Source organism: Pectobacterium colocasium, from assembly GCF_020181655.1.
Taxonomy (GTDB): domain Bacteria; phylum Pseudomonadota; class Gammaproteobacteria; order Enterobacterales; family Enterobacteriaceae; genus Pectobacterium; species Pectobacterium colocasium.
In genome coordinates this window covers 1152916-1210586 of record NZ_CP084032.1, presented here as the reverse complement: position 1 = coordinate 1210586, position 57671 = coordinate 1152916, and the positions used below count along the sequence as shown (strand labels likewise).

Below are 57671 nucleotides of genomic sequence, written 5' to 3'. Positions count from 1 at the left end.
CAGGAAAGAAGCATGCTGACAGATAGTTTCAATATGAAATATTTGCCCAGAGAGATAGTTACATTTAATTCTATTTAGCCATCTGGACGTCTAGATTTAAAGCTATCCTGTCACGTGACAAACCGCAGGGCAATAGAAGAATTTTCACATTACATGAAGAAAATTCATGTAATGTGAAAACATCACAAATGGGTGGTGGAAAGCTGAATTACTCTGGCAGGCCAATCTGCTGACGCGCCTGGCGACGCGTTTCTTCCGGTAGCGGTAAATAGCCATCCTGATTCACCAGCGACTGCCCCGTTTCGGACAGCACACGATCTAAAAATGCCGCCGTCAGCGCTTCCAGCGGTTGGCTGGGCGCTTTGTTCACATAGATATAAAGGTAACGGGTATAAGGATATAAACCACTGCGGATATTTTCAGTCGAGGGGTAAATGTAGTCGGTTCCTTGTGCGGCTAGCGGCAGCATTCTCACGCCGCTGGTGCGAAAGCCCACGCTGGCATAGCCGATAGCATCGGTTGATGCAGCCACCGCCTGTACAACGGATGCTGAGCCAGGCAGCTCATTGACTTGAGGAAGAAAATCGCCACGGCATAGCGCCTTTTGCTTAAAGAACCCATAGGTTCCTGACGCAGAGTTTCGCCCATAGCGCAGTAGCGTACGCTTTTCCCAACTGCCGCGTAAGCCGAGATCGCCCCACTGTTTTATCGGCTGATGGTTACCACAACGCTGCGTAATCGAAAAGATGGCGTCCAACTGCGACAAGTTCAACCCAGACAGCGGATTATCCTGATTGACCAGCACGACCAGCGCATCCATCGCGACCGGTACCGCCAGCGGTGGATAGCCGTAGTGCTGGACGAACGCGTCAATCTCGCTGGCTTTCATCGCCCTGCTCATCGGCCCAAGCTGCGCTGCGCCCGATGCCAGAGACGTCGGTGCAGAAGATGACCCAGCGGCCTGAATCTGTAAATTCACGTTCGGGTAATGCTGGCTGAAATCCGCCGCCCAAAAGGCCATCAGATTAGCCAGCGTATCCGACCCCGCGCTGGAGAGGTTGCCCGCCAGCATCTGACGAGGCTGCGCAGCGCAAAACGCGCTGAACAGCAGTAAAAAAGCGCCCGCAATACGAGTGGCGGATGTCATGGGTAGCATTTCCCGTCAGGCCGAAGGTTTCACCGTATTTTCAGCCAGAGAGGCAGGGACAATCAACCGATTCGGCAACGTAAAGACAAAACGCGAGCCCAGACCATCCTCACTCATAATTTCCAGACGGGAATCATGATGGCTGAGCGCATGTTTAACAATCGCCAGCCCCAGCCCGCTGCCGCCCGTCTGGCGTGAACGCGCCTTATCAACCCGATAAAAACGCTCTGTCAGGCGCGGTAAATGTTCGGCCGCAATTCCCGGCCCGTTATCGCTGACCTGAAATTGCGCCCCTTGCGGGATCTTCTGCCAGCAGACTTCGATACGCGTTCCCGCTGGCGTATGGTTAATCGCGTTATACACCAGATTGGATACCGCGCTGCGCAGCTGTTCTTCATTACCAAACACGCGGAGGCTTTCGTTCACACGAAAGACAATCTCATGACGTCCCTGACTTAGGGTTTGCGCTTCACGCTGTAACACGCGCAGCATCAATGGAATATCGACTTTTTCATTCAGATCGATCGCCGTCGCCGCCTCAATACGCGACAGGGTCAGCAGTTGCTTGACCAGCCCGTCCATACGTCGGGTCTGTTCCTGCATGGTACTCAGCGCTTTTCCTTGCAACGCCGCATCCAGCGTTTCTTCCTGCATCATTTCCAGATAGCCCTGCAACACCGTCAGCGGCGTACGCAGCTCATGGCTCACATTGGCAAAAAAGTTACGTCTGGCACCTTCAAGCTGGTGCATTTGCGTAATATCACGCACAACCATCAGGAGCTGCCCTTCGGAATAGGGCATCACGCGGAATTCAACATGGTGGGAATTATTCAACTGCAACGTGAGAGGACGGCTAAAATCTTGCCCTTTCATATAGTTGGTGAACTCTGGGTAGCGCAATAAGTTGAGGATATTCTGACCGTTATCTTCCGGCCAGCGGAAACTGAGCAGGTGCTGCGCCAGATGATTACACCAGAAGATGGTTCCTTCTTCAGTGGTGATCACCACGGCATCCGGCAAGGATTCCGCCCCGCTGCGAAACCGTTTGATCAGAAGCGCCAGTTCACGACGTCGGCGTCGATTACGCAACTGCATCTGGTAAAGGCCGTAAAACAGCGGTTCCCAGCTCCAACGCCCCGGCGGGGGCGTCATGCTGCGGTCAACCCACAGCCAATAAGAGAGTTTCAGCTGGTTATAAAAATTCCAGCAAAGTAAGCCTAATACGGCAACCAGCAGAAACCAGGGCAGATAGCCAAAAATCAGCCCCAGCAGTAAGGCAGGCAAACAAAAAAAAGCCAGCTCCAATGCCAGCCTTTTCCAGGATAAACGTTCTAGCACGTTAATATTTCTCCGTTACGAACACCTCAGTAACGCGTTGAAAAACGGTAGCCCGTTCCCCGAACGGTTTGCACCATTTTGTCATGTCCGCTGGTTTCCAGCGCTTTACGCAGGCGACGAATATGGACGTCGACAGTACGATCCTCAACATAAACGTTAGTGCCCCAAACGTGATTCAGCAACTGTTCCCGGCTATAAACACGTTCAGGATGCGTCATGAAGAAATGCAGCAGCTTAAATTCCGTCGGCCCCATGTCCAACGCGTGCTCTTCGGTCGTCACGCGATGTGAGGAGGGATCGAGGCTCAGGCCGCGCATTTCAATGACTTCTTCCACCGCCATCGGTGAAATACGGCGCATCACAGCTTTGATACGCGCCACTAATTCTTTGGGTGAAAACGGCTTGGTAATGTAATCATCCGCTCCCACTTCAAGGCCGCGTACACGGTCTTCTTCTTCACCGCGTGCGGTTAACATCATCACCGGAATATCACGCGTCAGCGCCTCGCGCTTCATATGCTTGATGAATTGCAGGCCCGAACCTCCTGGCAGCATCCAGTCCAATAACACCAGTTCTGGGAACGGCTCCGACAGTTGCGTTACTGCACTGTCATAATCTTCGGCTTCAACTGGTTGATAACCATTTTGCTCCAGTACAAAGCAGACCATTTCACGAATTGGTGCTTCATCTTCCACGACTAATATGCGTTTTGCCATTGTTAATCCTGTCGTTAATCATCGTCGCTGTTAGCAGGCGAAAGGCATTATGCGTCAGTTTTATGACAGATTTATGAAAAACACACGGCCCTCACCGCGCGATGTTACAGCGCATACATCCTATTTTTCGAGCCGCTTTCCAAACTCCAGATTCCACCGCGACAGCCGTCCTCCCTGCTATATATAATCATGGCATTACGATGACAGAGCACCATGGCGACGGAACCCCCTTTCACACAGTGAATAAGGACAACGCCACGCGGCATGAATATCGAGAGAATACGATGCGCATTATCCACACCGCCGATTGGCATTTAGGGCAATATTTTTATACCAAAAGCCGAAGCGCTGAACATCAGGCTTTTCTGCACTGGCTCATCGCTCAGGTGGAGCACCATCAGGTTGATGCCATTATAGTCGCAGGTGATATTTTTGATAACGGCTCGCCCCCCAGCTATGCGCGGGAAATGTATTATAGCTTCGTGGTAGCACTACAGCGCACGGGCTGTCAGCTCGTCATTCTCGGCGGCAACCATGATTCCGTCGCGATGTTAAATGAATCCCGCGATTTGCTGGCCTGCCTGAACACGCGCGTGGTTGCCTGCGCCAGCGATGATCCCGCCGGGCAGGTGCTCCTGCTGGAAAATCGCCAACGGCAGCCCGGCGCCCTGCTCTGCGCCATTCCTTTTTTACGCCCACGCGATGTATTGATCAGCAAAGCTGGGCAATCGGGGGATGAAAAACAGCTGGCGCTACAGGAAGCGATTACCGCGCACTACCAGCAATGTTACCAACTGGCTTGCCAAAAACGCGATGAACTTGGCCTGCCGCTGCCAATTATTGCCACAGGGCACCTGACGACCATTGGCGCAACCGCCTCGGAATCCGTGCGCGATATCTATATTGGCACGCTCGATGCTTTCCCTGCTCAGGCTTTTCCCCCTGCGGATTATATCGCGCTCGGCCATATTCACCGCCCGCAGCGCGTGACGCAAAGTGAGCATATCCGCTACAGCGGTTCGCCTATTCCGCTAAGTTTTGACGAACTCAACAGTGAGAAGTCCGTTTGTCTGGTCAGTTTTACACCAAACGCCTCGCCACCTATTCCTCCACAGATAGACATACTGCCTATTCCCGTCACTCAGCCGATGCAGTTGATTAAAGGTAGCCTGAGCGATATTGAACGACAGTTGGCCGCGTTTCAGGATTATCGAGGCGATAAGCCTGTATGGCTGGATATCGAAATCAGCACGCAGGATTACCTCAGCGACATGCAGAAACGTGTTCAGGCGATGACTGAGAATCTGCCTGTTGAGGTGCTTCTGCTCCGCCGCACACGCGAACAGCGTATGCAGGCGATGACGCAACAGGACAAGGAAACGCTGAACGAGCTCAGCGTACATGACGTTTTTGAACGCCGTCTGGCAACGGAGACAGAAATGGAAGAGAGCCGCCAGCAGCGCGTTCGCACGCTGTTTAATCAGGTTATTGATGAACTGGAAAATAGCGAGCCAGCCAAATGAAGATTCTTAGCCTGCGCCTAAAAAACCTCAACGCGCTGAAAGGTGAATGGAAGATCGACTTCACGCAGGAGCCGTTTTCCAGCAACGGATTATTTGCCATTACTGGCCCAACCGGCGCGGGGAAAACCACGCTGCTGGATGCCATCTGTCTGGCGCTGTACCACGAAACTCCACGGCTTGGCCTGCTTTCCGCCAGCCAGAATGACCTGATGACGCGCAATACCGCAGAGTGCCTTGCTGAAGTCGAATTCGAGGTGAAAGGCGTGGGGTACCGCGCTTTCTGGAGCCAGCGTCGGGCAAGAAATGTCCCTGACGGCAATTTGCAGTCTCCCAAGGCCGAACTCGCTCTCATTGAAGACGGCAAAATTCTGTGTGAAAAACTCAATGATAAGAAAGAGATGATCACGCAGCTCACCGGGCTGGATTTTGGCCGTTTCACGCGTTCCATGATGCTGTCACAAGGGCAATTTGCTGCCTTTCTCAACGCGAAAGCAGACGACCGCGCAGAGCTATTGGAAGAACTGACCGGCACAGACATTTACGGTCTGATTTCCGAACGCGTGTATGAAAAGCACAAGCAGGCAAGCGTCGCACTGAGCACGCTACAGGCGCGTGCATCCGGTATTCAGTTGTTAACAGATGAACAGCGTCAACAGGTGGAAGAACAGCTTGCCGAACTGGTTCAACAAGAACAACGGGGCAACGTCGAGCGAGAGCAAGCACTGACTACGCTACGCTGGTTCGAACAACTGACGCAGCGGCAAACACAGCTAGCCAACACGCAAACACTGCATACAAGCGCCGAATCCGCCATTCAGCAGGCTAAGCCACAGCTCGACAAGCTAGCCAGCAGCGCCCCCGCAGAAAAACTGAGGCAGCTACACCAGGAACGAGAACGCTATCGGCAAGAGTCTCTTGTGCTCGCCCAGCACATTGAACAACTGACCGCAAAGCAGGCCGCCGAGCAAACGGCGCTGGCAACACTACGCCAGCAGGAAGAAAAAGCCGAGCAGGATGTTAATGGACACAAACAAGTACGGCAGCAACAAGAGTTGTTAATCAACGAACAGGTTGTGCCGCTTGATCATTACATTGCCACGCTGGTGGAGCAGCAAGCCCAACAACAGGAAGAACTGGCCAAAATACAGGTTCGCCTGCACGCCGATGAAAGCAAGCAAACCCAGATAGCAGCAGAGCAACGGCAGGCTAAACAACAGCTTGAACAGATTCAGTCTTACCGCCAGCAACACGCGCATTATCAGCAGTGGGGAGAGTGGTTACCGCAGTGGCGTGCCGAGTTTCGACAGTTGCGCCAGTTTCAGGACGAACAACGGAAGCTGGAGCAGAAACAAACACTGCACACGCAAGAGTCGACGGCGCTACAGCAAGCAGCCGAAACGCTGGAGACACAGCAGCGTGAACAACAAAACGTCGTTGATGCGGCGCGCCAACAGTTCACACAACATGATGAGGCGCGGCAACATCAGGACGCGCACCAGTCGCTTTCCACGCTGTACCAGCGCTTTAATCAGCTCATGGATCAGCAGACGACATGTCGACAGTTCGCAACCGTCAGCGATCAGTTCCAGCGTCTTCAGGTGCGCCAGCAGCAGAACCTCGCCAAACAGGTTGAGATACAAGGACATATCGACCAGTCGCAAATATTACGGAAACAGCAACAATCCGAGCATGAACAGCGCAGCCAGCATCTGGCTGACCTGGAAACGGTGTACCGACAGGAAGAGCGTATTGTTAAGCTGGAAGCAGAACGGCAACGGCTACAGGCGGGAGAAGCGTGCCCACTGTGTGGCTCAACTGAGCACCCCGCCATTGAGCGTTATCAGGCGCTGCAACCGTCTGAAACTCAGCAACGCCTGACAACGTTACAGCAGGAAGTGAATCAGTTAACAACGGCGTTGGCGAATACAACGGCTCAACTGGCCTCGCTAGAGCAGCAGCGGGTGCAGTTGCAGCAGGACATCGTTCAGCTCGATAGTGAACATCAAACCCTGCTCCAACAGTGGCAAGATGTCAGTGAGCGCTTACAAGTTAACTACTCGCTGGAACAGCAGGACGACATCACGGCCTGGCTTACACAGCGTGAAGCCGAAGAACAGGCTATTCGGCAGCAGATTGCCCTCCGCGAGCAGCGACAAAAACAGTGGCAGGAAAGTAAGGATTTACTGACTGCCGCAGAGTCATTGCAGCGGGAACTCGACCAGAAAATCGCGCTGAACGTTCAGCAACACACGTCGCTACGCGTTATACAGGAAGAAATAACTCAGTCACTGCAACATGTGCATCAGCAACTCCCGCAGCATACGCAGGAAATGACGCAAACGCTGGCAACAGTAGGGCTTCTTCTGCCAGACGCTGACGCACAAGATGGCTGGCTGGCTCAACGTGAGAACGAGTGGCAAGACTGGAAAGCCAAAGAGCAGGAGCAATCTCGCTTAATTCCCCTGTTAGCCACGCTGGACAGCGATCTTCAGCATCTGCACCACAGCGTGACAGAGGCGAGACAGTTGATCCAAACACAGCAACAGCAGTTGGCACAGCACCTCGCGCGACTCAACACAAGCCAGCAAGAGCGACTGGCGCTGTTTGGGAACCGACAAATCGCCGATGTGCGCGAACAGCTACAGCGAACCAGCCAGCAGTATGACGATGCGCTCAGACTAGCCCAGTCAGCTCGTCAGCAAACCGAAACGACGTTGAGCCGCCTGACTGGTGAGTTGGCAAGCAAGCAGCAACAATGTGAACAAAATTCGCGCCAGTACCAGAATGCGACCGAACGCTTTACTCAGGCGTTGCAGCAAAGCACGTTCGCAGATGAAACCACGTTTCTCAATGCTCTGCTCGATGAACAGGAACGCCAGACATTGCAGGCATTAAAGGAAACACTGTATCAGAGCTTGCAGCAAGCGGCGGCGCTGCAACAACAGGCTGAAGGAGAACTGCTCGCCCATCAGCAACAACGGCCAGCATCCCTGACGGAAGAGGCCACGCAGGAAGCAATACAGCAGCAGGTGGCAGCGCTGGATGACACGCTGAAAACCAATCTACGGCAGCAGGGGGAGTTCCAGCGCCAGTTGGCTGATGATAAACAACAGCGTCAGAACCAGCAGGCTTTACTTAACGAGATCGCCCAGAGCCAGCAAAAAAATGACGACTGGGAGACGCTAAACTCGCTGATCGGTTCAAGTAAAGGGGATAAGTTCCGCAAGTTTGCTCAGGGGCTGACCTTGGATCATCTGGTCTACCTCGCCAATCTCCAGCTTTCACGCCTGCACGATCGCTATCAGCTAAAACGTAAGCCCGGTGGCGAACTGGAACTTCTGGTGATGGATACCTGGCAAGCGGATGCCGAGCGCGACACAAAAACGCTATCCGGTGGCGAAAGCTTCCTGGTCAGTCTGTCGCTGGCATTAGCGCTGTCCGATCTGGTCAGCCATAAAGCCAGTATCGACTCGCTGTTTCTGGATGAAGGCTTCGGCACGCTGGATGCCGAGACGCTGGATATCGCACTGGACGCGCTGGATAACCTGAACGCCTCGGGTAAAACTATCGGCGTCATTAGCCATGTCGAAGCCATGAAAGAGCGTATTCCGGTACAGATCAAAGTGCAGAAGGTTAACGGGCTGGGTGTCAGTCGGCTGGCACCGCAGTACGCCGTTTAGCGATGATTCGGTCTGCAATTACCCCGTCTTCGGCCAAAGCCAGGCGGCTCCGCGTACCCCGCTGGAGTCGCCGTGTATGGCTTGAAGCACGGGCGTTTCGCACTCACCGCCGAAGATCCACTGTTTAATCTTTTCCGGCACGGTCTGATAAAGGCGAGAAACGTTGCTCATTCCGCCCCCCAGCACCACCACATCTGGGTCGAGCAGATTGATCACATGCGCCAGCGATTTTGCCAGACGGTGCTCATAGCGTTGCAACGCCAGCTCGGCGATGGGGTCGCCCTGCTCTGCTAAGGCAATAATCGCCTCGCCCTTGTGCGGCTGACCGCTCAGGCGCTGGTAATCCACGGCAAACCCGGTGCCAGAGATAAACGTTTCAATACAGCCAGACTTACCGCAGTAGCAGGGAACCGTCTGCCGGTAGTGCAGCTCATCGTCGTCCATCCAGGGCAGCGGGTTATGCCCCCATTCCCCCGCAATACCGTTGCCGCCGACGTGAGCCTGCCCGTTCAGCGCTACTCCCGATCCACAACCAGTGCCAATGATGACCGCGAAGACGGTTTGCTTCCCTGCTCCGGCGCCATCAACCGCCTCTGAAACCGCGAAACAGTTCGCGTCATTGGCGACGCGTACGGGCCGATTCAGCAGCGTGGCGAGATCGCGATCCAGCGCCTGACCGTTGAGCCAGGTGGAGTTGGCATTTTTTACCTTGCCGGTAAACGGCGACAGCGTACCGGGGATTCCTACACCGACGCTACCACGGCAGCCAATCGCTTTTTCAGCCATCTCCACCAGCGTGACAATAGTCCGTAGCGTTTCCGGGTAGTCATTTCTTGGCGTCGGCATACGCTGCCGAAAACGTTCCTGCCCCTCATCATCCAGCGCGATAACTTCCGTTTTCGTCCCGCCCAGATCGATACCAATTCTCATGATGTCTCCCCACGTGTTGTAAATAGGCCCGCGTAAGTGTGTCACCGACCTAGAAAACGTTCTTATATAGTAGGTACCCTAAATCATTCGAGCCGCGCAGCCAGCGCACATGCAGTTTGAAGTATGACGGGTATAACCAGAGAAACCAATCAGCGACAGCGCAAAGCGTGATAGGTATTCCTCTGAATCCCGGTATTTTATTCCACATTACGGCCTCGAATTCGTTATCATGCGCGCAACATTACAAACCCGCGTGCAAACCTGCGCGCCCAGTCAGGGATAACACCATGTTGTGGTTTAAAAACTTAATGATTTACCGCCTAAGCCGGGACAGCGTGCTGTCCAAAGATAACGTTTTATCTACGGATGAACTGGAAAAACGGCTCAGCGCGTTCACGTTCACCCCGTGCGGCAGTCAGGATATGATGAAAACGGGCTGGGTATCGCCAATGGGATCACATAGCGATGCGTTAACGCACGTCGTGAATGGGCAAATCGTTATCTGCGTCCGTAAAGAAGAAAAAATCCTGCCATCTCCGGTCATCAAGCAAACCCTTCAGGCCAAAATCGAACGTCTGGAAGCGGAACAGCACCGTAAGCTGAAAAAAACCGAAAAAGACTCACTGAAAGACGAAGTCCTGCATAGCCTGCTGCCGCGTGCGTTCAGCCGTTTCAGTCAGGTGTGGATGTGGATTGATACGGTTAATGGCCTAATTATGGTCGACGCCGCCAGCGCCAAAAAAGCCGAAGATACGCTGGCGCTGCTGCGTAAAACCCTAGGGTCACTGCCCGTTGTGCCGCTGACGATGGAAAACCCTATCGAGCTGACGCTAACCGAGTGGGTTCGTTCCGGTGAGCCAGCCGCTGGTTTCACGTTACAGGATGAAGCAGAACTAAAAGCGATTCTGGAAGACGGCGGCGTGATCCGCTGTAAAAAGCAGGATTTGGTCTGCGATGAAATCGCTGTGCATATTGAAGCCGGTAAACTGGTCACCAAGCTGGCGCTGGACTGGCAGGAACGTATTCAACTGGTCTTGTCCGAGGACGGTTCGGTAAAACGACTGAAGTTCTCCGATACGCTGCGGGAACAAAATGACGATATCGATCGGGAAGATTTTGCTCAGCGGTTTGATGCTGATTTCATTTTGATGACCAGCGAACTGGCTGCGTTGATTGCGAATCTGATTGAAGCGTTGGGCGGAGAAGCCCAACGTTAATGCTGTCGATCGTTAATACAGTCGATCGTTAATACAGTCGATCGTTAATACAGTCGATTGTTAATGCGATCGATTGTTAATTCAGTCGATTGCTAATGCAGTCGGTGATTGCCCGCCGCCGCTCTGGCCACGGGCAATACCTCTTCAGTGATAATCTGTTAGACTCGGAATGCTCCAACCACGGCATTCAGTTCTTCGGCCTGTGATTGCAACGCACCCGACGCAGCAGCAGACTCCTGCACCAGCGCGGCGTTTTGTTGCACCATTGAATCCAACTGCGCAACCGCTTTGTTGATCTCGTTGATGCCACGCATTTGCTCATCCGCTGCATGCGTAATTTCGGACATCACCGAGCTCACCGTAGACACGCCGCCGACAATTTCATTCATCGTGTCGCTGGCCTGACGAACCTGTACGGAGCCAGATGTCACGCTGGAGACCGTCGATTCAATCAGCTCTTTAATTTCTTTTGCAGCCTGCGCGCTGCGCTGCGCCAGGCTGCGAACTTCACCAGCAACCACCGCGAAACCACGGCCCTGCTCACCCGCTCGCGCCGCTTCTACCGCAGCGTTAAGCGCCAGAATGTTAGTCTGGAATGCAATGCCATCGATCACGCCGATGATATCGCCGATCTTGCCAGACGCGACCACGATCTCTTCCATCGTGACAATCACATCAGAGACCACTTTGCCGCCTGTGCCTGCATCTTTCGACAGCAGCAACGCCTTAGCGTTAACCTGCTGCGCCGATCCTGCCGACTGCGTCACCGCCGCGGAAATTTCTTCCAGCGAGGCTGCCGTCTGCTGAATGCTCGACGCCGCAGATTCGGTACGCGCAGAAAGATCGTTATTTCCTGCTGAGATTTCATCCGCTGCTACCTGAAGCGAGGCGCTGATATCCCGAATCTGGATCATGACCTGACTGATCTTATCGACAAAGATGTTAAACGAGCGGGCAATTTGCGCGACTTCATCCTGCCCTTCATCCGGCAGGCGCTGCGTCAGATCGTTATTACCGTTACTGATATCATCCATTGCGTCGCGGATTTGCAGCAGACGCTTGAGCGTTGACGTGATAATAAAGCCAATAATCAACGTTCCCAGCAGCGCGATGGCAACCAGTGTGATGACCGACGTAGACAACAGAGAGCGCATGCCCGCCGTCGCTTCAGCTTTGTCCAACGCCACCAGCATGTACCAGTTCGTGCCAGTAATCGGTTTTGCCAACACCAGTTTGGTCGACCCGGAAAAATCCACATCGCGGGCGCTATCCGCAGAAAGAATGTCGTTCAGGTTAATCGCAGGAGCAATCTCGGTGATATTTTTCAGCGTCAGTTTTTCATCCGGGTGCGCAATAATCGTCCCACTGCGGTCAATCAGCACGCCGAAACTTCCTGGGCTTGGGTTAATCGCTTTAACGTTTTCAATCACGCTTTTCATCGTGACGTCACTGCCAACGACACCTCTGACCGTACTTCCTTCCAGTACAGGCGCAACGAAAGAAACCACCAGCGTATTCGTTACCATATCAACGTATGGCGCGGTCGCTAACGGCTTGCCTTCTTTCACGGCCTGCTGATACCAGGGTCTGACGGTCGGGTTGTAATCAGCAGGGATGCCGCCTGGATCGGCAAATTTGGCGGTGCCATTGGCGTAACCCATATACACGTTCAGGAACCCACCGGATGCCACAATCTGTTTAAACAGCGGGATCGGGTCTTCATCCTTTATCGCACGGTCATGCAGCGCGGAAATCATCTGCGTTTTAGACGAAACCCAGTCACTGATAGCGATACTATGGCTAGTCGCTACCGCGTCCAGCGTGTTCTGGATCGATTCCTTATTAGCGTTATTGGCGATGGTGTAATTAAGAAAGGTATTGATAGCAAGCGAAAGTACAACAATGGTCGAACAGGCCGCAAGGATGCGGGAACGCGTCGTTTTCAGCATAAAATACTCTTTGCATAGAATAGTTATACTATCCATAACGGCAAAGAAAAATAAAACTTGAATGCGATCACATTCCACCGCAGCCATTTATCTTAAAACCCGAGAAAATACTTAATATGTTCAACCACGCCATGATGTAAAAAAAGACACCAAATGAAATAAATGCCAATAAGTCAATATTAAAACCCAACAAAAACAAAAACAAAAGAATAAATAACTTATCATTTTTCATAAGAAAAAATTATCAATTAGCGTCGTAATTTATTACATTTTAACAATTAAGGGATTATTCCTAATAATCTCACTATTGTTTTATACGGATAATTAATAGAAACCATTAAATAAAATAGCTCATATATAGAAGTAATGCGCGGCGTTATAAAAAAGAGCGAGATATTATTCGGTAGAGCATTATGCTGGAAACCATTTTACGTGGTTTATTTTTATGCGGTGAGATGACTGAACATTTTCAGTATAGACTGAATAATACCAGTGGTATTATATACCTTATGTTGGCTGGCAAGGATTAGAGAAGAATGGAACACGCGCATACTCAATTAATAGAACAGCTTACTCAACGCTTTGCGACAGCAGACAATACACCGCTCTACCTGAAATTTGCCGAAACGGTAAAAAACGCCGTGCGTAGCGGCATGCTGGAGCATGGCAATATTTTGCCAGGTGAACGCGACCTGAGCCAGTTGACTGGCGTATCGCGCATTACCGTGCGTAAAGCCATGCAGACGCTGGAAGAAGAAGGTGTGGTGACCCGCGTGCGCGGCTACGGCACGCAAATCAATAACATTTTCGAGTATTCGTTGAAAGAAGCGCGAGGGTTTTCACAGCAGGTCGTACTACGGGGCAAAAAACCCAATACGCTATGGGTAAACAAACAGGTCGTCAAAAGTAGCAAGGAAGTCGCCGAACAATTGGCGATTGTGCCAGAAACGCCCGTTTTTTTGTTGAAACGTATTCGCTATGTGGATGAGGACGCCGTTTCCATTGAAGAATCGTATGTTCCTGTTGACCTGATCGCGGACGCTGACGATATCGGCGTCTCGCTTTATGACTATTTCCGCAGTCAGAACATCAATCCACAGCGTACACGCAGCCGCGTCAGCGCACGCATGCCCGATGCCGAGTTCCAGTCCCACATTCAGCTTGATAATAAAGTACCGGTTCTGGTCATCAAGCAGGTGGCGCTCGACCAGCAGAACCGGCCCATAGAGTACAGCATCAGTTATTGCCGTAGCGATCTATACGTGTTCGTCTGCGAGGAATAACCGGGCACGAAGTTCAGCCTGCGTGGGTGCGCAGTCTCCGCCACGGTGGCTCACGACATACGCAGCAACCGCATTACCCAACGTGACCGCCTCCGCCAGCGGCCAACCGGCGGCTAATCCCGCTAGCGTCCCTCCTGCGTGGCTGTCTCCCGCGCCGATGGTATCGACCACCGTTGCCGGGAACGGAGGGATAACCCCCTCAGAATCGATATCAAAATACCACGCCCCCGCTTTGTCCTGACGAATAATCACCGGTGCACGGTAGATCTCCCGCCAGGCTCGCCCCAGCGTTTGCACATCAACCGACACGCCGAGCATTTCCGCTGCAACTTCCGCTTCCTGACGATTAAGGGAAACGACAGGGTGAAGCGCCATAATACGTGCCATCAGTTCGGGAGAAATATCGGCGATACGTGGGCCAAAATCGATAAACGGCGTCACGTCAGGCAAGGTTTCCAACCAGCTAACCAGACGCTCACCGCACGGTGCCGCCAGTTGATAGCCTGAAAGATAGACCAAACTCCCCGATGCAACGGATAACGATGCCAGCCAACTGTCGCTCCACTGTTTCTCAACGCCACTGAAGGACATAAACGTCCGTTCGCCATCCGGTTCAACCAGCGCCAGACACCAGCCGTTGTCTCCCGAATCAGTTTGTACCACCGTGGTGAGGTTCTGTTTTTCCAGACTGTGACGAATGATATCCGCCCACACGCCCTGCCCGACAGGCAAGGCGTTTTGTGCCTCCATTCCAAGGCGTTTAAGCGCAATGGCAATATTCAAAGCACAGCCGCCAATATTCACGCTTTGCTGCTTCAGTTCAATATCACATCCGCGATACGGCAATGCATAAGCATCGGCAATCACATCGATTACTGCAGCTCCGATGATGGTCAGCGGCTGACGCGTTGTTAGCTCATCCAGTTTTGCAGCAAGTTCGCTGGCTTTCATCACGCCTCCCGTGCTGAGCGGTATTGCAGGAGCTGGCTGGCATAGCGGCTAAAATCAAGCTGGTTAATGTCATCCAGCACCTGCTTCAATCCCGCATCAATCGCCGTGACCCCGTGCAGCGCACCGCATATCGCGGTCGCCATCGCCCCGATCGTATCGGTGTCTCCCCCCAGGTTGGCACACAGAATCGCACAGCGGTTTGGATCGGTTTGCGCCAGTTCCACCATCGCGATGGCAGTCGCGACAGATTCAATCGTGCTCGTTCCCGCACCAATCAGTTGATAAAGCTGCTCACTGGCGCTTTCTGTCCCCTTTGCACTACGCACAATGTTCAGTGCTAACTCCAGACGTGCGGCGAGAGAAGCGCTAAACGTAGTGATACGTTTTTCCTGCGCGTGGCGCGCCACGGACGGCAGTGCATCGACGATCGTCTGCCAGCTGACACCGTCAACCGCACGGGAAATAGCCCAGGCAATCACAACCGCCCCTGCAATCGCCACGTCGGATTTATGCGTCGGGCTGGATGCCAGTGCCACCTGATCGATAAATTCATCGAGATCGTGCGCAGGCAACAAACAACCTAGTGGAGAAGCGCGCATGGCCGCACCATTCGTGACACCATTATTTTCCAGTTCACTCACTGGCGTACCCTGGCGGATAGCCTTCAACGCAATTTTAGACGTTGGGCCGAGCACATTTTTATTAAATGCATCAAACGATTCCGCCCATTTCAGGATGTGGCGTCCGATCGCATCGGCGTTAATTTCCCCATCACATTCAATGATAGCGTCGGCCAGACTCAGCGCCATCGAGGTATCGTCGGTAAACTCGCCGCGGCCGAAATAGCACGCCGCATTATTTTCCGCCGGGCCGGGCAAAAAGCGATCAATCCAGCCGAAATGCGCTTTTACGCGCGTCCGGGGCCACAGTTCCGATGGCATACCCATCGCATCCCCTAAAGCCTGGCCATATAAGGCACCGAGAATACGTTCCTGTTTCATTTGTTTTCCTCTGTACTGAAATGCTTATTTTTTGAACCATCGACATCAATGGTCGAGATCGCCTTATCCGATTCACGGAAAAACAGGATAAAGATCAGCGCAATAATTGCGATCATCACCGCGCCAAAAAGCCACATGCCGGTCCAGTTAAAGGTCAGGCCATTCACCGGCTCGCCGTGAGCGAAAAGTTTCTCCATCATCACGCCGCCCAAACGGTATCCCAACAGGCTGCCGAAACCCTGACAGCAGAGCGTAATCAGCCCCTGTGCTGCCGTGCGCATGTGCACTGGCGCTTTTTTATCAACGTAGATATAGGCGGTAACATAGTAGAAATCGTAACTCACGCCATGCAGCAGAATGCCGAGGAACAGCAATGCGTACGTGAAGTAGTGATATGCGTCGCCGTAGACAAAGAAGACATAGCGGATAGCCGCCGTAATCAGCCCCAACAGCAATACCTTTTTAATACCAAAGCGCTTGGTGAAAAACGGCAGCGCCAGCATAAAGAAAATTTCCGAGAACTGACCCAGCGTCATCCAGCCTGTCGCATTTTTCATGCCGACTTCAGTGAGGAAGCCCGTGGCAAAAATGTAATAAAACGCCAGTGGCATTGCGAACAAGAAGGAGCAGACAAAAAACACCAGAAAGTTTTTGTCTTTCAGCAATACAATCGCGTCCAGCCCCAGCATGACTTTAACATCCAGCTTGCCCGTGCTTTTCGGTGGCGTATTGGGCAGGAAAAAAGCAAAGAGACCAAGTAACGCGGAGCTGCCAGCAGTAATCAATAACGGAATATTAGTGGGGGAAATGTCGCTAAATCCAAGCCATGTCGGCAGAAAACCGCAGACGATACCCGAGGCGATCCAGCCAATCGTACCCAAAACACGAATGCGCGGGAAATCCCGCTCTACATCGGCAACATGTGAGAAGGCGATGCTGTTAGTCAGTGCAATAGTCGGCATATAAGTTAACGAATACGCCAGTAACAGCGGGAAGAAATACATGAATTCCGTTTGCTGTGCCGCCAGATACATCAGTATCGCTCCGGCGAACATCAGTACAGCCAGCACCTTTTGCGCGGCAAAGAAACGGTCGGTGAGTGACCCCACCAGAATCGGCGATAAGATAGCGGCAATCGCGGTACAGGCATACGACCAGCCGATTTCGCCCGCCGTGAACCCGCTTTTGCTCAGATACAGCCAGAGTGGAACAAACCAGGCTCCCCAGATAAACCATTCAACGAACATCATGAACGACAGCTTTGCTGTAGTTTTCATATTTACATCCTTCATGACAGAGTAAGGTACACCTTTAAAATACCAATTAATAATACCTTTTAAATACCTTTGCGTTCATTATTTGAACCACTTAACATTTTTGTAGCATTATTTATTCTCATTGAGAAAAGAATGACAGAAAGGCACACGCACGCGCAGAGCAGGATGAAAAGTGGGAATGACGCAGAATCAGCATAAAAAAACGCCGCGTTATGTAGCACACAACGCGGCGATGAGGAGATAGATTATAAAAATAAAATAGTTATTACAGGTACTTACACAGATAAGAGGTCGGTTCGACTACCTGCAAATTGAACTCACTTTTTCCCGGAACGAAAAACGTTTCTCCCGGAGTGAAAACCTGCCAATCCGGCGCGCCTGGCAACAGCACCTTCAATGCTCCGGTGATGACCGTCATTTCTTCCGGCTGCCCGGTTCCAAATGTGTATTCACCCGCATCCATGACGCCGACACTCGCACGGCCAATGCCGTCGCCTTCAAAACCGATTGATTTGACCTTCCCTGCAAAATACTCATTTACATTCAGCATAGCGCGGCACCTATCGTCGAAAAATTCAGAAAATTCATCTTAAAAGGAGAGTCGCGCTACTGTCACGATCTATTCATTGAAAGTTAGTGTTCGGTAACACTGACTGGTGATTATTTTGCCAGTGTCCGGTCGCCATTCTACGCGGCCGACAAACGCAGCGCCTTCAATACGTTTGCCACAATCGCTTCCGGCGCCTGAGACGCATCGATGACATGGTGCGCGACACCGCGATACAGCGCCTCGCGCGCAGCCAGCACATCGGCCATCTCCTCCGCGATAGGACGACCAGTCAGGGTGGGCCGCTGGTTATCCTGTGGGTTTTCCTCCAGTCGCTGGGCCAGCAACTCCGCATCCGCATGCAGGTAAATCACAGTGCCTTTATCATGCATAAAGCGTCGGTTGGCCTCCGCAAGCACCATACCGCCCCCCGTCGCAACGATGCAGCGGTTAGACGTCACTTGCTGAAGCGCCAGACTTTCGCGCTGGCGGAACCCATGCCATCCTTCCTGCGCGACCACATCAGCCACCGTCATATTAGTGGTCTGCTGCATAAACAGGTCGGTGTCGACAAAGTCATATCCCAACGCCTGCGCCAGTTGATGCCCAACGGTGGTCTTCCCACAGCCTCTGGCACCAACCATAAAAATGGGGTGTGTCATGTAATGACGTATCCTTCTTCTTTACTCGCCCACTCCGTCATACTTCAAGCTGCGCGCGCGTCACCTGTCCCGCAACTCGAACGCTTTCGGGTATCAAAGATAAATGGGGGTGATTAACTGCTTTGTCGTGGGCTGAATCATACCGATAAAATCAACAGGGAGGGAAGTGACTTCTCAGTGGAAACGAAAAGTTGAATAACTAAAAGTAAAAATGGGATGACAGGAAATAAAAAGCCCCGCGTTTAAAGGCGGGGCAAACCGCTCAGGCGATTAATACGTGTGGAAATAATCCTGAATCACCGCTGGATTCGTCGTTTTCGTCAGCGCCAGCATCAACAGGATGCGTGATTTAGCCGGGCTCAGAGAATCGGAAACCAGACCAGGCTGGCCAGCATCCGGTGGGACGATACCGCTGCCGGTACGGGTGGAACGTACAACAACAATGCCTTTGCTTTCCGCTTTACGGATGCCTGCGTCACTGCGTTTAGATACGCTACCTGCGCCCATACCCGCATACACAATGCCTTTTACGCCATGTTTGATGGCAGCGTCATACATGTATTCTGGATCGTCCTGATAGCCATAAATAATGTCGACAGCCGGCAGCTTATCTATGTTGGTCACATCAAATACGGAACGCGTGGTGTGAATCTTGTCCAGACGAGTCTGGTAGTAAACTTTGTCACCAATAATCACGCCCAGATAGCCTTCTTCTGGCGCTTTAAAGGTATCCAGCGTAGAGGCGTTGGTTTTGCTGATGAAACGAGCGGAACCGATACGGTCATTCAGTACCACCATCACTCCACGGCCACGGGAGTTTTTATCCGCTGCGACTTTTACCGCACCGTACAGGTTCATTGGACCGTCGGCGCTGATTGCCGTTGCCGGACGCATCGCCGCAGCAAAGACCACTGGTTTGTCACTCTTCACCGTCAGATTCAGGAAGTAAGGCGATTCATCGAGCGTATCCGTGCCGTGCGTAATCACCACGCCATCAACATCGCTGCGTGCCAGCAGCTCGTTCACGCGCTTGCTCAGCTTCAGCAAGACATCGCTGGTCATATTTTCGCTGCCGATGTTGGAAATCTGCTCGCCGGTAATATTGGCAAGTGTTTTCAGCTCTGGTACAGCGTGAATCAGCGTCTCTACGCCCAACGCACCCGCTTTATACCCCGTGGTTTGCGTGTTGGCCGCAGCGGAACCTGCAATCGTACCGCCCGTTGCCAGAATGACAATGTTAGGGAGATTTTCTGCCGCATTTGCCAAAGACGAAAAACAAACAAAAACAACAACGAATAATGCGTTAAACATCCTTTTCATAACCTATACCAACTTATTGAGTTAAGTGGCAGACCAGATACGTCAGGTGCCTGATCTGTAAGTAAAAAACCTCAACCCTGTTGGCAGCCTGCCAACATTGGCGCTTATAATGCCCCAGAATTCAACAGATTAATATATGCCTGTAAAACTTCATGTTAACGGTGTGTGATCCCTCACAGCGCAGCATTACGCCACGCTGATTTACGCTACCGACTAATCTGTGCCACCGCATCCTGAGAGGCCTGTTCACGCGCGTCGCCCGTCAGTTCAGACAACATCCCCTGATGCATTTCAAGCAGTCGGTCAGCATGTTCAAAGTAGTGATCGTCATGGCTGATCGCCACAATCGTTTTCCCCAATGCACGCAATTGCGGTAACAGCTCAAGATAAAACACGCGGCGGAATTGCGGATCCTGATCGGCCGCCCATTCATCCAGCAGTAAGATGTCCCGCTGTTCGGCAACAGCCAGCAGCAGTGCCACACGCTTACGCTGCCCCTGAGAAAGCTGTAAGTTCATCACTTGATGATTCTCCAGCGTCAACTTATGCCGCATGTTCAGACGATCCAGCCAGCTGTCGACCAGCGCCATATCCGGCTCCGTTCCCTGCGGGCCCATCATCTGCCCGAACAAATGGAAATCGGTAAAAATGGCAGAAAATAGCTTTTGGTAATCCTGTCGCGTTTCCGCCGTAACGGCGTGGTTATCCAGCAGCAGCGAGCCGGAAACCGGGGTATAAAGCCCCGTCAGCAGCATCGCCAGCGTAGATTTCCCGCTTCCATTACCGCCAATCAGAAACACCAGTTCGCCACGTTTTATCACCAGATTGATCGGCCCGACTTCAAATCCGGAACCCTCATAGCGAAACACCACATCACGCAGTTCCAGCGTGTGCCAGTCCGCAGGGGCTATCGCCTCGGAAAACGGCTCCCGATAATCCGCCAAATCGAAGCGTTTCAGCTTATTAAACGCAACTTGCGCACTCAGCAGCGTCGGCAGAGCACCAACGGCCTGTAGCATCGGCGTACGTAAAAAAAGCAGCGTCAGTGAGTAGGTTGCCGCGACATTGGTATCCGCCCAGCCGAGATTATTTGCCATGAAAAAGACCGCGCCAATCACGCCCAGCATCATAATATTCGACCAGTTCACCGCGCTGAGGTGGAAGGTGTCAGCACGAATCACGTTCTGTCGGTAATCCTGCGCATTGGCCTGATAAACCTCTTCATACAGTTTCTGCGCCCGCTCACGGTTGAGCGCCAGTTCCTTACGCCCATTAATCACCGTTTCAAAATCTTTTTGCAGCCGATCTTCCGCTTCCCGCACCTTAGTGAGATGGCTATACACGCGGGAAACCAGCATAAAACCGCCCCAAATCGTTATCGCGATCCAGAGCGACGTTACGATCAGCATGTTAGGAGAAAGCCACGCCAGATAAGCCGCAGAGCCGATTGTAAGAATGATGCCCTGAATCAATTCAGGTAGGCGAACAAACGCGAGTGTGATGTTGCGAATATCGCTGGATAGGCTGGCAAGCAGTTGCGCACTACCGATCTGCTCGATACGCGCAATGTTGGTGTCCAAAATACGCTTGATAAATTGCCCACGCAGGCGATAAACAAAATGATGCCCCAACGTAGTCAACGCCAGTTGCGACACCAGCGTCACGCCCATTAGCAGTAGCAGCAGGCCCAGAAATTGCGGCAGTACGCTCAACGACTGATTGACCGTTTCAATCAATTGCAGGTTGATAAAGGCAATCAGTCCAATGCCCAGCGCGGCACTCAACAAACTTAATAGGATTACGGCAAGAAATGGCCAACGGTATTGGTGGTAAACAATGCGGAGTAACTCCATAACAACCTGGTCTCTATGATGAAAACAATCGCCCGCAGTTTAATGGCGGTGACCGTGATATCAAGAATAATTCTCATATCTAGCGTTATACCAAGCACACTATACCCCAAATAATTCGAGTTTCAGGACAAAACGTTAACGTTTTGAACAACGCAAAGCGTTGACCCTTCAGGGCAAGGCCCACGACGGGCCGAGTATTTGAACGTAGCCAACGCACATGCAACTTGAAGTATGACGGGTATATACATATCCCACATCCAGCCTCATCAGCACAACGCATTAGAAATAATGATGAATTATCACGATTAGTTATCGTTTTACCGATGACACGCTTCGTCAACGCGCATTTCTCATTTCCAACAATAATAAACACAAATTGATACAAACAATATAAATAACCACATTATAAAAAAGGTTAATAACCTAAGCCATACCGCCCCAAAAGCGCACAAAAAACCTATTATCATGCCTTTACGAACATTAGGTGATGATAATTAAACACTATAGTTAGTATGGTAATTATTAATAACGAAGGGTAATACGACTAAGCTATTTAATACGTAGGAATATTGTCATATTTTTATTTCAAAACATTTCAAAAAAGTTGGATTTTTAGTTAAGCCACACCTATAAATATCAAGAATTGGGTGAGTTTCATCCCAATGGACTAATCCACATGGAAGAGGGATACACAGCAATCTATTTAGCCATATTTGACTATTTCTTTCTGCTTTTTGTTTCTGAACCAGGTCAGCTTTAGCACCCCGCTTTTTGTTGGTGGTGCATATCCCATACGTCTCCCACCGCGACACTGATCCGATGAGAGAGGTATTAAGACAATGGTTGCAGATAAGCAAGAGGCTATTTCATGTCAGATATGAATGTTATTGCGGGAAATGCAAATATCCTGTCTCGTCAGGGTGGTAAATTTATCAGAGCTGTCCCGGAAGGAACCACAAATGTCGAGCTGCTGGAGAGCAGCACCGTAAGAATTTATGGCACACCGGACATCGTGTCCCGCTATGAACGCCTCGGCGACGATCTTATCTTACATATGAAAGACGGTACCACCGTCCGCTATGAAAGCTTCTTCACGCTGGATGCCGCCGGTTATCACAGCGAACTGGTTTTTGACGATGGCACCCGTCTCATCCATGCGCAGTTCTCAGGTGCGGCGGCGGCTGAAGGAGCGACACTCGCAGCAGAAGCCGCTGCTCTTACGCCAGAATATTCCACGCTGGGCGATATGACATCATTGTTGATTGGAAGCACCACCACCAGCACGATTTCTGCGGCCACGCTAGGCGGTATTCTTGGTGCCGTTGCTATCGGTGGAGCTGCCATCGCTGTCGGTTCATCAAGCAGCGACAATAAATCCACCACGCCAACCCCACCTGAATCTTTAACCATTAATCCCTTCGCTGGAGACAATATCCTAAACCGCACAGAGATAGGGGAAGCCCATACTCTTAGCGGAAAAACAACAGGCATCAGCGCAGGGCAAATCGTCACCATCACATTGAACGGTGTGGTCTATACCACGACCATTGCAGCCGACGGCACCTGGAGTTTTACACTGCCAGCAGATGCGTTTACCGGGCTGGAAGACGGCATTTACGCCTTAAAAGTGAGCGTGACGGATGCAAATGGCGTCATCCATGAGAAAACCCTCGATCTCACCATTGATACCCTGCCTCCGAATTTGACCGTTGATAAATTTACAGGCGACAATTACCTCACCGTAGGGGAGCTGGCAAACGGTCAGGTTCTAAACGGAACGGGGGAAGCGGGCCAGAACGTCACTATCACGCTAAATGGAAAAACGTATACCACGACCATTAATGCCGCCGGTAACTGGACCCTCACCATCCCTGCCGCCGATCTGAGTACGCTGGGCGAAGGCGACCACGCAATGACGTTCAGCGTGACCGATAACGCCGGTAATACCACCGTGGTTAACCGCACCATCATTGTCGACACCACACCGCCGGAACTGTCTCTGTCGCCATTTACCGGCAACAATCTGATCACCGCCGACGAACTCCAGTCTTCGCAGTCTGTCTCCGGTACCGCTTCCCTGTCAGATGTCGGTCAGACCGTGACGGTGACATTTAATGGCACGACCTACACCACAACGGTAGGAAGCGATGGCTCATGGAGTGTTACGATTCCTTCCGGCGACATGCAGGCGCTGACGAACGGCACCTACAATCTGGTGGCATCATTAACGGATAAAGCAGGCAACACCACCACCCTGCCTCCGCAAACCATCACGGTGGACACCAATGTCGAAGCAGTCAACATCAGCATCGTTTCAACAGATGACCGCCTGAATGCCGTGGAAGCAGGGCAGCCGCTGACGGTCAGTGGGACGACAGCCAACGTTGCCGCAGGCCAAACCGTCACCGTGACATTGAACGGAAAGACCTACACCACCACCACAGGCACTGATGGCAAATGGTCTGTGGATATCCCCAGTGCCGACCTGCTTGCCCTGACTGACGGCAGCAACACTATTACGGCCAGCGTACAAGGGATCAGCGGAGAAACCGTTACCGTCAACCATACGCTGGATGTGCACATCAATACGCTTCCGACTATCACACTGACCGCCCCACCGTTCGCCGACGGCGTATTAAACGCCGCCGAAGCCGCGCAGGATCAGGTCATCAGTGGGGAAACCGGGATTAGCGGCAGAGGCCAAACTGTCGGCCTAACGATCGGTGGGAATTATGTTACCGGCACGGTGGATGCCAACGGGAACTGGACGGTGACGATCCCCAAAGACATCCTGCAAAACCTGCCATCGGACAATATCAGCGTGCTGGAGATTGTCGTCCGCGATATCGCAGGCAACGAAACAACCGTCACACAGAACATCAGCGTTGATACGACGCCGCCGACGCTCAACGTCTCCGCTATCGCTCAGGACGATGTCCTCAATGGTGCAGAGCTGGCCGTCAACCAGGTGGTCAACGGAACAGCTTCACTCAGCGAAGCGGGTCTCCCGATCACCGTTACACTCAACGGGCAAACCTACACCACGACTGTCGGCAACGACGGAAACTGGAGTATCACGCTGCCAACGGCCGATTTGGTCGCTATTGCGGACGGGAGCCATAACCTGACCGTTACGCTGACCGATGCCGCAGGTAACACCACAACGGTAACCCGTCCTCTGACTATTGACAGTGGCGCAACCACGGCGCCAACCATCACCATAAATAACTTCGCAGACGATAACGTCATCGACGGTGCAGAAGCCAAAGTCGGTCAGCAGTTGAGCGGGACAACCACCAACGTTGAAGCGGGACAAGTGGTTACCATCAGCCTGAATGGGAAAACCTATCTTGCGACCGTGCAGTCAGGTGGAACCTGGAGCATCACAGTTTCAGCCGTGGATATCGCACTGCTGGCAGACGGTGCACACAGTATTAGCGTTAATGTGAGCAACAAAGCAGGTAACGCAGTAAGCGGAAGTCGCGATATCACCGTAGACAAATCTGGCGACAGCATCGCCATCAATATTATCGCCAGCGACAACCTATTGAGTCAGGCTGAATCCCTGCAACCGCTGGCGATCAACGGTAATACCGCCAATGTTCCCGCAGGGCAGACGGTGACCGTTACGCTGAACGGGAAAAACTACACCACCACCGTTGCCGCAGACGGCAGTTGGACGCTGCAAATCCCCAGCGCCGATCTCCAGCTTCTGTCAGATGGCAATGCGACCTTAACCGCCAGCGTGACGGTGGCGGGAAGCGCTACCGTCAGCGACGCACAGACACTGGGCGTACACATTCATACGCTGCCACAGCCAACGATTGACACGCCATTCGGCAACGGTTCTCTGAACAGTGCAGAAGCGCTGGTCAGCCAGACCATTACCGGCCACACCGGCGTCAGCGGCGCTGGGCAGACAGTCATCTTGTCCTTCGGCGGGAAATCTTATACTGGAACGGTAGATACCGCAGGTAACTGGAAAGTTACCGTCCCTGCGGCCGATCTCCAGCAGTTACCGGAAGGTAATAACACGCTGTTGGTCACGGCACAAGACGCCGCAGGAAACCAAGCCAGCAAGACATTTATCAGCCCTACCGACTTTACGGCTCCGATCCTGACCATCGGTACGATTGCGGGCGACGACACCATCAATCTGGTCGAATCGCAAAGCAACCAGAGCGTCAACGGTACCGCCTCAATTAGCGAAGCGGGTCGTACTGTCGTTATCACGTTCGATGGGCAGTTCTATACCGGCGTCGTCGGTAATGATGGCAACTGGAGCATCAATTTGCCCACCGCGGCTCTGCGCGGCATGGCCGATGGCAGCTATACGCTAACGGCCTCGCTCACCGATGCTGTCGGTAATACCTCCAGCGTCGAGAAGTCCGTCACGCTCAGCGCCGATCCTGCGCTCCAACCGACAATCTTCGTAAATGCTTTTGTTGATGAAAATAACGTCATCACAGCGGCCGCTCTGAAAGTCAGCCAGTGGCTAACGGGCACCAGTTCGAATGTGGAAGCCGGTCAGGTTGCCACCATTCTCCTCAACAAGAAGTTCTACTTCGCTACCATTCAGAGTGGTGGCGACTGGAGTGTAGAAATTCCGGCTGAGCATATGGTTGAACTCAGTGAGGGAACGGTATCGATCTCCGCTCAGGTCACCGATCTGGCAGGTAACACCGGGAACTACGAAACCTGGTCCTCTATCGATACGAGTAATGACAGCATCTCTATCAGCATTGTTGCACTAGATAACCAGATCAATCGCCTCGAAGCGTCACAGCCGCTGACGATTTCAGGTTCAACGGTCAATGTCACACCGGGCGAAAGCGTTACCGTGACGCTTAATGGCAAAACTTACATTGGCACCATTGCCGCGAACGGTAACTGGAGCGTCACTGTTGAAAGTAGCGACATGCTCGCCTTACCGGATGGTAAGGCCACCATTACCGCCAGCGTTGCCAACCCCGGTGATGTTCCCGTTACTGCCAGCCGTGATATTGATATTCATATTAATAACCTACCACAGCCAACGATTAACCAGCCTTTCGGCGATGGCATACTGAACATCATCGAAGCCGCTAATGGGCAGAACCTGACAGGGAAAACCGGGATTACTGGTGGGGGCCAAAGCGTCATCATTACGCTGAACGGCAAAACCTATGCCGCTACCGTGGATAATCAGGGAAACTGGAGTGCTGCGCTTCCCGCCGCCGATCTACAACTTCTGCCGAGCAGCGTACAGGCTATCCACGTAGAGGCAACGGACAGCGCGGGTAACAACATTGAAATCACTCGCGATGTTACTGTCGATCTGACGCTCCCCATTCTGACGCTGAGACCGTTGACCAATGACGGTATCATCAACGCCGCCGAGAGCCTGAACGATCAGGTGATATCCGGTAATGCACTACAGTCGGATGCGGGTCGCACCGTCACCGTTACGATCAACAATAAAAATTATCAGGCGCAGATTCAGCCTGACGGTAGCTGGAGTACCACGATCCCCTCCGCCGATCTTCAGGCGCTGGCTGACGGTAACTACACCGTGACGGCAAGATTGACCGGAGCATCAGGCAACACGACCACCAGTACCGGATCATTAACACTGGATGCCAGCCCGGCCAACCTGCCTCTGCTCACCGTCAACCCCATCGCGCTCAATAACATCATCGACGGCGGTGAAATCAACGTCGCGCAAGTCATCAGCGGTAACAGCCTGAATGTCGAGGCTGGGCAACGTGTGACCGTAACGCTCGGCGACAACACCTACACCACAACGGTCGACAGCAACGGCCAATGGCGCGTCAGCGTGCCGTCTGCCGATCTCCTTCATCTGGCACAAGGCACGCATACCGTCACGATCGGCGTCAACGACGTCAGCGGTAACCCGGCAACGATCAGCCAGACGATTACGGTGAACACCTCTCTGAGCGGTATCGCCATCGATACCATCGCGGGTGACGACAAACTGAACCAAATCGAGGCGGCGCAAGATCTGACCGTCAACGGTAGCAGCCAGAACGTGACAGCGGGCACAACCGTCACCATCATGCTGAACGGGAAAAGCTACGACGGCGTCGTACAGCCGAACGGTTCGTGGAGCATCACCGTATCAGCAGCGGACGTCAGCGCACTGGCCGACGGCAACACAACCCTCACCGTAACAACGGTAGACAGCGCAGGAAACGCGTTGAGCGGTAGCCGTACCATTGATGTGTTTACCAACAGCAGCCCATCATTGACGCTAAACACACCGTTCAGCGATGGTATCCTCAATGCCGCAGAGGCGAGTGTTACCCAGACGCTCAGCGGTACAACGGGTATCACTTCACCGGGGCAAACCGTCACCGCCACGCTGGGCGGCGTGACGTACACAGGGGTTGTTGACACCGCAGGCAACTGGACCATTTTACTCCCTGTAAACGGTCTGCAAAATCTGCCGAACGGAACCACAACATTGCAGGTTAGCGTTAGCGACGCTGCTGGCAACAGCAGTTCCCTAACCAGCAACATTACCGTGGCTCGCACCCCGCCGACGTTGACGACGGGCAACATTACGACCGACAACATCCTGAACAGCACCGAGGTACAGAGCGATCAGTTGTTAACCGGCACCGCCTCGCCGTCCAGCGCAGGACAAACCGTTACCACAACGCTGAATGGCAAAGTCTATAGCGGTATCGTCGGCAGTGACGGCACCTGGAGCATCACGATTCCGTCAGCCGACCTGGCTAGTCTGTCCGATGGCAGTTACAGCGTCGTGACACGCCTGACCGATACCGCAGGCAATACCACCACGGTCACACAGACTGTTGCCGTCGATGCCAGCCCGCTCAACGCACCGATCATCACGATTGGAACGTTCGCGGGCAATAACATTGTTGACGGAGCAGAAGTACACGTCAGCCAGGTACTCAGCGGCACCAGTAAAAACGTTGAGCAAGGCCAGACGGTGACGATTAGCTTCAATGGCAAAACGTATACCGCTCAAGTGCTGTCGAATGGGAACTGGAGCACGACGATCTCAGATGCTGACATGGCTCTGCTGACTAACGGTAGCCAGACGATTACCGTCAGCGTAAGCGATGTCTCCGGTAATACCGCGACATCCAGTAGCAGCGTGACGGTGAATACCAATGCAAGCGGCCTGTCTATTGCGCCAATTACCGGGGATAACCAGCTAAATGTGCAGGAAGCGGCAAGCGGCATAACCATTAACGGCGGTGCCGTCAACGTCGCGCCTGGCACGGACGTCAACGTCATACTTAACGGGAAAACCTATACCGTTCAGGTACAGCCAGACGGAACCTGGAGCGCCCCCATTCAGCCTGCCGATCTGCAAGCGCTGGGAGATGGCATCATTACGGTAAATGTCACGGCGGTTGATCAGGCGGGTAATGCCCTGTCGGGTACGCAGCAGTTGGGCGTCAGCATCCATAACCCACCGGTGGCCTCGCTGCATATGCCATTCAGCAACGGTTATCTGAATCTCAGCGATGCACAGGGCGGGCAGACCCTCTACGGTACCACGGGCCTGCGCGGAGCCGGGCAAACCATCAGCGTCACTATTGGCACTACGGTTTACTCCGGCACGGTTGATGGCAACGGCAACTGGAGCCTGCAATTGCCGTCGTCCGTTCTGACGGTGTTGGCAGACGGTCTCCTTAACATTTCTGTTACCGTCAGCGATGCGGCGGGCAACACCTCCACCGTTCAGAGCAGTGCATTCGTTGATTTGACGCCACCGGTGCTGACCATCAATCCGATTAGCACTGACGATATCATCAACATCGCGGAAAGCCTGCAACCGGTGGTGATCAGCGGGACGTCGCCCATCAACGACAGCGGTCGTCCGATCATTGTTAGCGTCACCATCAACGGGCAGATCTATCAGGGGCTGGCGCAAGCCGACGGCACCTGGAGCGTAACCGTGCCCGCTGGCGACCTGCAAAACATGCCGAACGGTATCACCGCGATCACGGCTAGCTTGACCGACGCTGCCGGCAATATCGGTACGGTAAGCCATTCGATTACGCTGGATACCGACCCAGCCAAAGCGCCGACCCTAACGATAGCGACGCTGTCGACCGATGATTACCTCAATCTGGCCGAATCTAGTCAGCCGTTGACGATCAACGGCAGCAGCCAAAATGTGGAACAGGGTCAGCAGGTCACCGTCACCCTCAACAATCAAACCTACGTTGCTACAGTAGGCGCAGATGGCAGTTGGAGCGTACAAGTTCCTGCAACGGATGTCGGCAACATACCTGATGGTAAACAAACGGTGAGTGCCAGCGTGACGGACGTAAGTGGTAACCCTGGTTCGGCGACGCATAACATCACTGTCATCACCGATGCCGCCAACCTGCCCGCTATCACCATCGCGACCCTGTCTGGCGACGATGTCGTCAGCGCGCAGGATGCGCAATCTGCTCTGCTCATTTCCGGTTCAACGACAAATGTTCAGACGGGACAGCGCGTCACGGTAACGCTGAATAATAAAACCTATCTGGCGACCGTTGGCGCAGACGGCAGCTGGAGCACGACCGTTCCCGCCAGCGATGTACAAAATCTGCCGCAGGGCAATCAGAATGTGACCGCGGCAGTCAACGACATCGCACAGAACCCAGCCACCGCGACGCATCCGTTTACGGTCGATACCATTCCCCCTTTACTGTCTATCGATGCGCTGGTCGACACCAGCGATATCGGGTTGGCAGACGCGTTGGCCGGACTCCCGTTAAGCGGCAAAGGCGAGGCGGGTCTTTTGGTCACCATCAAAGTCGGCACAGCAGTTTATAGCACTGTCGCCGATAGTAACGGCATCTGGCAAATCGCCATTACGGCAAACGATCTGCTGGCGTTGGGCGACGGTGTGAAGACGCTTGAAGCCAGCGTGACCGACGGTGCAGGAAATGCCAGCACAAGCAGCATTGATATCACGCTAAAAACGCAGTCGCTGCCGACGCTGACGCTGAATGCGCTCTATGACAATAATGTCCTGACAAGCGCGGAACTGGCAACGGAAACGACCATCGGCGGCACCTACACCAACCTGCCCGTCGGGACAACGATTCAGGTCACGATCGGGGCTTATACCGTAACGGGCGTGACGCTCGCAGGCGGCCTGTGGAGCGCCACCATTCCGGCCAATGCACTCAGCATTCTGGCGGATGGCAACGTGCAGGTCAGCGTGACGGTAACAGACAGCGCGGGCAATACCGGCAGTGCGAGCGCCACGCTGGATGTCGTCATCCACACCAATTTTGCCATCAGTATCGCCACACCGTTTGTTGACGGCGTGCTAAATCAGGCGGAAAGCACGGTGGATCAGTTGCTGACGGGCACAACGGGGATCATCGATCCCGGACAGAGCGTGTCTGTTGCCGTTACCAATGGCGCGATAACCACCACCTACAACGCCACGGTGGCGGCAAACGGCCAGTGGAGTGTGACGCTGCCTGCCGCCGATTTGTCGGCATTAGGCGATGGCACACACACCATTAACGTGACCGTCACGGATCATGCGGGCAATATCGGAACAGGAAGCGGAACGTTCACCAGCGTCATTGTGGGCGTGCCTGTCGCCTCGCTGGATACTCCGTTCGGCGATGGCAAACTGAGTCTGGCCGATGCACAGCCGGGCGCTACACTATCTGGACAAACGGGGCTCTCCAGCAACGTGGGGCAAACCGTGTCGGTCAGCATTAACGGCACCAGCGTCCCTGCCACCGTGAACCCTGACGGCAGTTGGTCGCTCTCGCTGGATCGTCAGACGCTGATCGACCTGCCGGATGGTACGGTGAATTTCACCGTCATCGTCACCGATTCTGCGGGCAACACCAGTACCGCAGCAGCCACGGCGAATGTGCTGACCACCACCCTGCCGGTACCAACGTTAGATTTGCCTTTTGGCGACGGCATCCTTAACGCCACTGAGATTCAGTCCATCCAGACCTTAACCGGCAAAACCGGTATTACCAGCGCAGGCCAGGAAGTCACCATTACGGTGACCAATAAAACCACGCTGGCAACCACCACCTTTACCGCCACCGCAGACGGCGTCGGCGGCTGGTCCAGAGCGCTGAGTCCTGCCGATCTGTCGATCTTCACCGAAGGCAATTACAGCATTAGCGTCAAGGTCACCGATTGGGTTGGTAATGCGATTACCAGTACCCCGATCGATGTGAGTTCGGCACAGACGCTGCCTGCCCCAATTATCGACGTGACGCCGTTTGGTATTGATAATATCCTGAATATCGCCGAAGCCGCATCTGCACTGACGTTCTCTGGCCGCACGCAAATTAGCGGTAACGGGCAAAACGTTAAACTGGAGATCGACCTCAACGGTATTCGCTACACGGCAACGGTGGATAGCAGCGGCAACTGGTCCGTTACACTCCCGCCTAACGCATTGAATTCGCTGGTCGATGGTCAACATACCATCACGGTGACCGCCGTCGATGAGGCAGGCAACACCGGATCTACCCCACTCATCTTTACCAGCGATCTCACGCCACCAGCCATCACGCTGAATACGCCGTTTGATGATGGCTATCTGAGTATCGCAGAAGCCGCAACGCTGGCGGGCAGAACGCTTAGCGGCAGCGCGGGTGATGCGGTGAGTGTGACCGTCACGTTTGGCGGACAACCGCTCGTCACACAGATTAACGGAGGCGTATGGACAGCCACACTGACCCCAACGCAACTCAGTCTGCTTGCTGACGGAACGCAGAATATCGTTATCACGGCAACAGATAGCCAGGGCAACAGCGCGACGCTGAATTCTCAGGCAATCCTTGCCGTACAGGTCTCACCGACGCTGGCGATTACCGCCTTTGCTGGGCTGGATGGCCTCAGCTACGCGGAAAGCCGCACCACGCAGACCATCAGCGGTACTGCCACTGATTTGGAAGTGGGACAAACCGTGACCGTCAGGCTGAATAACGTCAGTTATACGACGCAAATTCTCGCTGGCGGCACATGGAGCGTTACCATCCCTCCTGCCGCGCTGCAAGCTCTGGCAAATACGACGTACACCATCACCGCCGATGCGACAGATAAAGCGGGTAATCCGGCAACACAAGCCAACGTAGGATTCAATGTCAATCTGACACCACCGTCCATGACTATGGTGATCGACGCAATCGCAAACGACGACATTATCAACGCTGCCGAGATAAACGGTAATGTTACCATTTCTGGGCGGGTGACTGGCATTCCACCGATGAGTCCAATTACGGTATTAATCGGGGGCGTGCCAGTTATTGGCATCATCACGACCGATACCAATGGCGTCTGGGAAACCACCATTTCCGCCAGCACCTATTTCTCGACTAACGGTAATACCACGGTCTCGGCAACCGTAACGGCATTTCCGCTAATCACTGACACCAAAACAGTGTTAGTCGATACCATCGCGCCGACATTAAATATCGTGGCTTTTGCCGGTGATAACATACTGAACAGTACGGAAGCCAGCACCGCCCAGACGATTACGGGGACAGCTTCCACCACGGAGGCCGGACAACTCGTCAGTGTGGTGCTGAATGGCAAAACTTACACGGCTCAGGTTTCCGCCACCGGCACCTGGAGTGTGAGTGTCCCTGCTTCCGATCTGGCACAGTTGAACGATGGCAGCCACACCATTACCGCGACGCTCACGGACATAGCAGGAAATACCACCACGGATACGCAGGTCGTTACCGTCGATACGGGTATTCCACTGCTCAGCGTGACGCTGTTCGATGACAATATCCTGACGTTAGCTGAAGCCGTGGCGGGCGCAGCAATCACCGGTACAGGCGAAGTCGGGGCTACCGTCACGTTAACCGCCGGGCCGTTGACGGGCACGACAACCGTCGGCTCTGACGGCAAATGGACGATTCCGGTGCTGTCCGTCAATCTGCAAAACCTGATCGACGGGCCGCAGGTCATCGGCGTGACGCTGACCGATACCTCAGGCAATAGCACACACCTTGATGTCACGCTGGATGTTGCGCTGAACAAGACGCTCGGGGCAGGTATTACGGATATCTTCGGTAACGATGGCATCCTCAATCTGGCCGAATCACTGGTCACGCAGGTCATCAGCGGTAATGCGACAGGGAACTATCTGGGTGCGAAAGTACAGGTCACCATCCTGGGCAATACGGTGGAAGGCACCGTGGGTGCAAACGGCGCCTGGAGTGTCGCCCTTGCCCCGAATCTGTTCGCCGGTCTGAGCGATGGCCTGCTCGCGGTTAACGTCGACATTGTCGATTCACACGGCAACGTGAAGAATCAGTTGGTCAATATTGATGTGCTGAAATCTCTCCCAGTCATCAACTCCGTTATTGCCTTCACTGACGGCGCGTTGAATGCAGTAGATGTCGCAACCAGCCAGATCATCAGCGGTGTAGTGAGCGGCGGCAGCGTCGCATTAGGGGCGACGGTGAGTGTGACGCTAGGTACCAAGGTTTACACCGGGATCAGCGTCGGCGCAGGCGGTGCCTGGAGCTTGACCGTTCCTGCGTTGGATCTTCAGGCTTTGCAAGATGGAACGCTGGCGCTTGGCGTCACGGTCACCGATCAGGCGGGCAACACCGCCAGTCAGATCGTGAACGTTCCGGCCGTGATCAAAAATCTGCCGAGCATTACGCTCAACCCCGTCTTTGGCGACAGCCTGCTAAATCTGGGCGACCTGCTGACCGGCCAAATCCTCAGCGGTACAGCCACCGGTCTGGCTGGCAGAACCATTACGCTGAGCATTGCAGGTTCACAAATCGCTACAGCCACTGTCGGATCGGATGGCAAGTGGAGTACAACCGTCACCCCAAGCGTACTGGGTATTCTGCAAGGGCTGGGCAGCGGTGATTTCACCGTGAGCGCCACCGCGACAGACAGTGTCGGTAATAGCACCACGGGCAGTGCCGGCATCACGTTCGATTTCGCACAGCCGGTAATTACGCTGAACCCGATATTTGGCGGCGATGGCTTTATCAACGCGGCAGAAGCACTGGTGGCACAAACGATCAGTGGTGTGGTCACCAATGCCAGCGCAGGTTCGCAGGTTGCGGTAACCCTTGGCGGAAAAACCTTCCTGTCTACGGTCGGGGCAGGCGGCGCGTTTAGCCTGACGCTGCAACCATCGGACCTCAGCGCGTTAGCCGATGGCAGCACCACACTCGGCGTTTCTATCACCAATGCGTCCGGCAACACGAGCACCGTCAGTAGCGCGATCAACATCATTGCCAAAAATCTGCCGACGATTAGCCTTGGCTCACTGTTTGGCGGCGATGGTTTCCTCAATGCCGCAGAAGCCGCGCTGACACAGACGATTAGCGGTACCACCACCAACGCTGCGGCGGGCTCGTCGATTGTCATACGCATTGGCACCCTGACGCTCAACGCTACCGTTGGCAATGACGGCACCTGGAGCGCCAGCGTCACGCCACTGCAACTGTCCGGCCTGGCCAATGGCAACCTCACAGTCAGTGCGACGGTGACCGACCCGGCGGGTAACAGTAATAGCATCAGCGCAGGTCTCAACGTTTCCATCCTGCCACCGACTATCACCCTCAACCCCTTGTTCAACAACGGCGTGCTGGATCTTTCCAGCCTGTTGAGCGCACAAACCATCAGCGGAACGACAACCAATGTGGCAGCAGGTACCACGCTCAGCGTCACGCTGGGCAGCAAAACCTACACCACAACGGTCGGTGCCAACGGTAGCTGGAGCTTGCCAGTCCCAAGTCTCGACCTGAAGGCGCTCGTAGATGGTGTGACTAACGTCGGCGTTCGTCTGGTTGATGCCGCGGGTAACGTAGGGGAAACCACCAGTGCCTTGAATGTCATTATTAACGCCTTGCCAACCATTGCGATTAACCCGTTGTTTGGCGGTGACGGCCTGTTGAATGCCGTCGAGGCTGCCGCGGGTCAGGTCATCAGCGGTACCAGCACCAATGCGGTAGGTTCCACTATCCAGATTTCACTGGGGACCAAGACCTACTCTGCCGTCGTGCAAAACAACGGTAGCTGGTCGGTCAGCCTGCCTGCGCTCGATCTCAACAATCTGACTGACGGCACGCTGTCCCTCAGTGCTTCTCTGACCAACGCCGCAGGAAAAACCACCAGCGCAGGTGCCTCGATCGGCGTGGGCATTCATGCCCTGCCAACGGTCAGCCTCGGCTCACTGTTTGGCGGCGATGGCTATCTGAATCTGGCCGAAGCAGGCATAAACCAGATAATCAGTGGAACCACGACCAATGCGGCTGGCGGTAGCATCACCCTGACCGTCGGCGGGCTTGTACTCAGCGCCACTGTCGCCAGCAACGGCACCTGGAGCATCAGCGTGCCGAGCGCCAACCTGCTCAACATTGCCGATGGCAATTTAACCATTGGCGTCAGCGTCACCGATCGCTATGGCAACACCAACAGTACCGGCACCAACGTTGTCGTCAAAACCCACCAGCTACCGCAGTTGGGGATTGACGCGGTGGGGTCGCTGATTGGCAACACCGTTGGGCTGTTGGCGAACGGCGTCACCGTCAGCGGCACCTCGCGCTACGTGCAGCAAGGTGCCAAGGTGACCGTCACGCTGCTCGGCCAAACGCTACAGGGCACGGTCGGTGCCGATGGCAAGTGGAGTGCACATTTCAGTAGTTCGCTACTGGGCATCAACGTTTTCAACGTGGGTGCCATTTTGACCGCGCTGTTGGGAACAGCCGTTGAAGCCTCCGTCACCGATCAGGCGGGTAACTTCACCGGCGTATCCGCCGGATTAACATCCGGAATCTCCCTTGGGTTACCGCTGGCGAGCATGATGGCGCTGGACGTTGACGATAGCAGTCTCGCTCAGGTGGCCTCGCTGTCTAGCGAACCGCTCGACACCGGGGAAAGCACCGACGTGCAACCCCTTAATGTCAGCTCGAAAATGGCGGCAGCCACGCTCAGCGAGACACAAACCATCGACAAGAGCACCAGCACCGAAGTGGAAGACAGCGTGTATGCCATCGGTGGCGTCGTCATCAGTCTGGCCGACGGTACGGTGCAAACGGGCGAGGATGTCGAAGGCAGCGAAGGCGACGACATCATTACGCTTTCAACGCTCGACTTTACTCAGATCGACGGTGGTGACGGCATTGACACGCTGGTTCTGGATGGCACCGAGCTCAATCTGGATCTCACCGCGTTGGGGCTGAAAATCGATAACGTAGAGATCTTCGATTTAGGCAAAAACGGCACCAACAGCATCACACTGGATCTTGACCGCGCCCTGAATGTCACCGACCGACCCGAAGACGATCTGCTGATTGTCGGAGGCGAAGGGAATCAGGTGAACCTGATTCCGGGCGAAGGCGTCTGGAGCACGGTAGGGCAACGCGATATTGATGGCCAACGTTTCGACGTCTACCACCATTCATCGCTGGATAACGCCAACAACCTGGGAGATGTACTGGTGCAGCAAGGCCTGCTCGTCAATATGGTGTAACGGTGTGTTAAGCGCTGGCTCGGTCAAGGGCTGCTGCTTATACACAAATGCGGAGATCAACGCGGATTTTGTCGTTATCCGGCGTAAGAAATTATGCAGAGGAGATAGCAGGTTTAGGATAAGCCGCATGGACGCGGCGAAAGCTTGCGCCACGTATGGAACGTGTCGCAAGCGGTCCGTTAAACCTGATACCGACGATGGCACCGCGTAGCGGCATAATTTCCGCCAAAAGCCTGGGGTCTCGGGGCGAGCGGCGTTTGAGCCGTCCCGAGTCGGGCGCGTGCTACGAGGTAGCATAAAAATAGCGCTATTATCGCGCACGAAACAGTCTCAAAAGCAGCATAGATACGTGTCCCAGAGACAGAATGAAACTGCCTCGGTAGCGGCACAAATATGTGTAAAGGAACTAAAACAAAGCGTGATGAAAACAGGGGTAATTGATGCACAAATCATTTCTTATCAGATTTTTTATCAGGGGCATGTTTTTTCCGCGCAATCGCGCTTTTTTGACTCACACATTACGCCATCACACACCGCGCTATGTCCTCGCGCTTGGAGTGGTCTGCGGTAGTGCTTCCTTCTTTTATAGTCAGCCCGCGTTCACGCAGGACGTCGCGTTTGACTGGTCAGCGGCACCGACAGAACAGCAGGTCGATAGTCTGGATCTCAAGCAGGCGATTCTCCGCGCGTTTGCACGTAACCCACAAATTGCGCAGGCCTCGGCACAAATTCGCGTCGGCGAAGCCGATCTGCGCGTTGCACAAAGCGCCTGGTTCCCGCAAATCGGCCTGAGCGGCAATGTGGGTCGCTCAGATCAAAGCGATAGTGGCGGTACGATGAGCAACAATTCCACGGCGGGACTCACGCTAAAACAGCTCCTGTACGATTTTGGTAAGACAGGTGGCAGCATTGATGAGCAGCACAGCCTGTCAGATGCCTATCGCTATCAACTCTACGGCGTCATGACCACGGTCGGTCAGCAAACCTTGTTGACCTATCTGAAGGTCAAACGCTATCAGGAACTGAGTCAAGCGGCCGAGCGTAATATCACGTCGCTCAGTCAGGTCAAAGACACCGCGACGCTCCGCTCCGAGGCCGGTCTCAGTACGCAATCCGATGTCCTACAGGCGGAAACCCGCATTGCGGGCATGAGGGCAACGCAGGAGCAATACCGTGCGCTGGAACGCTCCTCGCTGGCCCAGCTCAGCGTGCTGACCGGCGTTCTCCCCACTTCCCTGCCCGACCTGCCCCGTGCGCTGCTGCAACAAAAAATTACGCTCAAGGCACTGCCCTACCAGCAAAGTAATGCCGTGCTAAGCGCCCAATCCAAGCAGGAGGCCTCACGCCACCGGATTCGCCAGGCGGAAGCCCAGCACTGGCCGACCATTGCCGTACAGATGGGCCGTACCCGCTATGAAACCGACAGACGTAATTACTGGGACGATCAGCTACAGCTGGTTGTGGAAGCCCCGCTTTATCAGGGCGGCGCCGTCAGCGCACGCGTTGATGCTGCGGCAGGTACGCGCGAAGCCGCACAGGCCGAAGTCGAAGCGGCGAAACTGGATATGAACCAGAAAGCCTCAACGGCGTATGCCGATCTCATCGGCGCACAGCAGCGTGAGAAAGCCAGCCAACAGCAAATTACCAGCGCGACCTACACCCGCAACGTTTATCAGGATGAATACAAACTCAGCAAACGCAGCCTGAACGACCTGCTCAGCGTTGAACAAGATGTATTGCAGGCTGAAACCTCACGCATCGGCGCGTTATATGACGGCTGGGAAGCAGCGGTTAACTATGCCGCGGCCGTCGATAATCTGCTGGATATGTTGGGCATTGAGCGTCATCAAGCCACTGGCGAGACGTTACCGTCGCTGTAAGCCGGCTCACCTGCCGGATAAGACTATGCCGGATAAGAACATGCCGGATAAGAACATGCCGGATAAGAACATGCAGGAATCTCAATGACACAAGTCACCCAAACTGAAGTCTGGATTGCCGCGATGGCTCGCGCCGCCACCCACTATGGACAGGTGATGGATACCCAGTCGGTACACCAGCAGATGCGCTGGTACGAACAGCAGCCGATTGCCCGCCAGTTAGAACAAATCAGTCACCTGATGGGGTTGAGCATCAGCCTGCGCCATACGGAGAAGCTCCGCTGGCGCAACCAGATCTTACCGGTATTGGCAGAAACCGATGACGGCGGCGTCATCGTCATCGAATCATTGAATGACGAAGGCATCGCCACCTACTGGCTGAATGACGGCGGCGACCTTCAGCGCGAAGCCGAACTGACTGAGCTCATCAAACACAGTCAGGGGATTATCGTGCTGGTCGGCATCGCAGAACGTGGCCGCGACACCCGCATCGATGATTTCGTCAAACCGTACCGCAAGCACTGGTTCTGGCAACATTTTCGTGGTGCAAAACGGCAGATAGGGGAAATTTCTCTCGCCTCTATCGTGGGTAATGTTCTGGCACTGGCGGGGATTCTGTTCTCCATGCAGGTGTATGACCGCGTGATTCCCGCGCAGTCGATTCCCACCTTGTGGGTGCTGTTCTTCGGCGTGTTGCTGGCTGCCGCATTAGAGTACGCCATCCGTTTATCGCGCACCGTCGTCTCCGATCTGATGGGCAAGAGCATCGATCTGAACGTGTCGGGTATGCTGTTCGCCCGCGCGCTGGCGATAAAAAACGAGGCCCGGCCGAAATCTACCGGCTCGTTTATTTCTCAGTTGCGAGAAATCGATCAGGTGCGTGAACTGCTAACCTCAACGACCGTCGGGGCAGCCGCTGACATGCCGTTCGTCTTGCTATTTCTCGGCATCATGGCGATGATCGGCGGGCCGCTGGTGATGATCCCCATGCTGGCGATCCCGCTGATTGTGATTCCCGGCCTGATGCTGCAATGGCCGATGGCGAAACTCGCCAAAGAAGGGATGCGTGAAAGCGCATTGCGCAATGCGGTGCTGGTGGAATCCATCGAAGGGATCGAAGATATCAAGGCGTTGCAGGCCGAACCCTACTTCCAGCGCCAATGGGAGCAAACTCACGAAGTCAGCGCCGCCATCGGGATGAAGCAGCGCGTGTGGGGGGCACGGCTCAGCGGCTGGGCATCGACCGTCCAACAGCTCACCTATGCGGGCATGCTGGTCTTCGGCAGCTATCTGGTGCTGGCGGGCGATATCACCACCGGTACGCTCGTGGCCTGTAGCCTGCTTTCCTCACGCACCATCGCCCCGCTCATGCAGTTAACCATGGTGTTTTCCCGCTGGCAACACGCGAAAACCGCCATGACCGGGCTGGATGACATCTTGCAAAAACCGCTGGATCGACCGGAGGACGGCAAAATGGCACACTGCCCGATCCTTCAGGGGCACTTCCAGATCCACAACGTGCAATACAGCTACGCCCCCGAAAAAGGTGATACCGCCTTGCAGGTCGGCAAGCTGGAGATCAAACCGGGCGAAAAAGTGGCACTGCTGGGTAAGGTCGGCGCGGGTAAATCCACCCTGCTCAAGCTGCTTGCTAATCAGGCGACCGCGACGCGCGGCAAGGTCATTATTGATGGCGTCGATATCAGCCAGATCGATCCGGCGGATGTCCGCCGCCAACTAGGCTTCCTGTCACAGGAATCACGCCTGTTCTTCGGCAGCCTGCGGCAAAACCTGATGCTCGGCAATCCGCATGCCACCGAGCAGGAGCTGTTGCAGGCGCTGCGTATTAGCGGCGCACTCAGCTTGATCCAGCAAGATGCCTCCAGCCTGGATCGCATCATTCATGAAGGCGGACGCGGTTTATCCGGCGGGCAGCGGCAGATGATTCTGCTCAGCCGGATGCTGTTGCGTAATCCCCAGATCGTCCTGCTGGATGAGCCCACGGCGTCGATGGACGAACAGTTGGAAAGCCACGTGATTCACCAGTTAAGCAGTTGGCTTACGGGACGCACGCTGGTACTGGTGACGCACCGCCCGGCGCTGCTCAAGCTGGTTGACCGGGTGGTCGTCATGGATGGCGGACGCATCGTGGCAGATGGCCCGCGTGACCAGATTTTGAAGGCGGTCAGTAAACCGGCTGATACCGCGCAGAGCGTGGCGTAAGGGGAAACACAATGAGTAGCATCACTATCCATGATGACCTGAAACGCCAGGGTCGACGCGTCTCCGTCATTATCTGGCTCAGCCTGCTGGGGCTGGTCGTCTTTTTTATCTGGGCCACCTTCGCCGTGCTGGATGAGGTGTCGGTCGGGAGCGGTAAGGTCACCCCCTCGACCCGCGCACAGGTGATTGAAAGCCTGGACGGCGGGATTATCGGCCAGATCTATGTGCAACAAGGTAACGTCGTTGAGAAGGGACAGGTGCTGGCGCAGTTGGACGTCAACCGCTTCCAGTCAGTCTACGGCGAAGCCTTCTCCCGCGTGCAGACGCTGCGGGCGTCCGCCGAACGTCTGCAAGCCGAGCTCAGCGGCGAACCGCTAACATTCAGTGCGGAAACCATGAAGGAACCTGCGCTGGCCGCACGCGAACGTCAGCTTTATGAATCACGGTTGCGCAATCGTGATGAAACGGTCGCCAACCTGCAACAGTCTATGCGGCTGGTGGAGCAAGAGCTGCGGATGACAGAGCCGCTGGTGCAGCGCGGTGCCGCCAGCACCGTCGAGGTGATCCGGTTACGCCGTCAGATTAGCGAAATCCGTGGCAAAATCGACGAAGCCAACAACCAATACGCCGTACGGGCGCGGGAAGAACAGGTCAAAAACAACGCCGATCTGGAAGCTCAGATGGAAGTGGTCAGCGGGAAAGCCGATCAGCTCAAGCGCGCCACCATTACGTCACCGGTACGCGGGATTGTGAAAGATATTCAGGTAACAACCGTTGGTGGCGTACTGCAACCGGGCGGCAAGCTGATGGAAATCGTCCCGTTGGAGGATCAGTTGCTGATCGAAACGCGCATCAACCCGCGCGATATTGCCTATATCAGGCCGGGTTTGCCCGCCACGGTAAAAATCACCGCCTATGATTCCTCCATCTACGGCAACTTAACGGGGGAAGTCGAAAGCGTGTCGCCCGACACGCTTCAGGACGAAGTCAGGCGCGATCAGTTTTATTATCGAGTCTATGTGCGTACCACGCAGGCAGAGCTAACCAACAAAGCCGGGGAAACATTCCCCATCGTGCCCGGCATGGTCGCCAGCGTGGAGATAAAAACCGGCCAAAAAAGCGTACTGGACTATCTGATTAAACCACTGAACAAGGTCAATGAAGCGCTGCGTGAACGTTAATCCCGCGTGTGCACAAATAAAACAGCGCCGCACGGGGAACCGGCGGCGCTGTTCATGTAGCGCGACTATTTAACCGAGCTATTGTTTAACCAAGTTATTACTTAATCGAACTACTTCTTAACGGTGACGTTCTTGATTTGCCAGGTACTGTCGCTCGTCAGTGTGACGTTCTTCATGGTGACTTCTATCGGCTTTTTCGCGTTCTCGCCGTTCAGTACCACGACACCTTTGGTTTGGGACGTAATATCTTTAAATGTAATGTCGCTCCACTCAGGAACATTACTTCCCTCTTTTTTCTCATATACCGTATCAATCACAATCGGTTTCGCCACATTCTTCATGACGACATTGCTATACCGAACACCATTGACCACCCCAGCGGCCGACTTGTCACTCTTAATGCGCAAACCGTTCGTGGTGCCATTCATATTCAGGTCATCGACGGTTACGTTGTAAACCCCCATCGTTTCGCTGCCGATCGACATACCGTGACCTGTTCCGAATTCGTTATGTAAAATGGAAACATTGCGCGTCTCGGCACGGCCTTTATAGGCTTTGATCGCCACATTATCGTCACCCGTGGAAATACTGCTGTAAGCGATGGTGATGTTTTTTGACGACATCGGATCGATACCGTCGGTGTTTCTGGCGGTGGACGGCGTTTTGATCGTGGTTTTCCACGCAGTTAAACCATCACCATCGCTGAACACGACGTGGAAATTCGGGGAGTTGATGAGGGAAACGTTATACAGCGTGAAATTCTTGCTCTTGTTAATTTGAATCAGACGAGGGGTATTCTGTTTCAGCTTTTTCACTTTGGCATCGGCGGCCAGATCCCACCAGCTTACCTTCTTATCCTGAAGCTTCACACCCCCTTGCCCATCAATGATGCCCGGCCCATAGATTCCGCTATTCGTGGTACTCGCGGCGGTAATAAATGCATTACAACCTTTACCGTTGTTATCCACTACACCACAGGACGACGCCGCATTCTCAAAAGATTTGGCGTTATTCACTGCCCGCAGCGTCACCCCTTTGTCGATTAACAAGCTGACGCCCGAAGGCAGAGAAAGCGGGCCGCTCAGAAAGACGGAAGTGCTTCCTGCACTCAACCTTACTGCTTTCCCTTTCTCACAATTATTCAGGGCTTTTTGAATGGCGCTGGTGGCCGTACTGCTGTCCGCTTTAAGCACGGTACAGGAGGACGGTACTTTCGGCTCACTCACCGTTCGTGAGTCAGAAGCCCATGCCGAAGCGCTAAACAGGCCGATAAGCCCTAATGATAGAGATAAAACTCGCTTGCCTGATTGGTATTCCATGTCAAACCTTCCCTTGTATCCCCGTCATACTTCAAGCCGCAGGCGCGTTGGCTTCTCTCAAATACTCGGCCCGTCGCGAGCCTCGCCCTAAAGGGCCGCTGCAAGCAGCGTTCAAATCGGTTTAAAACGGATTTGTCGCGCTGTTGCCGCCTTCCTGCAACTCGAATTATTTAGGGTGTAGATATCCGCAATTTTGTTGTGACTAAAAAATAAATTTCATTTTCTTTTTTATTAATAAGAAAAATAAAACGTTTTATAGAAACTAAAAATTGTCGCACATGATATGTCAGTTAATAAAAGTCCATTCACATAAAAAAACATCAATGCTTATTAGTAGAAGCATTCAATTTTACGCATGATTAAATTATCACCATAAAAGTAAATGGCACATCAACGAAACGTAGAAATCAACCGAATCCAGTCATGCCTGCCCGTGAGCGGGTGGTAAGATTTTCATCTCTTCAGAGCATCCCTTTTTCTTATTTTCTTAATAAGAACCTCCCGAATATTTATTAATTCATAAGAAATAATTAAAGATAATATAATAAACAATTAATAAAGTTAAACATAAAATAATCACAGACTAAATTAAATAACCTGATTAACCTCAATATTTTTTCGAATTATTATTCATTTCATATTTCCTGCTATATAATCCTCCCGATGCGCAAGGACCCACTCTTTATTTAGAATAAATAAAGAGAAAAAATATCCGTTTATTTTACAAGGAAAAACATATGTTTAAGTATTTAACACCGATATTTTTATGTACTGCTGCTTTTTCTTTTCAGGCTCAAGCTAATGACACAATGCTAATGCTGCTGAAAAAAGATAATGCCACCTATTTAAGCTGGTCTACCGATGCAGGCAACGTTGTTCGCCAGGATGTGTATCGCAACACCAGTAACAATCAGGCTGGCAGCGAAAAAATTGCAGAGCTCAATTCTACCGACAGGACTTTTACCGATTTAACCGCCAATCCAAAGTCGGATTATTGGTATTGGGTAGATACCGTGAGCGGTAATAATAATGTACTGAAGTCTAATGCAGCACCAACCGCCCCAAGCAAGGAGCCGGCACCACTGCGCGCGACGGCACTAAAAGCAACCAGCTCCGAATGTAAAGCAGGAGCGGTAATTAAAGATAAAACCGTCGATTGCGGCGGTATTACTCTGGGTCTGAGCTGTAACGGAGACAGTGATAAACAGCCTCCGGTTATCACGCTGGAAAATGCCACCATTAAGAACCTGCGCATCTCCGAGAAAGGCGGTTCTGACGGTATCCACTGTAAATCAGGCGACTGCCGTATTGAAAACGTGATCTGGGAAGACATCTGTGAAGATGCCGCGACCAATAACGGCAAAACTCTGACCATCGTTGGCGGTGTCGCACATAACACCACCAATGGCCCTGGCGGCAAACCGGACAAAGTGCTGCAACAGAATGCCAAAAACAGCCACACGATCGTACAGGGCAACTTCACTCTGACGGGTCAACACGGCAAACTGTGGCGTTCTTGCGGTGACTGCACCAACAATGGCGGTCCGCGTAACCTCACCATCATCAGCGCAACCGTTAACGGCACCATTGATAGCATTGCAGGCGTAAACCGTAACTTTGGCGATGTGGCTGACATCCGCGATCTGCGTATTAAAAACTACAAAGAAGGCAAACCGCCTGTATGTGAAGAGTTTACCGGTGTAGAAAAAGGCAAAGGTGACTCTCCTAAACACGGTGAATTCTGGGATACCAAGAACTGCAAAGTTAGCCGTTCAAACGTTAAAGCCCTGTAATTCTGCCAGCAGAGTTCGCTCCTAAATTAATGTTCCATTTGGGGTTCTGACGCATCCATCGTCAACAGACCGTGCTTATTCAAGCACGGTCTGTTTCATTTCATTATCCTTGCTGCAATTCGGTAAACAGCGTGCGCTTCAGCGCCAGCTCAACACCACGCAGTTCCGCTAGCCCTTTCAGGCGACCGATTGCCGAGTAGCCAGGGTTGGTTTTCTTTTTCAGATCGTCCAGCATCTGATGCCCGTGATCTGGGCGCATCGGGATCGGACGACGATCGCCCGCCTTTTGGCGCCGCAGCTCTTCCGCCAGAATGGCCTTGATAATCGCCACCATGTCCACATCCCCCTGTAAATGCGCCCCTTCATGGAACGTCTTGGGATTGTCTTCCCGACAGGTGGCACGCAGATGAGTGAAATGCACGCGATCGCCAAATGTTTCCAGCATCGTAACCAAGTCGTTATCGGCCCGTACGCCGTACGAGCCCGTGCAGAAGGTAAAGCCGTTATGAAGGCTATCAACCGTCTGTTTCAACCAGCGCATGTCGTCAATCGTAGACATCACGCGCGGCAACCCAAGAATCGGGCGTGGCGGATCATCGGGGTGAATGGCCAGACGAATACCGACAGCTTCCGCAACAGGCACAATCTCACGGAGGAAATGCCCAAGGTGCTCACGCAGTTTCGCATGGTCAATACCGTCATATTCCGCCAAACGTCCGCGGAATTGTTCCAGCGTATAGCCCTCTTCAGAGCCCGGCAGGCCTGCGATAATGTTCCCCGTCAGGCGCGCAATCTCTTCTTCACTCATCGCACGGAAGTAGTCGGCAGCCTGTGCCTGTTCATCCGCCGTGTAATCTTTTTCGGCACCGCGACGCTGTAGGATATGCAGTTCAAAGGCCGCAAAGGCAATATGATCGAAACGCAGCGCTTTTGCGCCATCCGGCAGAACATACTCCAGATCGGTTCGCGTCCAGTCCAATACGGGCATGAAGTTATAGCACACCGTATCGATCCCGCACTGCGCCAGATTGCGCAGCGATTGCTGATAGTTGGCGATATGCTGCTGATACTTCCCCGTCTGGGTTTTGATCTCTTCATGAACCGGTACGCTTTCCACCACCGACCAAACCAGCCCTTTCGCTTTCAATTCGGCTTTGCGCTTTTCAATCTCTTCAACCGACCAGATTTCACCATTGGGAATGTGGTGTAGTGCCGTCACCACGCCAGTCGCACCAGCTTGCCGCACGTCATCCAGTGAGACAGGATCGTTCGGGCCGTACCAACGCCAGGTTTGTTCCATACTGAGTTACCTTTTTTCGTCAAGTGAGAGAATTGTCTTTTTCACTTTTTTTCATCAATAAATGAGGAAAAGACTACCTCACCGGGGCAGGCTGTCAAACGAAATGCACAAATTGATTGACCAATTACACAAAAAATTCGTTTTTTGGCCTAACATCATGCCAATAAGACTAAAAAAATGAAGAGGAAATCAAAAAAAGGTTATTTGGTCTGATATCTTTTCTCTCCGCACACCGATGCGATGCCGGAGAGAAAATCCAGACGGGAAAGAAAATGCAAAGCGCAATCAGGATTCCAGGCGGGAAGGAACAGACTCGAACAGGTAGCCGTCGAATGCCGGATCGTCCACATTCGAGATTTCCAGCAGTTTAATTTTTACGTTCTCCAAATGCTGCCACATTGCCTGACGCGCCATATTCACATCACGACGAGACACGGCACGCAGGATCTGTTCATGATCGTCCAGCCACTGGCGCTGATAGCTAAAATCCTCGGTATGAGAATGAATGCCTTGCCACATTGGGCTGCGTTTACGCGCCTGCCACACCTCATACACCATATTGGCTAAGACGCTGTTTTGGGTAGATTGCGCCAGCAGGCAATGGAATTGTTCATCGGCACTTTCATCCACGCTGCCGTTTTCAAGCGATGTCCTTTCTTGTTCAATGGCCTGTCGCATTTTCACAATGTCGCTTTTGGTCGCCTGCATCGCGGCAAAGGCGGCCACTTCACCTTCCAGCAGTTGGCGCGCCTGCATCAGCTCGAAGGGACCATATCCGCTGTCCACTGCGCCCTCTTTCCCCTGCGCGGCCGGCAGTTGCATGACATAAACACCAGAGCCTTTACGCACCTCAATCAGCTTTTCCAATTCCAGCATGATCAGCGCTTCACGCACCACGCTACGGCTGACGTTGTAGGTTTCAGCAATATCGCGCTCGGGAGGCAAACGGTCGCCAATCTGATAGTTGCCCTTCAGAATTTCCGCGCGGAGATTGTCACCAATCTGCTGATATAAACGCATACCGCCATCCCTTTATTCAACATCGGCCATCGCAATATTGGCCTGACCAAAAGACAGAAAAACGCCCAATTTGTCTGAAGTATAACATGAAGCCCCACTACGCCGCACGTTGAGCGCCATGCTTGCCAAATAATTTCAGATATAGTGTTGTCGAAACGCCATTACCCGTTCGCGATCGGCTTGATGCTGCCAAAGAGGCAAGGAGCATAAATGACAATAAACGTATTCCGGTTCGTGTCGTGGACAACCTGCAAGCAGGTCATGACAGGTTTGTTTGCCATAGGTGGCGTACTTTTTATGGTGGGATGTAACAACACGCCTCGCGACATCACACCATTAGGACAAACGTCATTCGAGCGTTACCAGCAAGATACGGCGAGCTGGGTCGCGCAGCATCGCGCTTTCCAGACCACGGATAAACAGCTGGAATTACGCTGGAACACGCCCAGTGAAACTCGCCCCGCCGGCCAGCCGCATAAGGCCATTTTGCTGGTGCACGGGCTAGGTGACTCACCCGGTTCATTCATCGACATTACGCCGCAACTGGTCGAACAAGGCTTTCTGGTCAGAACCGTATTGCTACCGGGACATGGCACCCGACCGTCAGATCTGTTGCACGTCACCGTCGATGACTGGCGCAAAGTGGTCGCCGAGCAGGCCGCCATCCTCAGCAAAGAGGTCGATGAGGTTTATCTGGGTGGCTTCTCCACTGGCGGCAATCTGGTGCTGGAATACGCGTTACAACACCCGGAAATCAAAGGGCTGGTATTATTCTCCCCCGCGATTAAATCCAACGAAAAATACGACTTCATGGCTCCGTTACTGTCCGTATTTACCGACTGGCTGATGCCGCCGCGCCCCGGCTATCCGCAGCAGTTGGCAACCCGCTATATGCGCGTGCCAACCAACGGCTTCGCTCAATATTATTATTCCAGCAGCGGTGTGCGTTCAGAGCTCGCCAAAAAACCTTATGACAAACCGGTGCTAATCGTGCTGGCAGAGCATGATTCCGTCGTTGATACGGCTTATGTTGTCGACGCGTTCGATAAGCAGTTTACCAACGCGCGCAGCCGCCTGATCTGGTATGGCGATCGCCCTGCCGGTGTCCATTCCTCACGCGTGTTGGTGCGGACAGGTTCGCTACCTGAATGGCGCATCAGCCAGTTCTCGCACATGTCGCTCCTGTTTTCGCCAGACAATAAGGAATACGGTAAAACCGGAGCCATCGTCATCTGCGCCAACGGCCAACCCCTGAACGACCTGAAAACCTGTCAGGATCGCAGCACGCTGTGGTATTCCGACTGGGGATACGTGGAAAATGGCAAAACCCATGTACGCCTGACCTTTAACCCCTATTTCGACTGGCAAAATCAGATCATGGCCAACGTCCTGCACACGCAATAGCACGAGCCCCCTAAATAATTCGAGTTGCAGGACAAAACGTTATCGTTTTGAACAACACGAAGTGTTGACCCTTCAGGGCGAGGCTCATTTATGTGCCTCGTAACGCGGCAACCGCGCGACAAATCGGTTATAAACCGATTTGAACAGCGCTAGCGCTGGCCCGAAGGGTGAGCCTCATTTATGAGGTTCATTAATCCCCAGGAGCTTACACCGGTAAGTAACTGGGAGTGACAAATCTGCCGGGAGCAGATTTGAACGCTGCTTGCAGCGGCTCTTTAGGGCGAGGCCCACGACGGGCCGAGTATTTAAGGGAAGCCAACGCATCTGCGGCTTGAAGTATGACGGGGGCTGTCATCATTTGGTCATCAAGGGCAGGTATTTTTCCTTAAAGACAAATCTGCCCAAAGATTAACCATGATCGCTATGCCCGTTCCTTGCGCCCGACCGCTCCTCCGGGGTACACCGGTGGCGCGAGATCTTTGCATTCCGTTGCCGGACGTTTCCCCTAACACCGACAACGCCACCGTATTGCAGTTATTTAGTAAAAATAAAGAGTGGGTTAGCCTGCCTGTCGTTGAGGATGGACGCCCTTTTGGCTTAATCAACCGCCACATTTTTCTCTCGCAAATGTCACGGCCTTTTTATCGCGAACTGTACGATAAAAAGAGCTGCATCGCGTTTATGGATAAAAACCCGCTGATTGTTGATGCGCTGGCGTCGTTAAACGACGTCGCCGATCAAACGGTGATCACTGGTGATAAATCGCTGACGGATGGCTTTATGATCACCGAGAACGGGCGTTATATCGGTATCGGGCTGGGCATCGATCTGATTAAGGCCGTCTCCGATATGCACCTGCGCCAGCATCAGCAGATTATGCAGAGTATCGAATATGCCAGCGTGATTCAGGCCGCGATGCTGACGACGTCAACGCAGGCGATGTCCCGCACGCTTGCGGACTGGTGTTTGGCCTGGGAACCGCGAGACTGTGTCGGCGGTGACTGCTATGCCTTTAAAACCTATCAGAATGGCTGGCTTGCTGCCGTCGCAGACTGCACTGGACACGGCGTACCCGGCGCATTTATGACGCTGATTTTCTCTTCCGCACTGGAACAGGCGCTGACCCAGCACGGTCCGATGCTGCCTGCGCAGCTATTACAAACGATCAACCGCCATATTAAAGATACGCTGGGGCAGCGTGACGAGACGCGCCAGCTTTCGGCCTCTAACGACGGTTGCGATGCCATGCTGATGTTTTGCGACATGACGCGCAACACGCTGACATTTGCCGGCGCGAGGATGCCAGCCTTCATGCTGCAACGCCATACCGGGCAACTGACACCACTCCAGTGCGATCGTATGGGGATCGGCTATACCGAAACGCCTTATGACTACCAATGGTCGAGCTACGAATTGCCGCTTCATGATAACGATATGTTTTTTACCACCACGGACGGATTGACGGATCAAATTGGCGGAGAACGCAGGATTATGTTTGGAAAACGCCGGCTACAGGAGCATCTCCAGCACTATCAACACCAGCCGATGCGTGAGCTGGCTAACCAGCTCCTGTCGGCACACAAGATCTACCAGGGCGATCAGACCCGACGAGATGATTTAACATTTTGGGGCTTCCGACATTGTTCGACTTTTGTTTAATCAGGCAGGCAGAATGATGCCAAACATCAAATACACTGAATTTTTCACGCCCTCGCACCAGCATGATATCACGCTGTATTACGTGGGCTATTTTTCACAAAACATCATCAGTTCACTGGCTGAAACCATGCGGCTACAGCTGGAGAAAAAACAGCTTCCTGCCGGTATCCGTCGCAGACTGTTCTCTACCTTCGTCGAAATGGTGCAGAACATTACTCGCTATTCCGCCGCCCCGCTAACGGCGCTCGATCAGCCCGTCGAGGTCCGTCATGGTTCCGTCTGTCTGGGTTACGAAAATGGGAAATACTTCCTGCTGTGCGCCAACCCGGTACACCCCGACGATGTCGAGACGCTGCGGGGACGTCTTGAACCGCTGCGCGGTATGACACTTGATGAAATCCGCCTCGCCTATAAGGCCTCTCTGCGCGATGAAACCCCGTCATCAAGCAAAGGCGCGGATATGGGGCTGTTGACCGTCGCGCGTGATGCCAGTGAGCCACTCCAGTTTACGTTTCGGGCCGACGCATCAACGGGGCTATCTACGTTTTATCTGAAGGCAATCATTTGACATGAAAAATATAACGACCATAAGCAACCTCCATATTTCGGGGACATCCTGTACCCCAACTGTTGATTTTCACTTTGACACACACCGTCTTTATCTTTCCGGCGAGTCTTATCCTGAGAATGCTGCGGCGTTTTACCGCCCGCTGCTTACGGAGATTCAGGCGTATCTGCACACGCTGACGACCTACGCGGAAACGATGTCGCCGGATGAGGCGCTACCGAACATCGAAATTCACGTCTCCCTGATTTATTTCAACAGCTCCAGCACTAAGATGCTGTTCAGTTTATTCAACCTGCTTAACCAGGCTGCTGAACAGTCGCTATCGATTGCCCTGTATTGGTATTACGACAAAGACGACGACATTGCGGAAGAATTTGGTGAAGAGCTTCACATTGACTTCCCTGCCCTGACCTTTCACAGCACGATTTTGAGTGAGAACCATGAGCACAATTGAATTGTTTACACCGGAATACGACATTCTGCTCGCCGCGCGCAACATCGCTAACCAGCAGGAAAGACCTGCTGAAGTCTATCGCGACACGCTGCTGGCGTTAACCGACCATTACCAGCGGCTGGTACGAGAATCGCACCGCCTGATTTCACGCAGCGATCGGGCGGAGAAAGAGCTGAACCGTTTGAACGCCCAGCTCAATCAATTGGCGGTCGAACTGGAGTACAAAGCCAGCCACGATCCGCTGACCAGTGTGTATAACCGTGGTGCGATCATTGAACGCATCAACCACGCGCTGGAACGCAATCAGGCGGCGCTCATCGTGTTAGATATCGATCACTTCAAGCTGGTGAACGACACCTACGGTCACCCTACCGGCGATGCCGTAATCTGCGATCTGGTATCACGCGTGCAACACGTGCTGAATACGACGAGCAGCATTGGCCGCGTCGGCGGTGAAGAGTTCACCATCCTGCTGGAAGGGCATACGCTGATGCAGGCTGTCTCGCTCGCCAGCCGCCTTCATCAGGATCTCAACAGAATGCCGCTCAGCGTACTGCCGCAACAGCGCGTTACCGCCAGCTTCGGTGTCAGTTGGGCACCACAGAAAACCAGTTTCGATGCACTCTATGGCGCAGCGGATGCCGCACTCTATCAGGCCAAGGAAAAGGGAAGAAATAGAGTGGAATTTCAGTAAGTCGCGGGCTGGGCGATTGCCCTCGCCCTGACTCACGACCATAATAGTGGGTATCGGCTCCTCCGAGACAGACTCCCGCTATGCGATTCGATTTAACCGATCTCCGGCTGTTTCTCAATATTCAGAAAGCAGGCAGTATTACCGGCGGCGCGGCGGCGTCCAGCCTGACCGTACAGGCCGCCAGCGAACGCATCCGCGGCATGGAAGACGAACTTGGCGTACCGCTGTTATGGCGCTCAAAGGCGGGCGTCTCACTCACCGACGCAGGATTTTCTCTTGCGCACCATGCCCACATCATCCTGCGTCAGGTCGATCACATGCGCAGCGAATTACATCAATACAGCAAGGGGTTGCGCGGCCATATTCCGCTGTTGTGCAACTCTGCGGCACTGAATGAATATTTACCCGCTCTGCTGGGTCACTATCTGGTGGTCTGCCCACAGATATCCGTATCGGTGAATGAAAAACTCAGCCGCGACATCGTCAACGCTATCCGTAATCAAACCGCCGATCTCGGCATTGTGGCCGACTCCGTGCCGCTCGATGGACTGGAAACCCGCCGGTTCCGTCAGGATGAACTGGTGGCTGTGGTACCCCGCGCCAGTATCTGGTCTGACGCCTCGCAGCTTACCTTTTCCGATATTGCCGACGCCGAATTTATCGGGCTTAGCGAAGGCGCGGCGTTACAGGAGCACATCGACGAGCACGCCAGAAGGCTGGGGAAACGCCTGAATTACCGCGTGCGTCTTGCCAGCTTTGATGCCGTTACGCAGGTGATTCACAGCGGTATCGGCATTGGCATTCTTCCACGCCATGCCACACAGCGTATGATGGAGCGGCTGGCTATCCGCACAGTCCCACTGTCAGACGACTGGGCGACACGTAATCTGGTTGTCTACGCCCGCCAGTTTTCCGCACTGCCCGGCTATGTTCAGGACTTCGTCACGTTTATTACGACAGAGAACGCCGCTTAAACCAGGCCGCGCACGGCCATATATCCGCCCAACGCCATCAACCCGAGGAAGAAGCAGCGCCGGAAAACCTGCTCGCTGATCGCGTGGCGCAGGCGTTGCCCCATCATCATGCCCAGTAGCGCGGGAATCAGCGCCAGCATCGACTGCCAGAGATCGATGCCCTGTAGCCCGATCCCCTGCATTAGCTGTAACGCCAGCCCCAACGTGGAAACGGTAAACGCCAGCCCCAGCGCCTGTACCAGATCGTTTTTATTGAGCCGCAGGCATTGCAGGTAAGGTACGGCGGGGATCACGAAGACCCCCGTTGCCGCCGTGATGGCACCGGTAATGTAACCCACCAGCGGCGACAGCCAGATTTCATGACGGCCAGGCTGCGGCAAGGTGGTCGCCAAAATCCCCCATAGGCCGTAAACCACCAAAATGCCGCCGAGCGCCGCACTCGTCCATGACGATGAAGAGGTTAGCGTCGGCAGGCCATTCCAGAGTGTCCCAATGATAATCCCGGCAAACAGCGTCCAAAACCGCGTAATCAGGCTGAGAAAGGCGGGGCCGCAGACCAGTTGCCAGATGTTGGTCACCAGAGAAGGGACTATCAGTAACCCTGCCGCGCTGGCGGCGGGCATCACCAGCGTTAACAGCCCCATCGCGATTGTCGGTAACCCCAGACCAATCACGCCTTTCACCATCCCAGCCAGCAGGAACACCACCATCATCGTCGTCATTCATCGCCTCGGTTTGCTGCGCCATTAGGAAAACCCCTATGCAGGAATAGTCCAATGAGGTCTCTGCTGGTGTCTATGCGGATTGTATTGAGGGTGATTCAGGGAAAATTGGAGGCAAAGGGAGCATTAGGAAGAGTGAGATTCTCGGACAGTCCTTTGAGTCACATCTTTATGCAGGCTCAGAGGCCGTTTCGTGCGCCACAATACCGTTATTCTCATGCTACTTCGTAGCACACGCCCGACATTGGGGGCTCAAACACCAGCCCCCTATGAACCCCGGCTTTTGGCGGAAATTATGCCGCTAAAGCGGTGCCTTCGTCGGTATCAGGCTTAGAGGACCGCTTGCGACACGTTCCATACGTGGCGCAAGCTTTCGCCGCGTCCATGCGGCTCATCCTAAGCCTGCTATCTCCTCAGAATAATTTTTTACGCCAGATAACGGCCAGACCCGATGGCATCCTTACATTGTGTATAAGTAACTGCCCTTGCGAAAGAGAAGACGGATACAGCATAAACAGTATCCGCAAATATCTTAGCGAGCGCGGCCTACGGCTTCACCCAGTTGCCACACGGCCATCGCGTAGTGCGTGCTGTGGTTGTAGCGCGTGATGGTGTAGAAATTCGGTAATCCGTACCAATATTGATAGCCCGTACCGATATCCAACCGTAGCAGGCTGGCTTCACTGTATCCCGCCAGCGAATGCTGTGGCGTTAATCCCGCGGCCTGTAGTTCGGTGAGCGAGTAACGGGTATTAAAACCATTCGCCAGCAGCGGTGCCTGACCGTTTGCCTGCACCGCCACAGGGGCACCCTTCACCCACCCGTGCGCTTTGAAATAGTTGGCTACGCTGCCAATCGCGTCCACCGGATCCCACAGGTTAGTATGTCCGTTGCCGTCGAAATCAACCGCGTAATTCTTGAAGGAAGAAGGCATAAACTGCCCATAGCCCATCGCCCCCGCGTAAGAGCCGCGCAGACTGAGCGGGTCGTTGCCTTCTTTACGCGCCATCAGCAGGAAGGTTTCCAGCTCGCCCGCAAAGTAATCGGCACGTCGCGGGTAATCAAACGCCAGCGTTGCCAATGCATCGATGATACGTGTTTTCCCCATCACTCTGCCCCAGCGGGTTTCAACGCCAATAATGCCGACGATGATCTCAGGCGGGACGCCATAAATATTCTGGGCGCGCTGTAATGCATCCTGATATTGATTCCAAAACGCCACACCATTCTGCACGTTGTCTGGCGTAATAAACTGGTTGCGGTAGCGGTTCCAGGCACCGTTCGGCCCTGAAGGCGGACGCGATGTCGGGGCTTGTTTATCCATCAGGCGAATGACCCAGTCCAGGCTCTTCGCCTGCACCAGCACATCATGCAACTGCTGGCGATTAAAGCCGTGTTCCAGCACCATTTTATCGACAAACCGCGCTGTAGCGGGGTTAGTCGCAAAATCACCGCCTAACGGATGGACATTGTGTGCCGGTTCAAGCAGGAAACCGCCTTTAAAAGGGTTACCTGAAGGCGCTTCTGCGGGGGGAGGAGCCGGCTGACTGCTACAGGCCGAGAGCAAAACAAGCAGAGGGAGAAAACGAACCAAATGACGCATCAGATATCCGTATAGCCAGGTAAGAAATCAATACCCGCTATGGTAAAGGATTGTCTGATGTGAAAAAACCAGCCGGAGGTGAAAAAGTGCCGCGCGCCGACCAGATGACAGACCGGCGCACGCCATCACACACGAATCAGTTTTTCTTCACAAACTCGGATTTCAGCTTCATCGGGCCGAAACCATCGATTTTACAATCAATATTGTGATCGCCTTCAACCAGACGAATACCCTTCACGCGGGTGCCGATTTTCAGCGGGGTGGAGCTGCCTTTTACTTTCAGGTCTTTAATGACCGTTACCGTATCGCCATCCGCCAGCAGATTGCCGTTAGCATCTCTGACCACTACCCCCTCATCCTGCGCCGCCGCGTCATCTGTTGCGGACCACTCATTTCCGCATTCCGGGCAGTTGAACATTTCACCTTCTTGCCAGGTATATTCAGAACTGCATTTCGGACAATGAGGTAACTGTTGCATGATAAACTCCTGAAAAATTCACAATAAAAAAGTAATAAATATCATTAGGTAACTGCAATATTTTCGATATTTTACCCTTTTATGCATATTTTTGATAGTGAAGCAGCGTTTATCGTGACTTTACTGCCCATCTGACACCGTTTCGCCCCTTGCCGCCAGAAACGCCATCAAGGCTTCTTGCGTTAGCGCTTTGGAATACAGCCAGCCCTGCGCATAAGCGACGCCCAGGCTTTTCAGATAGGCTTCCTGAACCGGGGTCTCAATCCCCTCGGCAACAATATGCAGATTAAGACAGTGCGCCATGCTGACAATATGGGACAGCACAATATCGGTCGGCGAGTGATCATTAATATTCCCAACAAAGGACTTGTCGATTTTAAGCTTATTGGCTTTTACCCGCTCAAGATACGACAGCCCGGAATACCCGGTCCCAAAATCATCAATGGCGACATCAATGCCTTGTTGTTGATACAGCTCCACCATCGGTGCCGCTTTCTGCGGTTCGATCATGGAGGATTCGGTTAATTCGACATTAACATTGGCACCCTCGAGATCGTGCGCCGCAATATGTTCGACGAGATAATTGAAAACGGATATGTCTTCAAACTCCGCCGCTTCAAGATTGATGGAGACAAACATCGCAGGGTAACGTTTCTTCAGTATGCTGGCCGTTTGTAGCGCCTCATTAATGACGAAAAACGTTAGCTCCTTCATTAGCCCAACCTGACGAATCATGGGAATAAAGGAGTCCGGCGTAATCAGGCGCCCGTCCGCATGACGCCAGCGTATCAGCGCTTCACATCCCACGATCTGAGCGGTATCCAGTTTAATAATCGGCTGATAATACAATTCAAATTCTTTTTGCCTCAGCGCCTGATTGAAAACATAGCGCGGACTCTGAATGGCCAGTGATTTTTTAGAGATGAGTGTAGATAGAATCAGGGAAAGCAGTAGAAAAACGGGCAACACGAAGAGAAAAATCTTTAGGTAGAATGAGAAACTTGTAGCGCGATCCGCACTCACTACCAGAGCGAGATCGCTATTGGACAGCGGTTTCTGAACGTAGTATTTATCGCCAATATAAAATCTATCGGGGTTATTTCCCCCCGCAATCAAGCGAGAATACACATCGCTACTCATCAAATCTGACAGGATAACCCGCCCATCCCGCTTGTTTTTCTCCAGCAATGCATATTGGATATTGTAACTGTAGGAAGGGACATCCAGAAATGAACGTGGATTCAACACCACAAGATGACGCGTTGCGCCAACATAAATCATCGTCTTATTTTTGTTCAGCGGACTTTCAATTTTGTACCAGATATCATAGCGATTTTCATAGCGGAAATCGGGCACGGGAAGAAACATGGTACGAATTTCGTTCAGCATCGAAGAACAGCGAGGACGATTCCCATCAATATAAACCACGTCCTGAATATAATCATTGTCGTAAGCGATCTTACGCAGTAAACCCAGATGCGGATTATCACAATAAGGTGGAATATATGTTTCTAAAACATCGAGTGC

The 57671-nt window shown here is 53.3% G+C and carries 34 protein-coding genes (1 of these 34 running past the window's edge); 15 read left to right on the top strand and 19 right to left on the bottom strand.

The window, feature by feature from the left end; all coding sequences use genetic code 11:
- Nucleotides 1-208 precede the first annotated feature (208 nt).
- From LCF41_RS05320 to phoB, 3 genes are read right to left on the bottom strand one after another with little or no spacing between them, the layout of a single operon-like run.
- A complete protein-coding gene (locus tag LCF41_RS05320; protein ID WP_225087194.1) occupies nt 209-1147 on the bottom strand; it encodes a PstS family phosphate ABC transporter substrate-binding protein in 939 nt (312 codons plus the stop codon).
- A gap of 15 nt (nt 1148-1162) precedes the next feature.
- On the bottom strand, nt 1163-2485 hold the full coding sequence (phoR, locus tag LCF41_RS05315; RefSeq protein WP_225087193.1) for a phosphate regulon sensor histidine kinase PhoR: 1323 nt from the start codon (nt 2483-2485) through the stop codon (nt 1163-1165).
- A 26-nt stretch (nt 2486-2511) separates the two neighbouring features.
- Nucleotides 2512-3201: a phosphate response regulator transcription factor PhoB gene (gene phoB, locus LCF41_RS05310; RefSeq protein WP_005975981.1), complete on the bottom strand. Its 690-nt coding sequence runs from the start codon at nt 3199-3201 to the stop codon at nt 2512-2514.
- Nucleotides 3202-3485: 284 nt separating this feature from the next.
- Between phoB and sbcD the strand changes: the two genes are divergently transcribed.
- Nucleotides 3486-4724 carry an exonuclease subunit SbcD gene (gene sbcD, locus LCF41_RS05305; RefSeq protein ID WP_225087192.1) on the top strand — a complete coding sequence of 413 codons (1239 nt, stop codon included), beginning with the start codon at nt 3486-3488 and terminating at the stop codon, nt 4722-4724.
- The gene (locus tag LCF41_RS05300; protein ID WP_225087191.1) at nt 4721-8404 is read left to right on the top strand and encodes an AAA family ATPase; all 3684 of its coding nucleotides are present in this window, start codon (nt 4721-4723) and stop codon (nt 8402-8404) included. Before sbcD ends, LCF41_RS05300 begins: the two co-directional genes overlap by 4 nt.
- 18 nt (nt 8405-8422) lie before the next feature.
- Here the strand turns inward: LCF41_RS05300 and mak are convergent, their stop codons facing one another.
- Nucleotides 8423-9334 carry a fructokinase gene (gene mak / locus LCF41_RS05295; protein ID WP_225087190.1) on the bottom strand — a complete coding sequence of 304 codons (912 nt, stop codon included), beginning with the start codon at nt 9332-9334 and terminating at the stop codon, nt 8423-8425.
- A gap of 287 nt (nt 9335-9621) precedes the next feature.
- On the opposite strand from mak, the gene rdgC reads away from it, so the two are divergent.
- Nucleotides 9622-10551 (top strand): recombination-associated protein RdgC, encoded by a 930-nt coding sequence (gene rdgC / locus LCF41_RS05290; RefSeq protein WP_225087189.1) that lies wholly within the window; start codon nt 9622-9624, stop codon nt 10549-10551.
- Nucleotides 10552-10709: 158 nt separating this feature from the next.
- Here the strand turns inward: rdgC and LCF41_RS05285 are convergent, their stop codons facing one another.
- Nucleotides 10710-12500 carry a methyl-accepting chemotaxis protein gene (locus LCF41_RS05285; RefSeq protein WP_225087188.1) on the bottom strand — a complete coding sequence of 597 codons (1791 nt, stop codon included), beginning with the start codon at nt 12498-12500 and terminating at the stop codon, nt 10710-10712.
- Between the two features lie 536 nt (nt 12501-13036).
- Between LCF41_RS05285 and LCF41_RS05280 the strand changes: the two genes are divergently transcribed.
- The gene (locus LCF41_RS05280; RefSeq protein WP_225087187.1) at nt 13037-13783 is read left to right on the top strand and encodes a GntR family transcriptional regulator; all 747 of its coding nucleotides are present in this window, start codon (nt 13037-13039) and stop codon (nt 13781-13783) included.
- On the opposite strand, the gene LCF41_RS05275 is transcribed toward LCF41_RS05280, so the two are convergent.
- From LCF41_RS05275 to LCF41_RS05245, 7 genes are all read right to left on the bottom strand, one after another.
- A complete protein-coding gene (locus LCF41_RS05275; protein ID WP_225087186.1) occupies nt 13757-14734 on the bottom strand; it encodes a PfkB family carbohydrate kinase in 978 nt (325 codons plus the stop codon). The two genes, LCF41_RS05280 and LCF41_RS05275, sit on opposite strands and share 27 nt — an antisense overlap.
- Nucleotides 14734-15735, bottom strand: coding sequence for an ADP-ribosylglycohydrolase family protein (locus tag LCF41_RS05270; RefSeq protein WP_225087185.1), 1002 nt, complete (start codon nt 15733-15735; stop codon nt 14734-14736). Before LCF41_RS05270 ends, LCF41_RS05275 begins: the two co-directional genes overlap by 1 nt.
- Nucleotides 15732-17012 carry a nucleoside permease gene (locus LCF41_RS05265; RefSeq protein WP_180742214.1) on the bottom strand — a complete coding sequence of 427 codons (1281 nt, stop codon included), beginning with the start codon at nt 17010-17012 and terminating at the stop codon, nt 15732-15734. Before LCF41_RS05265 ends, LCF41_RS05270 begins: the two co-directional genes overlap by 4 nt.
- Before the next feature lie 265 nt (nt 17013-17277).
- A complete protein-coding gene (gene ppnP / locus LCF41_RS05260) occupies nt 17278-17562 on the bottom strand; it encodes a pyrimidine/purine nucleoside phosphorylase (protein WP_012773683.1) in 285 nt (94 codons plus the stop codon).
- A 137-nt stretch (nt 17563-17699) separates the two neighbouring features.
- The gene (gene aroL, locus LCF41_RS05255; RefSeq protein ID WP_225087184.1) at nt 17700-18221 is read right to left on the bottom strand and encodes a shikimate kinase AroL; all 522 of its coding nucleotides are present in this window, start codon (nt 18219-18221) and stop codon (nt 17700-17702) included.
- A 270-nt stretch (nt 18222-18491) separates the two neighbouring features.
- Nucleotides 18492-19541: a type II asparaginase gene (locus LCF41_RS05250; protein ID WP_225087183.1), complete on the bottom strand. Its 1050-nt coding sequence runs from the start codon at nt 19539-19541 to the stop codon at nt 18492-18494.
- A 206-nt stretch (nt 19542-19747) separates the two neighbouring features.
- Nucleotides 19748-21394 carry a multidrug ABC transporter permease/ATP-binding protein gene (locus LCF41_RS05245; RefSeq protein ID WP_225087182.1) on the bottom strand — a complete coding sequence of 549 codons (1647 nt, stop codon included), beginning with the start codon at nt 21392-21394 and terminating at the stop codon, nt 19748-19750.
- Nucleotides 21395-22262: 868 nt separating this feature from the next.
- Here LCF41_RS05245 and LCF41_RS05240 point away from each other — a divergent pair.
- The 4 genes from LCF41_RS05240 (at nt 22263) to LCF41_RS05225 (ending at nt 42156) form a co-directional block, all read left to right on the top strand.
- Nucleotides 22263-36872, top strand: coding sequence for an Ig-like domain-containing protein (locus LCF41_RS05240; protein WP_225087181.1), 14610 nt, complete (start codon nt 22263-22265; stop codon nt 36870-36872).
- 479 nt (nt 36873-37351) lie between these two features.
- Nucleotides 37352-38752 carry a TolC family outer membrane protein gene (locus tag LCF41_RS05235; RefSeq protein ID WP_431191553.1) on the top strand — a complete coding sequence of 467 codons (1401 nt, stop codon included), beginning with the start codon at nt 37352-37354 and terminating at the stop codon, nt 38750-38752.
- An 84-nt stretch (nt 38753-38836) separates the two neighbouring features.
- Entirely contained in the window at nt 38837-40975 is a 2139-nt protein-coding gene (locus tag LCF41_RS05230) for a type I secretion system permease/ATPase (RefSeq protein ID WP_225087179.1), read from the top strand.
- Nucleotides 40976-40986: 11 nt separating this feature from the next.
- Nucleotides 40987-42156, top strand: coding sequence for an HlyD family type I secretion periplasmic adaptor subunit (locus tag LCF41_RS05225; RefSeq protein ID WP_225087178.1), 1170 nt, complete (start codon nt 40987-40989; stop codon nt 42154-42156).
- Nucleotides 42157-42266: 110 nt separating this feature from the next.
- Here the strand turns inward: LCF41_RS05225 and LCF41_RS05220 are convergent, their stop codons facing one another.
- Complete coding sequence (locus LCF41_RS05220) at nt 42267-43475, bottom strand: glycoside hydrolase family 28 protein (RefSeq protein WP_225087177.1); 1209 nt, start codon at nt 43473-43475, stop codon at nt 42267-42269.
- Nucleotides 43476-44212: 737 nt separating this feature from the next.
- Here LCF41_RS05220 and pelI point away from each other — a divergent pair.
- Nucleotides 44213-45268: a pectate lyase PelI gene (pelI, locus tag LCF41_RS05215; RefSeq protein WP_225087176.1), complete on the top strand. Its 1056-nt coding sequence runs from the start codon at nt 44213-44215 to the stop codon at nt 45266-45268.
- A 103-nt stretch (nt 45269-45371) separates the two neighbouring features.
- Here pelI and uxuA read toward each other — a convergent pair whose 3' ends face one another.
- Complete coding sequence (gene uxuA, locus LCF41_RS05210; RefSeq protein WP_225087175.1) at nt 45372-46568, bottom strand: mannonate dehydratase; 1197 nt, start codon at nt 46566-46568, stop codon at nt 45372-45374.
- Between the two features lie 285 nt (nt 46569-46853).
- Nucleotides 46854-47588, bottom strand: coding sequence for an FCD domain-containing protein (locus tag LCF41_RS05205; RefSeq protein ID WP_225087174.1), 735 nt, complete (start codon nt 47586-47588; stop codon nt 46854-46856).
- Between the two features lie 210 nt (nt 47589-47798).
- Here LCF41_RS05205 and LCF41_RS05200 point away from each other — a divergent pair, with 210 nt between their 5' ends.
- The 6 genes from LCF41_RS05200 to LCF41_RS05175 all read left to right on the top strand — a co-directional run bounded on the left by LCF41_RS05200 (nt 47799) and on the right by LCF41_RS05175 (nt 53341).
- Nucleotides 47799-48992, top strand: coding sequence for an alpha/beta hydrolase (locus LCF41_RS05200; protein ID WP_225087173.1), 1194 nt, complete (start codon nt 47799-47801; stop codon nt 48990-48992).
- Between the two features lie 414 nt (nt 48993-49406).
- Nucleotides 49407-50651: a SpoIIE family protein phosphatase gene (locus LCF41_RS05195; protein WP_225087172.1), complete on the top strand. Its 1245-nt coding sequence runs from the start codon at nt 49407-49409 to the stop codon at nt 50649-50651.
- Nucleotides 50652-50664: 13 nt separating this feature from the next.
- A complete protein-coding gene (locus LCF41_RS05190) occupies nt 50665-51219 on the top strand; it encodes a SiaB family protein kinase (protein ID WP_225087171.1) in 555 nt (184 codons plus the stop codon).
- Nucleotide 51220: 1 nt separating this feature from the next.
- Nucleotides 51221-51673: a DUF1987 domain-containing protein gene (locus LCF41_RS05185; protein WP_225087170.1), complete on the top strand. Its 453-nt coding sequence runs from the start codon at nt 51221-51223 to the stop codon at nt 51671-51673.
- Nucleotides 51660-52367: a GGDEF domain-containing protein gene (locus LCF41_RS05180; RefSeq protein WP_225087169.1), complete on the top strand. Its 708-nt coding sequence runs from the start codon at nt 51660-51662 to the stop codon at nt 52365-52367. The genes LCF41_RS05185 and LCF41_RS05180 overlap by 14 nt, the downstream gene beginning before the upstream one ends.
- 80 nt (nt 52368-52447) lie before the next feature.
- The gene (locus LCF41_RS05175) at nt 52448-53341 is read left to right on the top strand and encodes a LysR family transcriptional regulator (RefSeq protein ID WP_225087168.1); all 894 of its coding nucleotides are present in this window, start codon (nt 52448-52450) and stop codon (nt 53339-53341) included.
- Here the strand turns inward: LCF41_RS05175 and LCF41_RS05170 are convergent.
- The 4 genes from LCF41_RS05170 to LCF41_RS05155 form a co-directional block, all read right to left on the bottom strand.
- Nucleotides 53338-54063 carry a sulfite exporter TauE/SafE family protein gene (locus LCF41_RS05170; protein ID WP_225087167.1) on the bottom strand — a complete coding sequence of 242 codons (726 nt, stop codon included), beginning with the start codon at nt 54061-54063 and terminating at the stop codon, nt 53338-53340. The genes LCF41_RS05175 and LCF41_RS05170 overlap by 4 nt on opposite strands.
- A gap of 532 nt (nt 54064-54595) precedes the next feature.
- Complete coding sequence (gene mltB / locus LCF41_RS05165; protein WP_182099285.1) at nt 54596-55666, bottom strand: lytic murein transglycosylase B; 1071 nt, start codon at nt 55664-55666, stop codon at nt 54596-54598.
- A gap of 136 nt (nt 55667-55802) precedes the next feature.
- Nucleotides 55803-56144 carry a zinc ribbon domain-containing protein YjdM gene (locus tag LCF41_RS05160; protein WP_225087166.1) on the bottom strand — a complete coding sequence of 114 codons (342 nt, stop codon included), beginning with the start codon at nt 56142-56144 and terminating at the stop codon, nt 55803-55805.
- 120 nt (nt 56145-56264) lie between these two features.
- Nucleotides 56265-57671, bottom strand: partial view of an EAL domain-containing protein gene (locus LCF41_RS05155; RefSeq protein WP_225087165.1) — the 3' portion only. The gene runs 216 nt beyond the window's last position; the window shows 1407 of its 1623 coding nt (coding positions 217-1623); the start codon falls outside the window, past its right edge; its stop codon occupies nt 56265-56267.

Excerpts from the sequence above, each read along its gene's own strand:
- sbcD (WP_225087192.1), top strand. The coding sequence starts at position 3,486 with ATGCGCATTATCCACACCGCCGATTGGCATTTAGGGCAATATTTTTAT.
- aroL (WP_225087184.1), bottom strand. The coding sequence starts at position 18,221 with ATGACACACCCCATTTTTATGGTTGGTGCCAGAGGCTGTGGGAAGACC.
- LCF41_RS05195 (WP_225087172.1), top strand. The coding sequence starts at position 49,407 with ATGATCGCTATGCCCGTTCCTTGCGCCCGACCGCTCCTCCGGGGTACA.
- ppnP (WP_012773683.1), bottom strand. The coding sequence starts at position 17,562 with ATGCTGAATGTAAATGAGTATTTTGCAGGGAAGGTCAAATCAATCGGT.
- LCF41_RS05285 (WP_225087188.1), bottom strand. The coding sequence starts at position 12,500 with ATGCTGAAAACGACGCGTTCCCGCATCCTTGCGGCCTGTTCGACCATT.
- LCF41_RS05240 (WP_225087181.1), top strand. The coding sequence starts at position 22,263 with ATGTCAGATATGAATGTTATTGCGGGAAATGCAAATATCCTGTCTCGT.
- LCF41_RS05160 (WP_225087166.1), bottom strand. The coding sequence starts at position 56,144 with ATGCAACAGTTACCTCATTGTCCGAAATGCAGTTCTGAATATACCTGG.
- LCF41_RS05280 (WP_225087187.1), top strand. The coding sequence starts at position 13,037 with ATGGAACACGCGCATACTCAATTAATAGAACAGCTTACTCAACGCTTT.
- phoB (WP_005975981.1), bottom strand. The coding sequence starts at position 3,201 with ATGGCAAAACGCATATTAGTCGTGGAAGATGAAGCACCAATTCGTGAA.
- LCF41_RS05205 (WP_225087174.1), bottom strand. The coding sequence starts at position 47,588 with ATGCGTTTATATCAGCAGATTGGTGACAATCTCCGCGCGGAAATTCTG.
- LCF41_RS05190 (WP_225087171.1), top strand. The coding sequence starts at position 50,665 with ATGATGCCAAACATCAAATACACTGAATTTTTCACGCCCTCGCACCAG.
- LCF41_RS05175 (WP_225087168.1), top strand. The coding sequence starts at position 52,448 with ATGCGATTCGATTTAACCGATCTCCGGCTGTTTCTCAATATTCAGAAA.
- LCF41_RS05180 (WP_225087169.1), top strand. The coding sequence starts at position 51,660 with ATGAGCACAATTGAATTGTTTACACCGGAATACGACATTCTGCTCGCC.
- LCF41_RS05185 (WP_225087170.1), top strand. The coding sequence starts at position 51,221 with ATGAAAAATATAACGACCATAAGCAACCTCCATATTTCGGGGACATCC.
- LCF41_RS05170 (WP_225087167.1), bottom strand. The coding sequence starts at position 54,063 with ATGACGACGATGATGGTGGTGTTCCTGCTGGCTGGGATGGTGAAAGGC.
- pelI (WP_225087176.1), top strand. The coding sequence starts at position 44,213 with ATGTTTAAGTATTTAACACCGATATTTTTATGTACTGCTGCTTTTTCT.
- LCF41_RS05275 (WP_225087186.1), bottom strand. The coding sequence starts at position 14,734 with ATGAAAGCCAGCGAACTTGCTGCAAAACTGGATGAGCTAACAACGCGT.
- LCF41_RS05265 (WP_180742214.1), bottom strand. The coding sequence starts at position 17,012 with ATGAAAACTACAGCAAAGCTGTCGTTCATGATGTTCGTTGAATGGTTT.
- LCF41_RS05320 (WP_225087194.1), bottom strand. The coding sequence starts at position 1,147 with ATGACATCCGCCACTCGTATTGCGGGCGCTTTTTTACTGCTGTTCAGC.
- LCF41_RS05245 (WP_225087182.1), bottom strand. The coding sequence starts at position 21,394 with ATGGAGTTACTCCGCATTGTTTACCACCAATACCGTTGGCCATTTCTT.
- LCF41_RS05235 (WP_431191553.1), top strand. The coding sequence starts at position 37,352 with ATGTTTTTTCCGCGCAATCGCGCTTTTTTGACTCACACATTACGCCAT.
- LCF41_RS05270 (WP_225087185.1), bottom strand. The coding sequence starts at position 15,735 with ATGAAACAGGAACGTATTCTCGGTGCCTTATATGGCCAGGCTTTAGGG.
- uxuA (WP_225087175.1), bottom strand. The coding sequence starts at position 46,568 with ATGGAACAAACCTGGCGTTGGTACGGCCCGAACGATCCTGTCTCACTG.
- LCF41_RS05200 (WP_225087173.1), top strand. The coding sequence starts at position 47,799 with ATGACAATAAACGTATTCCGGTTCGTGTCGTGGACAACCTGCAAGCAG.
- rdgC (WP_225087189.1), top strand. The coding sequence starts at position 9,622 with ATGTTGTGGTTTAAAAACTTAATGATTTACCGCCTAAGCCGGGACAGC.
- mak (WP_225087190.1), bottom strand. The coding sequence starts at position 9,334 with ATGAGAATTGGTATCGATCTGGGCGGGACGAAAACGGAAGTTATCGCG.
- mltB (WP_182099285.1), bottom strand. The coding sequence starts at position 55,666 with ATGCGTCATTTGGTTCGTTTTCTCCCTCTGCTTGTTTTGCTCTCGGCC.
- LCF41_RS05300 (WP_225087191.1), top strand. The coding sequence starts at position 4,721 with ATGAAGATTCTTAGCCTGCGCCTAAAAAACCTCAACGCGCTGAAAGGT.
- LCF41_RS05225 (WP_225087178.1), top strand. The coding sequence starts at position 40,987 with ATGAGTAGCATCACTATCCATGATGACCTGAAACGCCAGGGTCGACGC.
- LCF41_RS05220 (WP_225087177.1), bottom strand. The coding sequence starts at position 43,475 with ATGGAATACCAATCAGGCAAGCGAGTTTTATCTCTATCATTAGGGCTT.
- LCF41_RS05250 (WP_225087183.1), bottom strand. The coding sequence starts at position 19,541 with ATGAAAAGGATGTTTAACGCATTATTCGTTGTTGTTTTTGTTTGTTTT.
- LCF41_RS05230 (WP_225087179.1), top strand. The coding sequence starts at position 38,837 with ATGACACAAGTCACCCAAACTGAAGTCTGGATTGCCGCGATGGCTCGC.